The 57,671-nt window shown below is 61.3% G+C and carries 49 protein-coding genes, 4 tRNA genes and 3 pseudogenes (1 of these 56 running past the window's edge); 39 read left to right on the top strand and 17 right to left on the bottom strand.

Annotation, left to right across the window (positions count from 1 at the left end):
* The 11 genes from tig to RBA41_RS19890 form a co-directional block, all read left to right on the top strand.
* Positions 1-664 carry the final stretch of a trigger factor gene (gene tig, locus RBA41_RS19940; RefSeq protein WP_306626002.1) on the top strand. Its footprint begins 677 nt before the window's first position, so 664 of the gene's 1,341 nt are visible here — the last part of the coding sequence; its start codon lies off the left edge, out of view; it ends in the stop codon at positions 662-664.
* A 37-nt stretch (positions 665-701) separates the two neighbouring features.
* Positions 702-1,319, top strand: a complete 618-nt coding sequence (clpP, locus tag RBA41_RS19935; RefSeq protein WP_054262583.1) for an ATP-dependent Clp endopeptidase proteolytic subunit ClpP — start codon at positions 702-704, stop codon at positions 1,317-1,319.
* A gap of 307 nt (positions 1,320-1,626) precedes the next feature.
* Positions 1,627-2,895 (top strand): ATP-dependent Clp protease ATP-binding subunit ClpX, encoded by a 1,269-nt coding sequence (gene clpX, locus RBA41_RS19930; RefSeq protein ID WP_099879298.1) that lies wholly within the window; start codon positions 1,627-1,629, stop codon positions 2,893-2,895.
* A 285-nt stretch (positions 2,896-3,180) separates the two neighbouring features.
* Entirely contained in the window at positions 3,181-5,598 is a 2,418-nt protein-coding gene (gene lon, locus RBA41_RS19925) for an endopeptidase La (protein ID WP_306626001.1), read from the top strand.
* Positions 5,599-5,757: 159 nt separating this feature from the next.
* Positions 5,758-6,030 (top strand): non-specific DNA-binding protein Hbs, encoded by a 273-nt coding sequence (hbs, locus tag RBA41_RS19920; protein ID WP_054262580.1) that lies wholly within the window; start codon positions 5,758-5,760, stop codon positions 6,028-6,030.
* A 67-nt stretch (positions 6,031-6,097) separates the two neighbouring features.
* A tRNA-Val gene (locus RBA41_RS19915) sits at positions 6,098-6,173 on the top strand.
* A gap of 31 nt (positions 6,174-6,204) precedes the next feature.
* Positions 6,205-6,281: transfer RNA gene (locus tag RBA41_RS19910), tRNA-Asp, on the top strand.
* 24 nt (positions 6,282-6,305) lie between these two features.
* Positions 6,306-6,382: transfer RNA gene (locus RBA41_RS19905), tRNA-Asp, on the top strand.
* Between the two features lie 22 nt (positions 6,383-6,404).
* A tRNA-Asp gene (locus RBA41_RS19900) sits at positions 6,405-6,481 on the top strand.
* A 209-nt stretch (positions 6,482-6,690) separates the two neighbouring features.
* The gene (locus RBA41_RS19895) at positions 6,691-8,622 is read left to right on the top strand and encodes a SurA N-terminal domain-containing protein (protein ID WP_306626000.1); all 1,932 of its coding nucleotides are present in this window, start codon (positions 6,691-6,693) and stop codon (positions 8,620-8,622) included.
* 120 nt (positions 8,623-8,742) lie between these two features.
* Positions 8,743-9,075, top strand: coding sequence for a hypothetical protein (locus tag RBA41_RS19890; RefSeq protein ID WP_306625999.1), 333 nt, complete (start codon positions 8,743-8,745; stop codon positions 9,073-9,075).
* A 94-nt stretch (positions 9,076-9,169) separates the two neighbouring features.
* Here RBA41_RS19890 and RBA41_RS19885 read toward each other — a convergent pair whose 3' ends face one another.
* On the bottom strand, positions 9,170-9,676 hold the full coding sequence (locus RBA41_RS19885) for a hypothetical protein (protein ID WP_306625998.1): 507 nt from the start codon (positions 9,674-9,676) through the stop codon (positions 9,170-9,172).
* A gap of 62 nt (positions 9,677-9,738) precedes the next feature.
* On the opposite strand from RBA41_RS19885, the gene RBA41_RS33485 reads away from it, so the two are divergent.
* From RBA41_RS33485 to RBA41_RS19850, 7 genes and pseudogenes are all read left to right on the top strand, one after another.
* Entirely contained in the window at positions 9,739-10,167 is a 429-nt protein-coding gene (locus RBA41_RS33485; protein ID WP_374709573.1) for a pentapeptide repeat-containing protein, read from the top strand.
* A gap of 86 nt (positions 10,168-10,253) precedes the next feature.
* Positions 10,254-10,952 carry a hypothetical protein gene (locus RBA41_RS19875; protein WP_306625996.1) on the top strand — a complete coding sequence of 233 codons (699 nt, stop codon included), beginning with the start codon at positions 10,254-10,256 and terminating at the stop codon, positions 10,950-10,952.
* A 20-nt stretch (positions 10,953-10,972) separates the two neighbouring features.
* A complete protein-coding gene (locus tag RBA41_RS19870) occupies positions 10,973-11,332 on the top strand; it encodes a hypothetical protein (protein ID WP_306625995.1) in 360 nt (119 codons plus the stop codon).
* A gap of 1 nt (position 11,333) precedes the next feature.
* Positions 11,334-11,564, top strand: a pseudogene (locus RBA41_RS19865) (transposase domain-containing protein); the annotation flags it as partial.
* A gap of 208 nt (positions 11,565-11,772) precedes the next feature.
* Positions 11,773-12,396: a pyridoxamine 5'-phosphate oxidase family protein gene (locus RBA41_RS19860; RefSeq protein ID WP_306626103.1), complete on the top strand. Its 624-nt coding sequence runs from the start codon at positions 11,773-11,775 to the stop codon at positions 12,394-12,396.
* A 152-nt stretch (positions 12,397-12,548) separates the two neighbouring features.
* On the top strand, positions 12,549-13,277 hold the full coding sequence (locus RBA41_RS19855) for an alpha/beta hydrolase (RefSeq protein ID WP_306625994.1): 729 nt from the start codon (positions 12,549-12,551) through the stop codon (positions 13,275-13,277).
* Between the two features lie 203 nt (positions 13,278-13,480).
* Positions 13,481-14,041 carry a PEP-CTERM sorting domain-containing protein gene (locus tag RBA41_RS19850; protein WP_306625993.1) on the top strand — a complete coding sequence of 187 codons (561 nt, stop codon included), beginning with the start codon at positions 13,481-13,483 and terminating at the stop codon, positions 14,039-14,041.
* 84 nt (positions 14,042-14,125) lie between these two features.
* On the opposite strand, the gene RBA41_RS19845 is transcribed toward RBA41_RS19850, so the two are convergent.
* From RBA41_RS19845 to RBA41_RS19830, 4 genes are all read right to left on the bottom strand, one after another.
* Positions 14,126-14,443, bottom strand: coding sequence for a hypothetical protein (locus RBA41_RS19845; protein WP_306625992.1), 318 nt, complete (start codon positions 14,441-14,443; stop codon positions 14,126-14,128).
* A 106-nt stretch (positions 14,444-14,549) separates the two neighbouring features.
* A complete protein-coding gene (locus RBA41_RS19840; protein ID WP_306625991.1) occupies positions 14,550-15,845 on the bottom strand; it encodes a PoNe immunity protein domain-containing protein in 1,296 nt (431 codons plus the stop codon).
* A gap of 23 nt (positions 15,846-15,868) precedes the next feature.
* Positions 15,869-16,924 carry a tRNA 2-selenouridine(34) synthase MnmH gene (gene mnmH, locus RBA41_RS19835; protein ID WP_306625990.1) on the bottom strand — a complete coding sequence of 352 codons (1,056 nt, stop codon included), beginning with the start codon at positions 16,922-16,924 and terminating at the stop codon, positions 15,869-15,871.
* Positions 16,921-17,550: an arylesterase gene (locus RBA41_RS19830; RefSeq protein ID WP_374709572.1), complete on the bottom strand. Its 630-nt coding sequence runs from the start codon at positions 17,548-17,550 to the stop codon at positions 16,921-16,923. Before RBA41_RS19830 ends, mnmH begins: the two co-directional genes overlap by 4 nt.
* Here RBA41_RS19830 and RBA41_RS19825 point away from each other — a divergent pair.
* A complete protein-coding gene (locus RBA41_RS19825) occupies positions 17,549-18,265 on the top strand; it encodes an ABC transporter ATP-binding protein (protein ID WP_099882717.1) in 717 nt (238 codons plus the stop codon). The two genes, RBA41_RS19830 and RBA41_RS19825, sit on opposite strands and share 2 nt — an antisense overlap.
* A 97-nt stretch (positions 18,266-18,362) precedes the next feature.
* Here RBA41_RS19825 and RBA41_RS19820 read toward each other — a convergent pair whose 3' ends face one another.
* The gene (locus RBA41_RS19820; RefSeq protein WP_306625988.1) at positions 18,363-19,847 is read right to left on the bottom strand and encodes an NAD(P)H-hydrate dehydratase; all 1,485 of its coding nucleotides are present in this window, start codon (positions 19,845-19,847) and stop codon (positions 18,363-18,365) included.
* 112 nt (positions 19,848-19,959) lie between these two features.
* On the opposite strand from RBA41_RS19820, the gene RBA41_RS19815 reads away from it, so the two are divergent.
* A complete protein-coding gene (locus RBA41_RS19815) occupies positions 19,960-23,574 on the top strand; it encodes a hydantoinase B/oxoprolinase family protein (protein WP_306625987.1) in 3,615 nt (1,204 codons plus the stop codon).
* Between the two features lie 200 nt (positions 23,575-23,774).
* Complete coding sequence (locus RBA41_RS19810; protein WP_306625986.1) at positions 23,775-24,584, top strand: hypothetical protein; 810 nt, start codon at positions 23,775-23,777, stop codon at positions 24,582-24,584.
* Between the two features lie 367 nt (positions 24,585-24,951).
* On the opposite strand, the gene RBA41_RS19805 is transcribed toward RBA41_RS19810, so the two are convergent.
* A complete protein-coding gene (locus RBA41_RS19805) occupies positions 24,952-25,863 on the bottom strand; it encodes a mechanosensitive ion channel family protein (RefSeq protein ID WP_306625985.1) in 912 nt (303 codons plus the stop codon).
* A 362-nt stretch (positions 25,864-26,225) separates the two neighbouring features.
* Between RBA41_RS19805 and RBA41_RS19800 the strand changes: the two genes are divergently transcribed.
* On the top strand, positions 26,226-26,738 hold the full coding sequence (locus RBA41_RS19800; protein ID WP_306625984.1) for a DUF421 domain-containing protein: 513 nt from the start codon (positions 26,226-26,228) through the stop codon (positions 26,736-26,738).
* 99 nt (positions 26,739-26,837) lie between these two features.
* Here the strand turns inward: RBA41_RS19800 and RBA41_RS19795 are convergent, their stop codons facing one another.
* Positions 26,838-28,460 (bottom strand): tetratricopeptide repeat protein, encoded by a 1,623-nt coding sequence (locus tag RBA41_RS19795; protein ID WP_306625983.1) that lies wholly within the window; start codon positions 28,458-28,460, stop codon positions 26,838-26,840.
* A 270-nt stretch (positions 28,461-28,730) separates the two neighbouring features.
* Between RBA41_RS19795 and purL the strand changes: the two genes are divergently transcribed.
* The 4 genes from purL to RBA41_RS19775 all read left to right on the top strand — a co-directional run bounded on the left by purL (position 28,731) and on the right by RBA41_RS19775 (position 34,147).
* Entirely contained in the window at positions 28,731-32,777 is a 4,047-nt protein-coding gene (gene purL, locus RBA41_RS19790) for a phosphoribosylformylglycinamidine synthase (RefSeq protein WP_306625982.1), read from the top strand.
* 138 nt (positions 32,778-32,915) lie between these two features.
* Positions 32,916-33,362 carry a hypothetical protein gene (locus tag RBA41_RS19785; protein WP_306625981.1) on the top strand — a complete coding sequence of 149 codons (447 nt, stop codon included), beginning with the start codon at positions 32,916-32,918 and terminating at the stop codon, positions 33,360-33,362.
* Between the two features lie 99 nt (positions 33,363-33,461).
* Positions 33,462-33,791 (top strand): NIPSNAP family protein, encoded by a 330-nt coding sequence (locus RBA41_RS19780; RefSeq protein WP_306625980.1) that lies wholly within the window; start codon positions 33,462-33,464, stop codon positions 33,789-33,791.
* On the top strand, positions 33,788-34,147 hold the full coding sequence (locus RBA41_RS19775; RefSeq protein ID WP_306625979.1) for an antibiotic biosynthesis monooxygenase family protein: 360 nt from the start codon (positions 33,788-33,790) through the stop codon (positions 34,145-34,147). The genes RBA41_RS19780 and RBA41_RS19775 overlap by 4 nt, the downstream gene beginning before the upstream one ends.
* A 200-nt stretch (positions 34,148-34,347) precedes the next feature.
* On the opposite strand, the gene RBA41_RS19770 is transcribed toward RBA41_RS19775, so the two are convergent.
* The 8 genes from RBA41_RS19770 to RBA41_RS19735 all read right to left on the bottom strand — a co-directional run bounded on the left by RBA41_RS19770 (position 34,348) and on the right by RBA41_RS19735 (position 40,694).
* Positions 34,348-35,160: an oxidoreductase gene (locus tag RBA41_RS19770; protein WP_306625978.1), complete on the bottom strand. Its 813-nt coding sequence runs from the start codon at positions 35,158-35,160 to the stop codon at positions 34,348-34,350.
* Between the two features lie 108 nt (positions 35,161-35,268).
* Positions 35,269-35,877, bottom strand: coding sequence for a TetR/AcrR family transcriptional regulator (locus RBA41_RS19765; protein WP_306625977.1), 609 nt, complete (start codon positions 35,875-35,877; stop codon positions 35,269-35,271).
* A 198-nt stretch (positions 35,878-36,075) separates the two neighbouring features.
* Positions 36,076-36,879, bottom strand: a complete 804-nt coding sequence (locus RBA41_RS19760; protein ID WP_306625976.1) for a peptidylprolyl isomerase — start codon at positions 36,877-36,879, stop codon at positions 36,076-36,078.
* A 101-nt stretch (positions 36,880-36,980) separates the two neighbouring features.
* Positions 36,981-37,760: a peptidylprolyl isomerase gene (locus RBA41_RS19755; RefSeq protein ID WP_306625975.1), complete on the bottom strand. Its 780-nt coding sequence runs from the start codon at positions 37,758-37,760 to the stop codon at positions 36,981-36,983.
* A gap of 107 nt (positions 37,761-37,867) precedes the next feature.
* Positions 37,868-38,143: a BolA family protein gene (locus RBA41_RS19750; protein ID WP_306625974.1), complete on the bottom strand. Its 276-nt coding sequence runs from the start codon at positions 38,141-38,143 to the stop codon at positions 37,868-37,870.
* The gene (locus RBA41_RS19745; RefSeq protein ID WP_306625973.1) at positions 38,140-38,775 is read right to left on the bottom strand and encodes a septation protein A; all 636 of its coding nucleotides are present in this window, start codon (positions 38,773-38,775) and stop codon (positions 38,140-38,142) included. The genes RBA41_RS19750 and RBA41_RS19745 overlap by 4 nt, the downstream gene beginning before the upstream one ends.
* A 15-nt stretch (positions 38,776-38,790) precedes the next feature.
* On the bottom strand, positions 38,791-39,186 hold the full coding sequence (gene msrB / locus RBA41_RS19740) for a peptide-methionine (R)-S-oxide reductase MsrB (RefSeq protein WP_306625972.1): 396 nt from the start codon (positions 39,184-39,186) through the stop codon (positions 38,791-38,793).
* Positions 39,187-39,197: 11 nt separating this feature from the next.
* Positions 39,198-40,694, bottom strand: a complete 1,497-nt coding sequence (locus RBA41_RS19735) for a protein adenylyltransferase SelO (protein ID WP_445352073.1) — start codon at positions 40,692-40,694, stop codon at positions 39,198-39,200.
* Positions 40,695-40,892: 198 nt separating this feature from the next.
* Here RBA41_RS19735 and RBA41_RS19730 point away from each other — a divergent pair, with 198 nt between their 5' ends.
* The 9 genes from RBA41_RS19730 (at position 40,893) to RBA41_RS19690 (ending at position 51,223) form a co-directional block, all read left to right on the top strand.
* Positions 40,893-42,545 carry a 3-(methylthio)propionyl-CoA ligase gene (locus RBA41_RS19730; protein ID WP_306625970.1) on the top strand — a complete coding sequence of 551 codons (1,653 nt, stop codon included), beginning with the start codon at positions 40,893-40,895 and terminating at the stop codon, positions 42,543-42,545.
* Positions 42,546-42,728: 183 nt separating this feature from the next.
* Complete coding sequence (locus tag RBA41_RS19725) at positions 42,729-43,967, top strand: branched-chain amino acid ABC transporter substrate-binding protein (protein WP_306625969.1); 1,239 nt, start codon at positions 42,729-42,731, stop codon at positions 43,965-43,967.
* A 166-nt stretch (positions 43,968-44,133) separates the two neighbouring features.
* Positions 44,134-45,078, top strand: coding sequence for a branched-chain amino acid ABC transporter permease (locus RBA41_RS19720; protein ID WP_306625968.1), 945 nt, complete (start codon positions 44,134-44,136; stop codon positions 45,076-45,078).
* The gene (locus RBA41_RS19715; RefSeq protein WP_306625967.1) at positions 45,075-46,352 is read left to right on the top strand and encodes a branched-chain amino acid ABC transporter permease; all 1,278 of its coding nucleotides are present in this window, start codon (positions 45,075-45,077) and stop codon (positions 46,350-46,352) included. Before RBA41_RS19720 ends, RBA41_RS19715 begins: the two co-directional genes overlap by 4 nt.
* On the top strand, positions 46,349-47,113 hold the full coding sequence (locus RBA41_RS19710) for an ABC transporter ATP-binding protein (protein ID WP_306625966.1): 765 nt from the start codon (positions 46,349-46,351) through the stop codon (positions 47,111-47,113). The genes RBA41_RS19715 and RBA41_RS19710 overlap by 4 nt, the downstream gene beginning before the upstream one ends.
* Entirely contained in the window at positions 47,110-47,814 is a 705-nt protein-coding gene (locus RBA41_RS19705) for an ABC transporter ATP-binding protein (RefSeq protein ID WP_306625965.1), read from the top strand. Before RBA41_RS19710 ends, RBA41_RS19705 begins: the two co-directional genes overlap by 4 nt.
* A gap of 114 nt (positions 47,815-47,928) precedes the next feature.
* Positions 47,929-50,016 (top strand): 3-hydroxyacyl-CoA dehydrogenase NAD-binding domain-containing protein, encoded by a 2,088-nt coding sequence (locus RBA41_RS19700; protein WP_306625964.1) that lies wholly within the window; start codon positions 47,929-47,931, stop codon positions 50,014-50,016.
* 108 nt (positions 50,017-50,124) lie between these two features.
* On the top strand, positions 50,125-50,697 hold the full coding sequence (locus RBA41_RS19695) for a helix-turn-helix domain-containing protein (protein ID WP_306625963.1): 573 nt from the start codon (positions 50,125-50,127) through the stop codon (positions 50,695-50,697).
* 4 nt (positions 50,698-50,701) lie between these two features.
* A complete protein-coding gene (locus tag RBA41_RS19690; RefSeq protein WP_306625962.1) occupies positions 50,702-51,223 on the top strand; it encodes a GNAT family N-acetyltransferase in 522 nt (173 codons plus the stop codon).
* A 28-nt stretch (positions 51,224-51,251) separates the two neighbouring features.
* Here RBA41_RS19690 and RBA41_RS19685 read toward each other — a convergent pair.
* Positions 51,252-51,527 (bottom strand): annotated as a pseudogene (locus RBA41_RS19685) (transposase); the annotation flags it as partial.
* A gap of 204 nt (positions 51,528-51,731) precedes the next feature.
* Here RBA41_RS19685 and RBA41_RS19680 point away from each other — a divergent pair.
* The 4 genes and pseudogenes from RBA41_RS19680 (at position 51,732) to RBA41_RS19665 (ending at position 57,590) form a co-directional block, all read left to right on the top strand.
* Positions 51,732-52,523, top strand: coding sequence for an FRG domain-containing protein (locus RBA41_RS19680; RefSeq protein ID WP_306625961.1), 792 nt, complete (start codon positions 51,732-51,734; stop codon positions 52,521-52,523).
* 222 nt (positions 52,524-52,745) lie between these two features.
* Positions 52,746-56,456: an SIR2 family protein gene (locus RBA41_RS19675; RefSeq protein ID WP_306625960.1), complete on the top strand. Its 3,711-nt coding sequence runs from the start codon at positions 52,746-52,748 to the stop codon at positions 56,454-56,456.
* A gap of 249 nt (positions 56,457-56,705) precedes the next feature.
* A pseudogene (locus tag RBA41_RS19670) lies at positions 56,706-56,927 on the top strand (response regulator); the annotation flags it as partial.
* Between the two features lie 258 nt (positions 56,928-57,185).
* On the top strand, positions 57,186-57,590 hold the full coding sequence (locus RBA41_RS19665) for a hypothetical protein (RefSeq protein WP_306625959.1): 405 nt from the start codon (positions 57,186-57,188) through the stop codon (positions 57,588-57,590).
* Positions 57,591-57,671: the final 81 nt, after the last annotated feature.

Raw genomic sequence — 57,671 nt, 5'->3', positions numbered from 1 at the left:
TTTCCCGGCCGATTACCACGGTGCTGACGTGGCCGGCAAAACCGCCGACTTCACCATCACCCTGAAGCAGCTGGAATGGGCGCACCTGCCGGCAGTCGATGCCGAGTTCGCCAAGTCGCTGGGCATGGAAGATGGCGATCTGGACAAGATGCGCGCCGACATCAAGGTCAACCTGGAACGCGAAGTCGCGGGCCGCGTCAAGGCACGCAACAAGGAAGCCGTGATGGATGCCCTGGTCAAGGTCACCGAAATGGAAGTTCCTAAAGTCATGATCGCCCAGGACGCCGAGCGCCTGGCCGAAATGACCCGCCAGGACATGGCGCAGCGCGGCATGGATGTCAAGGACATGCCATTCCCGCAAGACCTGTTCGCCACCAAGGCCGAGCGCCGCGTGCGCCTGGGCCTGATCCTGTCGCAACTGGTTGGCGACAACAAGCTGCAGGCGACGCCTGAGCAGGTCAAGGCGCAGATCGAAGATTTCGCCCAAAGCTACGAAGATCCGCGTGAAGTACTCAAGTACTACTACAGCGATCGTCGCCGCCTGTCGGAAGTCGAAGCTCTTGTATTGGAAGAAAACGTCGTTAACTATGTACTCGGTATCGCGAAAGTCACAGCCAAGGCTGTTGCATTCGACGAGTTGATGGGAAGCAACGCACAAGCTTAAAGTCTGCTTTAGGCTGCTTACAAAGGAAGAGACAGGTATGAATCATAATCCGGCATTGGATACACAAGCACTCGGCCTCATTCCGATGGTCGTGGAGCAGAGCGGCCGCGGCGAGCGCTCGTACGATATTTACTCGCGCCTGCTCAAGGAACGTGTGATTTTCATGGTCGGGCCGGTGCATGACCAGATGGCCAACCTGATCGTCGCCCAGCTGCTGTTCCTCGAGAGCGAGAATCCGGACAAGGATATTTCGCTCTACATCAACTCGCCTGGCGGATCGGTCTCGGCCGGCCTGGCGATCTTCGATACGATGAACTTCATCAAGCCGGACGTGTCGACCCTGTGCACCGGGATGGCCGCGTCGATGGGCGCTTTCCTGCTGGCCGCCGGCGCCAAGGGCAAGCGTTTCTCGCTGCCGAACTCGCGCATCATGATTCACCAGCCGTCGGGTGGCTCGCAAGGGCAGGCTTCGGACATCGAAATCCAGGCCAAGGAAATCCTCTACCTGCGTGAGCGCCTGAACCACATCCTGGCCGAACGTACGGGCAAGACGATGGAACAGATCCACAAGGATACCGACCGCGATCGTTTCATGTCGGGCGATGAAGCCGCGGAATATGGTCTGATCGACAAAGTCCTTGCGAAGCGCGAATAAAGTCCTAGCGCGGGCCGCGCGACCACCTGCACGCGACGGCGCCAGGCGGACCTTGAGAAAGCGTAGCGAGCGGTGCACCTGTTGTTCGAGAAGCGCAGCCGTACGCAGGTACGGCGAGCATCGCAGAACGGCAGTTGCGCCGCGTAGTAGCTTTATCAAGGTTCGCCTCAGGTGTTGCTCAAAGAACGCCCGTGCGCTACAACGTTCGGGCGTTTCGTTTTTATTTCGGGTAGCATGCTGATAGCGCGCCCCCTTGTTGCGCGTCGGTTCGCGTTACATTTATAGCAATTCAATAGAAACCTGCCCCATGTCAGACAAAAAATCCTCCAGCGGCGAAAAACTCCTCTACTGCTCGTTCTGCGGCAAGAGCCAGCACGAGGTGAAGAAACTCATCGCAGGTCCATCCGTCTTCATTTGCGACGAATGCATCGACCTGTGTAACGACATCATCCGCGACGAGACCTCGAACGTGGAAACGGTGGCCGGCGCCAAGTCCGACCTGCCGACCCCGAACGAGATCAAGGAATTGCTGGACCAGTACGTGATCGGCCAGCAAACCGCCAAGCGCATCCTGTCCGTTGCGGTCTACAACCATTACAAGCGCCTCAAGCACCTGGGCAAGAAGGATGAAGTCGAACTGGCAAAGAGCAACATCTTGCTGGTCGGTCCTACCGGTTCGGGCAAGACCCTGCTGGCCCAGACCCTGGCGCGCATGCTCAACGTGCCGTTCGTGATCGCCGACGCCACCACCCTGACCGAAGCCGGTTATGTGGGCGAAGACGTCGAGAACATCATCCAGAAGCTGCTGCAAAGCTGCAATTACGAAGTCGACAAGGCCCAGCGCGGCATCGTCTACATCGATGAAATCGACAAGATTTCGCGTAAATCGGACAATCCGTCGATTACCCGCGACGTGTCCGGCGAAGGCGTGCAGCAAGCCTTGCTGAAACTGATCGAAGGCACGATGGCATCGGTACCGCCACAAGGCGGGCGCAAGCATCCGAACCAGGATTTCGTCCAGATCGACACGACCAACATCATGTTCATCTGCGGCGGCGCGTTCGACGGCCTGGTCAAGATCATCCAGAACCGTTCCGAAAAGAGCGGCATCGGCTTCTCGGCCAGCGTCAAGAGCGAATCGCAGCGCGCCAGCGCCGACGTGCTGCTCGAAGCCGAACCGGAAGACCTGATCAAGTTCGGCCTGATTCCGGAACTGGTGGGCCGCCTGCCGGTGGTTGCGGCCTTGTCGGAACTGACCGAAGAAGCCCTGATCCAGATTCTGATCGAGCCGAAGAATGCGTTGATTAAACAGTATTCCAAGCTGCTGGAAATGGAAGGCGCGGAACTGGAAATCCGTCCGGCCGCCCTGCATGCGATTGCCCGCAAGGCACTGGCACGCAAGACCGGTGCGCGCGGTTTGCGTTCCATTCTTGAACATGCACTGCTCGATGTGATGTACGAATTGCCAAATCAGCAGAATGTCATCAAGGTCGTTATCGATGAAAATTCGATCACGAACGGCGCCAAACCTTTACTGATTTACAGCGAAAGCGCAAAAGCATCGGGCGAAAACTGAAATTCTGCGCTCCGCACGCAACAAAAGCATTGATTCCTGAATTCTTGGCGGTACAATTTACCTCAATAAAAGAATCAGGCTTCACTCGAAAAGCCACTCGCAGCGGAACCGCTGCGCGGTGGCTTTTTTATTTGATGTTCCGATAAAATTTTTTTAGATTATTCCGGTTGTATTTGAATCAAGTTGATGAATTGTTCAAATAACTTGTAGAAATATTTTATCTGCCGGTCTTGTGTTTTGGCAGTCAGTGCCAACATCGTAAACACGCTTTCTATAAGGTATGCCATGACAACTTCCAAATTAACCGAGCAAACGACGCTGCCCTTACTGCCGTTGCGCGACGTGGTCGTCTTCCCGCATATGGTGATCCCACTGTTCGTCGGCCGTCCGAAATCCATCAAGGCGCTGGAAGCAGCCATGGAGCAGGGCAAGAGCATCATGCTGGCCGCCCAGAAGGCCGCCGCCAAGGACGAGCCATCCGCGTCCGACATCTACGAGATCGGTTGCGTGGCGAACATCCTGCAAATGCTCAAGCTGCCCGACGGCACCGTCAAGGTGCTGGTCGAAGGCGCCCAGCGTGCGCGCATCAACCACATCAGCGATGCGCCGACGCACTTCATCGCGGACCTGACCCCGCTCAATTCGGAAATCGGCGACGATTCCGAAGTCGAGGCGATGCGCCGCGCGATCGTCCAGCAGTTCGACCAGTACGTCAAACTGAACAAGAAAATTCCACCTGAAATCCTCGCTTCGCTGGCAGGGATCGACGACGCCGGCCGCCTGGCCGATACGGTCGCCGCCCATCTGCCGCTCAAGCTCGAGCAGAAGCAGGTGATCCTGGAAATCTTCAACGTCGCCAAGCGTCTTGAGCATCTGCTCGGCCAGCTCGAAGGCGAGCTCGACATCCTGCAAGTGGAAAAGCGCATCCGCGGCCGCGTCAAGCGCCAGATGGAAAAATCGCAGCGCGAGTACTATCTGAACGAGCAGGTCAAGGCGATCCAGAAAGAACTGGGCGAGGGCGAAGACGGCGCCGATATCGACGAACTCGAGAAAAAAGTCATCGCCGCCAAGATGCCCAAGGAAGCGCTGGACAAGGCTACCAACGAACTCAAGAAGCTCAAGCTGATGTCGCCGATGTCGGCCGAAGCCACTGTCGTGCGTAACTACATCGACACCCTGGTCAATCTGCCGTGGAAGAAAAAGTCCAAGGTCAATAACGATCTGTCGAATGCCGAGAAAGTGCTCGAAGGCGATCACTATGGCCTGGACAAGGTCAAAGAACGCATTCTGGAATACCTCGCGGTCCAGCAACGCGTCGACAAACTGAAAGCGCCGATCCTGTGCTTCGTCGGTCCTCCGGGCGTGGGCAAGACCTCGCTGGGCCAATCGATCGCCAAGGCCACCAACCGCAAGTTCGTGCGCATGGCCCTCGGTGGCGTGCGTGACGAAGCCGAGATCCGCGGCCACCGCCGCACGTATATCGGTTCGATGCCGGGCAAGGTGCTGCAATCGCTGGCGAAAGTCGGCGTGCGCAACCCGCTGTTCCTGCTCGACGAAATCGACAAGATGGGTGCGGACTTCCGCGGCGATCCGTCGTCGGCCCTGCTCGAAGTGCTGGACCCGGAACAGAATCACACGTTCTCGGACCACTACATCGAAGTCGACTTCGATCTGTCGGACGTGATGTTCGTGGCGACCTCGAATTCGTTCAACATTCCGCCGGCGCTGCTCGACCGCATGGAAGTCATTCGCCTGTCCGGTTACACGGAAGATGAAAAGACCAGCATCGCCCAGCGTTACCTGCTGCCGAAGCAGATCAAGGCCAATGGCCTGAAGGAAGAAGAAATCGCCGTCGCCGAAGGCGCGATCCGCGACATCATCCGTTACTACACCCGGGAAGCCGGCGTGCGATCGCTCGAGCGCGAAATCTCGAAGATCTGCCGCAAGGTGGTCAAGATGCTGCTGTTGAAAAAGGCCGATAAGAAGGTCACGGTCAACAACAAGAACATCGACAAGTTCCTGGGCGTGCGCCGTTACGACTTCGGCGTGGCCGAGAAAGAGAACCAGATCGGCCAGGTGGTCGGCCTTGCATGGACCGAAGTGGGCGGCGATCTGCTGACCATCGAGGCGGTGCAAATGCCGGGCAAGGGCGGTGTGATACGCACCGGTACTTTGGGCGACGTGATGAAGGAATCGATCGAAGCGGCGCGCACCGTGGTGCGTTCGCGCGCCAACCGCCTCGGCATCAAGAATGACGTGTTCGAAAAAGCCGACATTCACATTCACGTGCCGGAAGGCGCGACGCCAAAAGATGGTCCGTCGGCCGGTATCGCGATGACCACCGCGCTGGTGTCGGTATTTACCGGCATTCCGGTACGCGCCGACGTGGCGATGACGGGCGAGATCACCCTGCGCGGCGAAGTGCTGCCGATCGGCGGCCTCAAGGAAAAACTGCTGGCGGCGCATCGCGGCGGCATCAAGACGGTGCTCATTCCGGAGCAGAACGTCAAGGACCTGGCCGACATTCCGGACAACGTGAAGAACAAGCTCGAAATCGTTCCGGTACGCTGGATCGACAAGGTGCTCGAAATCGCGCTGGAACGCATGCCGACGGCAGTGGTGGAAGTGCCGGCCGTCGCCGCTGTGGCAGCGACCCCGCAGGTTGATGGCGCGGCTCCGCAAACGGACATCGTCAAGCACTAAACCGGCAGTAACGCAGTACCCAAGCAAGCGTCTTCGGACGCTTGTTTCTTTTTTGGCCGGGCGCTTGGGTTTGTATTTGGCTTGACAGGCCGATGGACGGCTTGTTTAATACGCGCTGCGGATTTCTTTTCGCCGCACATCTTATGTAACGGGGCACAAGTGAACAAAACAGAATTGATCGAAGAAATCGCGAAGTCGGCGGACATCACCAAGGCCTCGGCCACGCGCGCGCTCGACGCGATGATCGATGCCGTCACCGCCAGCCTGCAGAAGAACGACAGCGTGACCCTGGTCGGCTTCGGCACCTTCTCGGTGGGCGAGCGCGCCGCGCGTACCGGACGCAATCCACGCACCAAGGAAGCGATCAAGATCGCGGCGGCGAAAGTTCCTAAATTTAAAGCTGGTAAAGCGCTTAAAGATGCAGTAAACTAATGTCCTTCGGTGAGGTGACAATCACCGGAAAATGTCCAGAAGCACTTGGTGACACAAGTGTGCTTGCGGGGGTTTAGCTCAGTTGGTAGAGCAGCGCCCTTACAAGGCGCGGGTCGGGAGTTCGAGCCTCTCAGCCCCCACCAGAGCCTGGCATGCAGTACCAGTATTTTTTACGGAGTGGTAGTTCAGTTGGTTAGAATGCCGGCCTGTCACGTCGGAGGTCGCGGGTTCGAGTCCCGTCCGCTCCGCCAATAAAAAATACGAAGTTGATTTGAGGAGTGGTAGTTCAGTTGGTTAGAATGCCGGCCTGTCACGTCGGAGGTCGCGGGTTCGAGTCCCGTCCGCTCCGCCAATGAAAAAGAAGAAACGATTTAGGAGTGGTAGTTCAGTTGGTTAGAATACCGGCCTGTCACGTCGGGGGTCGCGGGTTCGAGTCCCGTCCGCTCCGCCAGCATATAGCAGTACGATGGTGCAGTCCCCGAGTGGGGAGTGCGCCGGGGTTCAGGAGTCGCCCGCACGGGATTCCATGGTTCGCACAAGGCGGCCGGGTCCTGGCAGTCCTGTCAACAAAAAGAAGAGGCGAACGAAAGTTCGCCTTTTTTTATATGTGCGTCTCAATCGCATTCAATCGCAATTTTATTTATCTCGAATTGGCAAACCATGTTTGAATTTATTCGTAATCACAAGCGCTGGATCCAGGTCATGCTCGTACTGCTGGCAGCCTCGTTCCTGGTCGTCGGTGGAATGGCCACCAACGAAAACACCGACAGTACCATTGAAGTGGCGAATGTGAACGGCAAGAAGATCACGCAGCCCGAATGGGAAGATGCCCAGCGCAAGCAGATCGACCGCTATCGCGCCATGATGGGTGCGCAGTTCGACCAGAAGCGCTTCGATACGCCTGAATTCAAGCGTGAAATCCTCAATAACCTGGTCGCGCAGCGCGCCGTGGAAACCGAAATCGAGCGCAGCCACCTGACGGTGGGCGACGATGTGCTGGTCAACACGATCCAGCAGGATGAGAACTTCCATACGAACGGCAAGTTCGACGTGGAAGTGTACAAGGCCGCGCTGAACAACGCGCGCATGACGGCGCCCCAGTACGAAGAGAGCCTGCGCCGCAGTTTCGCGGTGCAGCAGCTGACCGGCACCGTGCAGGAAACGGCTTTCGTTCCGCGCGCCGTCGCCTCGCGCCTGTCCGATATGTTCGACCAGGAACGCGAAGTGCAGGAACTGCTGTTCCCGGCCAAGGAGCAGCAAGCCCAGGTCAAGGTCACCGACGAGATGGTCAAGGCCTTCTACGACAAGAACGCCGCCTTGTTCCAGATTCCGGAAAAGGTCAAGATCGAATACATCATGTTCGACGCCGCCGCGGTCGAGGGCCTGGTCAGCGTGACCGATGCCGAAGTGAGCGAGTTCTACAAGAGCAACCTGAAGCGCTACACCACGCCGGAAGATCGCCAATACAGCCACATCATGTTTACCGTTGCCAAAGGCGCGAGCGCTGCCGACAAGGCTGCCGCCAAGGCCAAGGCCGAAGCCGTGCTGGCCGAGCTGCGCAAGGCGCCGGAGAGTTTTGCCGAGGTTGCCAAGGCCAAGTCGCAAGACGTGGCGACGGCCGAGCAGGGCGGCGATCTGGGCCAGGCGAAGAAGGGCGAGTTCCTCAGCGCCGCGCTGGAACCGGCCGTCTACAAGCTCAAGCAGGGTGAAATCAGCGACGTGGTGGAATCGGAATTCGGTTACCACATCCTGACCGTGACCAAGCTGGTTCCCGAAGTCGTCAAGCCGTTCGACGAAGTCAAGGATGCCATCGTCGCCGAAGTCAAGAAGCCGAAGATGTCGAAGAAGTATTCGGAACTGGCGCAGGTCTTCAGCGAGACCGTGTACGACCAGTCCGATAGCCTGAAACCGGCCGCGGACAAGCTCAAGCTGAAGATCGAAACCATCGACAACCTGTCGCGCACGCCGAATCCAGCCTTGGGAAATGCGCCGTTCAACAACGTCAAGTTCCTGAACGCGGTGTTCTCGGATAGCGTGCTCAAGAACAAGCACAATACCGATGCGATCCAGGCCACGCCAAGCACGCTGATCGCTGGCCGGGTACTGGACTACAAGCCGGCGACCAAGCGTCCGCTGGCGGAAGTCGACACCGTCATCCGTGCCCGCGTGGCTGAGCAGGAAGCGGCCAACCTGGCCAAGAAAGCCGGCGAAGCGAAGATCGCTGCCGCCAAGGCGAGTGGCGATGCCGCCGGTTTCGGTGAAGCCAAGGTAGTGAGCCGTGCCGCGCCGACGGGCATCAACCCGACCGCGCTGACTGCTGTTCTGAAGGCAGACACGAGCAAGCTGCCAGCCTATGTTGGCGTGGACCTGCCGGGCATCGGCTACGGCGTCTATCGCATCGGCAAGGTCGCGCAAGCAGCCAAGCCGGACGTGGCGCGCCGCGCAGCGGAGCAGCAGGACATTGCCCAGCGTATTGGCCAGGCTGAGATGCATAATTACATCGATGCGCTCAAGCAAAAAGCCAAGGCCAAGGTCACGGTCAAGACTGAAGTCGCCGCAGCCGATACGCCAGCTGCCCCTGCGGTGAAGTAATCGCCGTTCAGGCAGATAAAAACCCGGTCGCTCGCGCTGCCGGGTTTTTTTTCGCCTTCGGGAAAGATGGCGGGCTGATTGACTTGATACAAAAATTCTGAAGAACAAAACGAGAACGTCATGACGACACCGTACTCCTATGTCATCGGAGAGATTTTTTTTACCGGCAGCATGGATGCACTTAGCAGTTTGCTTACGGCATCCGGCCTGCCTAACTCGGTAGGCGAGTGGGCGATCAGGCTGGATGGGTATCCAACCTTCTTCGAGATCGCCTTTGTCGGCAATTTGTCGCCAGAAGAACCTTATCATGTCGACGGCGATGGCTACGGTATGCAGCTGGACGCCGTTGCGCTCTGGTGCGACAAGCTGTCTTCATGCCTGAGGAAGAATGCAATCAAGCATGATTTTGTTCACTGCACTCATGAGAACGAACTATGCGCTTACAGTGCTTAGGGTGGAGTAGTAAAGCGCTGTGGGATTTGTGATCGGTCGGGCGGTTCATCAAGCTATGCATACCGAGCCAAGCGGGAGCATCAACACAAATGCCTCAGCGCGTGTTTCCCTCGGTGGGACCGCGTCTTTTACCGTAGAGCCGGACTAGCGCACATTCTGCTATAGCCAGAGGCACTAAAAGCATAGCAAGCGGCAATAATTTGGCAAGTTGATCATAAGGTGTCGACCCCGGCTCGTCGAACTTGAAGTAGATAAACATGAAGCTGTCTGTAACTAGTGCACACAGCGACCAGAAGACCCCCACCGCAATGCCGAGCAAGACGATGCGCGATTTCGATGCCCGCGCACACTGAAGTGCAATTGCAAAACCGCTGATGGCCTTTATGACAATCGTCGGTAATGTACTGAAGATTGGCTCGAATATCTTGATCGACTTCGCAAACCACACCTCGTTCGTATAAAGAACCGAGCCCAGCATGATAATCATGCCCAGTAACGGGAGTGCCACGAAAATGGCAACGCCACGCAGGCGAATGGCGTACGGCGTCAGTTGTTCATCAAGGAACAATGCGGCAGTGGGGGGGCGATAAGGCGAATTCAAGGCGTTTCCGAGGGGACGTGTAATCAACATCCAGCATAACCGATTAATTTGGAGCGCATCACATGTTATTTGAAGGCGAACGATTCGAAACATCCTTGCGAAAACCGGCCGGGTGGAATGATCATATTTATCAGTATTGCGAATTTATCGGGATCGATACCGAGGGCGGGAATGTGGATTCCACTTTTATCGGCTGCACCATTGAGCGCTGCACGTGGTATTGGGGCCTGTTTAATTGCGCGCTGTTCGTCAACGTAAAATTCACGAACTGCACATTTCGCGGCACCAGCTTTGCAGGCTGCAAGTTCGTCGAGTGCGAGTTCGTCGATTGTCATTTTGTGGAAGACAATCTCAACAGCGCGTGCTCGTTCAACGATAACGCCTGGTACAAATGCACGCAGAGCCGTTGCCCAGGTCTTGAAGCCGAGTTTCACAGCAGGCCTCCGGCATCGAGGCGTCCTGTGGCAAAATACGCGAAAGGACGAGCCTAAGCAGCAGGCCGATGCGGTCCGATTCAAGGAAACAGATGCAGAAATTGATGTCGGAATTGACGAGGTTATACCTGCCCGAAGGTAGCTTGTCCTCAGAAACGCTGGCGCAGCGCCGGTTGGGCCAATCCTCCCTTGCGATCGATCTGGCGGACGATACCGGCCGCACGCGTGCCATCGTCATTGCCTTTCGAAAAATGTCCGGCGCCGACGAAGCGCTGCATTGGACCCGCCTGTGCACGCTGGCCAACGCCTTGCAGGCCGAGCTTGGCTTTCCTGCGCCGGCAGTCAGTATTTCGGGTGGCAATGGCTTCTACCTGTGGATGTCGCTGGACACGCCCACGCCAGTCGCCCGGGTTCAAACGTTTCTGGAATTGATACGCAAGGCCTACACGCCAGACATGGACGTGCTTCTGGACGCAGCCAGCGCCCCGGTGGAATTGCCCCCTTGCCTCGACCCGCACAGCGGCAAGTGGGCCGCATTCATCGATCCGGGCCTGGGCGCTTCCTTTGCCGACGAGTCCGGGCTGGAAATGCCGCCGCCGCTGGCAGGCCAGGCAGCGCTGCTCGAGCGCGTGGAGCGCATCAGCGCCAAACAGTTCCAGCATGCCCTCGACGTACTCGAACAGGCGCATGGTGCGCCCGTCACCGCGAGCGTCAGCGTGCCGCCACGCGAGCCTGCCCCCAGCGCAGATGGCTTGCTGCTGCGCGACGCCACGCTGGAAGACATCGTGCGCTTCCTGCATTCAAAAAACATCGAACCGACCTTCCGGCATCTCATTTCCTGAATAAAGAATAAGCCACGGCGATGCAAACGAAAATTCAGTGTGTGGACGATGTGTTGGGCTTCATGTTCGAGAAAGGCTTCGCGCGAAAATTCGATGAACTCGGATCGCCTCCCGACGATCTGGAATTCTGGTACATAAACGCACTGGTCTACGCCACGGTTGCCGCCACCCGCCCGCCTCTGGAGACGCGGCGGATTGCGCTACTTTCCCTCATCGAAGCGATTCATTTCCAGGCCAAGGCCTGGATTCCGATCTATGGGAACGCACCATGCGAGTTCGATGTCGGCGGCTACCAATTCCCGGAAGATATTTTGGTCTACGAGTCCGCAGTCATCGATGGCGTTGTGCGACAACGAGCAGGGGCTTCATCAGCGCGATGAGCAACGCCGGCGCTTAATTTACACCCTGATCGGGACGGCCAAGCTCAACGGTGTGGACGCCGAAGCCTGGTTGCGCCATGTGCTAGCCAACATCGCCGATCATCCCGTCAACCGTGTTGACGAGTTCCTGCCCTGGCATTGCGCCGGGCGGCTGGCTCCTGCCTACAAACACTCCGCTTCCCAGCGGTGTGACGCTATCATCGGGCAATTCGACGGCTCAAGACGGCGCTGAGACGACGCTACGCTTATCCAACCCACGTTCTTCTCTCAATTGAATGGCACACGCTCAGTCCCCCGCCCCAGGCTGCAGTCGCGCGCGATGGCTGCCAGTTGAAGATGTGCTCGGGTAAAATGGATATCCAAGCAGCCATTGGGAGCGATCGCCGGAGGCTCTCTTGTGACTGCAAGAGCCCATCAATCAGCATAGGGAGTAGAGCTTGATCCAGCTTGACAGCCAAATCGTTTCGGATATCGCGGCGCTTGAAGGGATTTACGGAACGCCTGCCGCAGCGTCGATAAAAAAAGAAGTGGCATACATTCATCCGCACTATCGAAAATTCATCGAGGCGGCGCCGTTTGCCCTCCTGGCAACAAGCGGATCGGACGGTCTCGATGTGTCTCCCCGAGGTGACCCCGCTGGTTTTGTCCGGGTCCACGACGAATTCACCTTGCTCCTTCCCGATCGTCGCGGGAACAATCGAATAGACAGTCTGCGGAATGTCCTGCATGATTCCCGGGTCTCTCTCATCTTTTTGATACCCGGGATTGGAGAAACGTTGCGGGTCAACGGTGCCGCATCGATTCAAGTCGATCCGGGTTTGCTGTCAACCTTCAGCATCGACGGCAAATCGCCGCTTTCCGTATTGGTCGTGAAAGTCAACGCGGTGTTTTTCCAGTGCTCACGCGCGATACTTCGTTCGCATCTCTGGGACCCGTCCAGGCATCGGGATCGGGGGGATTTGCCGAGCCTTGGGACAATCTTGGGGGATTTGAGTGGTGACGAAATTGATGGCCAAAAATATGATGCCGATTTGCCCCGGCGTTTATCAACAACGCTTTATTGATCTCGGCAGCGTCGCTGACTCGTACACTTAGTGCCGATTTGTCCCGGCATGTTGTGTGATGCCAGCATCGCTTGAATTGCCGGGCGGCTCAAGACGGTGTTAGGGCGACGCTTACCCAGAAGCCGACAAAGTCACCTGCAAAGAAAGAGCTCATGCGTCAGCTGTTCGCCCTATGGCCCTTGATGTTTGCTATGCCAGCTGCCATGGCTGCCGTTTCAGTGGACATTCACACTCCAGCCAATATTCAAGCCTGTGCTCGTGCGAAACCATGTCCAGTCGCAATCCTAAGCCCGGGATACGGATTTTCTGGTTCGGACTACTCATTCGTAACCAACCACCTTAACGGGATGGGTTACTTGGTTGTGGCCCTCCAGGATAGTGCCGGCGGCATGATTTTGGACCGGGACACCCCAGTGTCGCCCCAAGTACAAGCAATGGCCCGGGTAGCGTCGAGGTCAATCTCCACCATCATCGGCGAGGCTGCGGTACGTTATCCTCAATTCGATTGGCAACGGCTGCTCCTCGTCGGGCACTCGCTTGGTGGGGACAGTTCGGCCCAGTTTGCCGCTGACAACCCAAACGGCGTTTCCGCCCTGATTAGCCTCGACAGCCGGCGGGTCGCGTTGCCCCGCTCAGCTTATATCCACGTCCTGACAATTCGTGCTGGCGACACTACTGCGGATGCCGGTGTCCTGCCGAAAGGGGAAGAGCGGAGCCGCTACGCTACCTGCGTGGTCCACATCGGAGGTTCTCGCCATAACGATATGCAAGATGCTGGCAGTGAACAACTAAAATCCAGAATCAAATCGGCCATCAATACGTTCCTTGCCCCAGCGCTGCGGCCTAAATACGGTTGCGACCCGGACTCCAGGCTGGAATGACGAGCATCTGGGCAGAAGCGTGATACAGCATCAAGCTCAGTGCGCGGGCGTTATTCGCAGGTGTGCTTATGCCGCGGCGTGATCGCTGACTCGCATTTCGTATTGAATTAACGACAAATTTAATAAATAATCAATCATATCGAAAAGTACAGGTCAAACCCATGTACCATGATCGCTTTATTCACTAACATGAAGGAAGCATCATGATCCGCAAGCTAGCCGCATTGGCGGCCTTATTGTCGCCACTGTGCAGCGCGCACGCCGAGCAAAACAGTTGGTCATTCGTCTATACGGGCTTTGATGTCGCCACCATTAGCTGGGACGGCGACACCACGAAGTGGGATCCCGCCGCTACCATCAAGGGCACGTTCAGCGGTACCGACAGCAATGGCGATGGCGAGCTAGTGTTTTCCGAACTGAGCTTGCTCCAGGTCGGCGGCTTCGACTACGTCGGCTGCTCATGGGGAACGTGTAGTTCGGACTATACCTTCAGCTACACCCCGAACGGCCAGCTCGATTTCAAAGTAAGCCACTATAGCAACGATCCGGAGGGCTATGTTTTCTGGTCCACAGTGTACGAAACCGGCGCGAGTGCGGATTTCAAAACATACACCTTGGGCACGCCGAGCGGGGCGAGTTATGTTTGGACGCCGCAGACTACCCTGTCGATTGCCGCAGCTGTTCCAGAGCCATCGACTTACGCCATGCTTGTGGCAGGCTTGCTGCTGGTGGGCGGCGCAGCACGTGCTCGTCGCGCCAGGTAAGGTGGTGTATTCGCGACAAATTTGGCAAACGCTTACCACGTCGAAAAGGGTGCGTACCCAGCCTGTGCCATGATCGCGTTTTAGTTAAGCCAAATCAGGCATCATGATGCGCAAGCTGGCCGCACTGGCGGCATTGTTATCCACTGTGTATCGTCCAAGCCGCGGAAAACACCCTGTATCACGCCAGCCGGCCCGCCAGCCGGCTTTTTTAGACGGCCCGATGACCGTTGACGTGTACAGCATACTGCTGAAGTAGCAGGGCCTCGTTCTGATGAAACTTCCGCTCCATTTCAAGCCCCGCTCTTCGCACGCTGCATGATATCCATGTTTGCCGCAAAACTCGCAAATACCCTCGCCGAAGAGCCCGCAGTCATCAGCCATGTCCTTGTAAGGCTGATCCATTCGTAAAAAATCCGGTGTTCTTAGACCGGGGCATAGGTGACCGACATCACCAGTCAAGCGTCATGATTTCCGTGCGGGCCTCGCCTACAGAGCGCAAGGGCCGCGCCTAACTCCAGCCATCCTCGTCAAGTACCTCAAGCGACAACTGTTCGCACAGCAGCGCAAATTCATCCTTCGCATCGGCCCGCACCAGGAGCGCGTTCCAGTTGTCGTCATCGTCGTCGTTGAGGACGAACAACTGCTGGCCTTGCCCGGCCGCCCATGCCTGCAACGCCGACAGGATCTTGCTGATGCGGGCCGGGCCCTCCGGTGGTGGCGGCGGTGGCGTGAACGCGGGTAAGCCGCGCGCGGCGCACATGGCCACCACATGGTCGGCCAGCGAGGCATCGTCCTTCAGGTCCGCCTGCGCGCCGTAACCGAGCCCGGCCAGCACCTCCATCGCGCTGCACAGCGCCGGCATGCTCTTGCGCTTTTTCAGCCCCTTGTGCGCCTTTGTGATGATGTCGGCCTGCTCGTTGCAGGCCAGCTCCAGCCAGCGCACGTACGCCTCGGCAGGCTTGAGGGTGTAGACTTTTTTCGGCTGCAGATGCGGCGAAGGAGGAATTTCCGGACCCGCGCCCACACCCGTGGCGCGCCACGCATCGCGCTTGCCGCGCATGTGTTCACGGTAATAATCGACCAGCTCGCGCGGATAGTAGGGCAGGTCGCGGAAGGTGCTGTCGTCGATATCGTAGGCACACACCGCCAGCGCAATCTCGAACGGGAAATGCAGGAAGATATGTTTGCCTGCGGCCGGGGCTTCACGGTAGCCGGATGGCTTCATCAGTTTCGGCCACTGGCGCATGCATGCTTCCAGTGCCCGCGTGCGCGCTGGTTCGTCCAGCAGCAGCGCGTCGATGACCGCTTCGTCGTTCGGCTCCGAGAACGCTGGATCGTATTCCTTGGCGTACGACGTCGATGGAACAAATGCCTTGAGCATCATGTCGAACAACACCGGGCCGTCCTCGCGCGTGAACCAGGCGTCGGCGCGCGCCAGTTCCGTGCCCTTGTCGTCGAAGCAGACGAAGGCAAACAGCCACAGCAGGGACCAAGGTTCGCCCGAATCAATCAGCACGTCGTGCTCCGGGAACAGCCTCTTGCTCGCTTCCTGCGTGCTGCGCAAGGTAGGCAGCATGTCATCCAGGAACCAGGCACGGATGCTGTCGAGCGAGTCGCCGCGCCCGAAGCGGTGCAGCAGGCATTTTTGCTGATAGCGGGGAATGGTCAGCAGTTCGTACTGATTGAACGAACTGTCCGGCTCTTCCGCATAGCGGCGCAGGGGAAAAGCGACGCTGGTGTCGGCGTCGCTGACGTGGTATTCCATCTCGGCAGGCGTGCTGCTCAGGTTACGCGGTGTGCTCATGCGGTCCAGTTGTCAAAGGTTGTTCACGCGGCGTGCAAGCGGTGCGCCGCGGCCAGGAAATCCGCCTCGCCGATATCGTCCAGCTGCACCACCTCTGCCTTGCCGACCTGGATGAAGTTGCGGTCGATCGAGCGCAGGTAAGCCGGATCGTAATGCGCGGACAGCAATTCGTCCACCAGTACCGGCATCTGCCCTCCGCTGGCCAGCGCGTGCCAGCTGTCGATCTTGTCGCGTCCGTGCAGCAGCGTCAGGCAGTCGAGCTGCGTATTGAGCGTGTCCGGACTCTCGGTGAAATGCTCGTAGTCTTCCATCAGCAGGCGCACCCGGTTCGGCCGCGACAGCATCAACGACACGCAGGACGATTGCCGCATCTTGTTCATCAACGCGTCGGGTACGCGCAACTGGCCGACCTTTTTGCTTTCCGATTCCACGAACACGGGCCGTGCCGGATCGAAGCGGCGCAGTTTTTCCCAGATCAGGGTTTCGAACATCTTTTGCGACGGCTGCGGTTTGCTCGGCAGATTGCCCAGTACCGAGCCGCGGTGCGCGGCCAGCTGTTCCAGGTCCAGCACCTGCGCGCCAATCGAGTCGAGCACCTGCAGCAGGCGGCTCTTGCCGCTGCCCGTGGTGCCGCAAATAACTTTCAATTCCGGCACGGGCGTTTCCAGCAGCGCCGCGCTGACATGCGCGCGGTACGCCTTGTAGCCGCCATCGAGCTGCACCGCCGGCCAGCCGATTTTGGCCAGGATCAGCGCCATCGAGCCGCTGCGGTTGCCGCCACGCCAGCAATACACCAGCGGACGCCATTCCTTCGGTTTATCCAGCCACAGCGTTTCGATATGGCGCGCGATGTTCTTGGCCACCAGCGCCGCGCCGACCTTCTTGGCCTCGAAGGCGTTGATCTGCTTGTACATGGTGCCCACCCGCACGCGCTCCGGGTCGCTCAGCACCGGGCAGTTGATGGCGCCGGGAAGATGGTCGAGGGCGAATTCGGACTCGCTGCGCGCGTCGATGATGCAGTCGAACTGGTCGAGCTGCGGCAGCAGCGACGCAAAATTCTCAATGGCGGGATATTTCATCGGGCTTTCACCAGTGCGAGGAAGTGAGGCCAGATGTTCGCCAGGATGACCGGATGGGCCTGGGCGTTCGGATGCAGGCGGTCGGCCTGGAACAGCGCCGGCTTGTCGGCCACCCCGTCGAGCATGAACGGCACCAGCGGCGCCTTGTACTGGGTCGAGAGCGACTTGTACATACCGAAGAAACGTTCGGTGTAATCGCGTCCGTAATTGGGCGGGATGCGCATGCCGACCAGCAGCACGCGCGCCTTGTTCTTTTGCGCCAGCTCGATCATGGTGCGCATATTGGTTTCGGCGGCGGCCACCGGCAGGCCGCGCAGGCCGTCGTTGGCGCCCAGTTCGATGACCACGATGTCGGGCTTGTGCTGGGTGAGCAGGGCCGGCAGGCGCGCGCGCCCGCCGCTGGTGGTTTCGCCGCTGATGCTGGCGTTGACGATGGCGGCGTCGATTTTTTCGGCCTTGAGCTTCTGCTCCAGCAGCGCGACCCAGCCGGCGCCGCGGCTCAGTCCATACTCGGCGGACAGGCTATCGCCCAGCACAAGCACGGTTTTTGGTGCAGAATAGGCGCTCGCCGAGGCGGCCATCATCAGCAGCCCGCAAACAGACCATTTTTTGAGATAAACAAGCATGCGTGACATTCCTGACTCTTCCAATCGTTACGTAAGTGACCATGCAAAGGCGCCGGCGGCGATCGAGGTGATCGGCCTGTCGAAACGGGTGGCCGACGCCAGCGGCGAGCTCACCATTTTGCACAGTGTGGATTTTACAGTGCAACCGGCCGAGACGCTCGCGATCGTGGGCGCGTCCGGTTCGGGCAAGTCGACCTTGCTCGGGCTGCTCGCCGGCCTGGACACGCCATCGTCCGGCAAGGTGATCCTCGCCGGCGACGATATCTTCGCGCTCGATGAAGATGGCCGCGCCAGCCTGCGCAAGGCCAAGCTGGGCTTCGTATTCCAGTCGTTCCAGTTGCTGGCGCACTTGAATGCGCTGGAAAACGTGATGCTGCCGATGGAATTGCGCGGCGAAAGCGACGCCAAGGAAAAGGCGGCGGCAATGCTGGGACGGGTAGGGCTGTCGAGCCGCCTGAAGCATTATCCGAAGTTTCTGTCCGGCGGCGAGCAGCAGCGCGTGGCCCTGGCGCGCGCGTTCGTTACCGAGCCGCCGCTGCTGTTCGCCGACGAGCCGACCGGCAGCCTCGATGCCGCCACCGGCGAAGCGGTGATTCAGCTGATGTTTGAATTGAACCGCGAACGCGGTTCGACCCTGGTGCTGGTGACGCACGATCCGTCGATTGCGGCGCGTTGTGGACGGACGATTACGATTGCGGGTGGACGGTTGGTCTAGGTCTAGCGGTTTCCGTTAGCTACCGAACCATAATCCGTCGTTTCTGCCAATGGCAGGAACGACGGAGCAAGGTGTAGCGAATTGACGAAGCGGCGCCTCAGCGCGCCAGTGCATTGAGCACCGCGCGCGCCGCCACCGGCAATTCCCCCGCGGTCAATCCAATCGGCCCGCTCCCTTGCGCCACCAGCCGGTCGGCCGCCGCGCCATGCACCCACACCGCGCCCAGCGCCGCCTCCCACGCCTGCCACCCTTGCGCCAGCAAACTGCCGCAGATCCCCGCCAGCACGTCACCGCTGCCCGCCGTGGCCAATCCCGCGTTCCCGGTCGGATTGATCACCGCCGCGCCGCTGGCATTCGCAATCACGCTGCCCGATCCCTTGAGCACCACCACCGCATTCAAACGCGATGCCAGTTCGCGCGCCGCGGCCAGCCGGTCGCCCTGAACGACGCCGCTGGTCACGCCCAGCAGGCGGGCCGCCTCCAGCGGATGCGGCGTCAGGATCGCCGGCGCCTCGCGCTGCGCCAGCCGTCCCTGCAAGTCCGGACTGGACGCGAGCAAATTGAGCGCATCGGCGTCGAGCACCAGCGGCGCCTTGCCTTCGAGTGCCTTGAACAGCACCCGCATGGCGGTCACCGAATCGCCCATGCCCGGCCCGATCACGAGCGTGGCGTCGCCGCTGTCGAACTCCTGGGCGTCGCGCATCATGATTTCGGGCTGGGCGAAATCGACTGCCGTCACCGGGTCGATGGCGGCCACAAACACCCGCCCGGCCCCGCAAAACAGGGCGCCGCGTGCTGCCAGCAAGGGCGCGCCAGCCATGCCTTTCGCGCCGCCCATCACCGCCACGTCGCCAAAGCTGCCTTTATGGCTGCTATGCCGGCGCGGCGCGAGATGGCGCGCAAACAGCGCCGGCTCGTTCAGGCGCGCCCCGGCTGGCGGCCGCTGGCCCGGATCGATGCCGAGCGGCGCCACCTGCACCTGGCCGGCGTAGTCGCGCCCTTCATACGTATGCAGCCCGGGCTTGTCGGCGATGAAGGTAATCGTGCGCGTGGCGTGGATCGCGACGCCGTCCGGGCCGATCACGGCGCCGGTATCGGCATCGAGTCCGCTCGGTACATCGAGCGCCAGTACCGGCCGTCCGAGTGCATTGATGGTCTCGACCAGCGAACGCATTTCGCCAGCCAGCGGGCGCGCCAGTCCGATGCCGAACAGGCCATCGACGATCAGGCCCCAGTCGCGCCCGAGCGGCAGGGTATCGACAAACTGCGCCTTGCTGGCGCGCGCGCGGGCCAGCGCCTGCGCCGTTTCGGGCGAGGGTGCCGCCGCGCCGGGAAGATGCAGCACCGTGACATCGGCCTCAAGATCGGTGTTGGCACCGGCCAGGTTGGCCGCCACTTCGAGCGCGTCGCCGCCGTTGTTGCCCGGGCCGGCCAGCACCAGCACCTTGCGCCCGGCCAGCATGTCGCGCGCGGCGCTGGTGGCCGCTTCGCCGGCGCGCTGCATGAGCGTACCGGCCGGCAGGGCCGCCGCCATGGTGTGTTCGATACTGCGGATTTCGGCCACGTTGTACAGTGATTTCATCATAACTCCGTTGCAAAGGCACCAATATTGTGCCAATTTCAATACGCTGCGACTAAAATTTCGGGTTGGGCACTACAATATGCGCCATTCCAAACACATTTAAGGACGGCACATGGATTGGCAATTCTGGATCGATCGCGGCGGCACATTTACCGACATCGTGGCGCGTCAGCCCGACGGCAGCCTGGTGACCCATAAATTGTTGTCCGAAAATCCGGAGCAATACAGCGACGCAGCCGTCGCCGGTATTCGCCACCTGCTTGGCCTGCGGCCCGGCGATCCGATTCCGGTCGAGGCCATCGAGGCCGTGAAGATGGGCACCACCGTCGCCACCAACGCACTGCTCGAACGCAAGGGCGAACGCACGGCGCTGGCCATCACGCGCGGCTTTCGCGACGCGCTGCGCATAGCGTATCAGAACCGGCCGAAATTGTTCGATCGTCATATCGTGCTGCCGGAACTGCTGTACAGCCACGTGGTGGAAATCGACGAGCGCATGGGCGCCCACGGCGACGTGCTCACGCCACTCGACGACACCGCCACCCGCGCCGCCCTGCAAACAGCCTATGACGACGGCGCCCGCTCGTTGGCGATCGTCTTCATGCACGGCTACCGCTACACCGCGCACGAAGCGGCTTGCGCGCGCATCGCCCGCGCCATCGGCTACACCCAGGTCTCGGTCTCGCACGAGGTGAGCCCGATGATGAAACTGGTCGCGCGCGGCGACACCACCGTCGTCGACGCCTACCTCTCGCCGATCCTGCGCCGCTATGTCGACCAGGTGGCCGCCGAAATGCCCACCGTGAACCTGCAGTTCATGCAGTCGAACGGCGGCCTGACCGACGCGCGCGCCTTCCAGGGCAAGGACAGCATCTTGTCCGGACCGGCCGGCGGCATCGTCGGCATGGCGCGCGCCAGCCAGCTGGCCGGCTTCGACAAGGTCATCGGATTCGACATGGGCGGCACCTCGACCGACGTGTCGCACTTTTCGGGCGAATTCGAGCGCGTGTTCGAGACCCAGGTTGCGGGCGTGCGCATGCGCGCGCCGATGATGAGCATTCACACCGTGGCCGCCGGCGGCGGCTCGCTGCTGCATTTCGACGGCAGCCGCTATCGCGTCGGCCCGGACAGCGCCGGGGCCAATCCGGGGCCGGCCAGCTACCGGCGCGGCGGGCCGCTCGCGGTCACCGACTGCAACGTCATGCTGGGCAAAATCCAGCCCGCGCATTTCCCGCGCCTGTTCGGCCCCGATGCCAACCAGCCGCTCGACCCGGAACGCGTGCGCGCGCAATTCCTCGCGCTGGCGCAAAAGATTGGCGCTGCCACCGGCGTCACGCCAACACCGGAGCAGGTGGCCGAAGGCTTCATCCAGATCGCGGTCGGGAACATGGCCAACGCGATCAAGCAGATCTCGGTGCAGCGCGGCCACGACGTGACCGACTATGCGCTCACCAGTTTCGGCGGCGCCGGCGGCCAGCACGCCTGCCTGGTGGCCGACGCCCTCGGCATGAAGACCGTGTTCGTGCACTCGCTGGCTGGCGTGCTGTCGGCCTACGGCATGGGCCTGGCCGACCAGCGCGCCATGCGCGAGCGCGCGGTCGAACTGCGCCTGCTTGATACCACGCCCGATATGCTGGCCGGCTATCTGCACGGCCTCGGTGAAGGCCTGACCCGCGAACTCACGCACCAGGGCGTGGCCGCCTCGCGCATCCGCCTGGTGCGCCGCGTTCACCTGCGCTACGAAGGCACCGATTCGGCCATCATCGTCCTGTTCGACAATCCCGAGCGCATGAAGAACCAGTTCGAGGCGGCCTACAAGAAGCGCTTCTCGTTCCTGATGCCGTCGAAGGCGATGGTGGTCGAGGCGGTGTCGGTCGAAGCCATCGGCGCATCGGACGCGCCGGCCGAGAACCTGGCGCTGCTGCCCACGCGCGCGGCGCCGCTCAAGGCGCGCGAGACGGTGCGCATGTTCGGCGCCGATTCGTGGCATAACACGGGCCTGTACAAGCGCGCCGACATGCGTCCGGGCGACGTGATCAAGGGCCCGGCCATCGTCGCCGAGGACAATGCCACCACCGTGGTGGAACTGGGCTGGCAGGCGAAAGTCACGCCGCACAACCATCTGGTGCTGACCCGGATCGAAGCGCTGCCCGCGCGGCGCGCCATCGGCACCACGGCCGACCCGGTGATGCTGGAGATCTTCAATAACCTGTTCATGTCGATCGCCGAGCAAATGGGGCTGCGCCTGCAGAACACCGCGTACTCGGTCAACATCAAGGAACGGCTGGACTTCAGCTGCGCGATTTTTGATGCCGCCGGCAACCTGATCGCCAATGCGCCGCACATGCCGGTGCATCTGGGCTCCATGGGCGAATCGATCAAGACCGTCATGACCGAGAACGCCGGCAAGATGCGTCCGGGCGACGTCTTCATGCTCAACGACCCGTATCACGGCGGCACCCACCTGCCCGATGTGACGGTGATTACGCCGGTGTTCGACGAGGCGGGCGCCGCGATCCTGTTTTACGTCGGCTCACGCGGCCACCACGCCGACATCGGCGGCACCACGCCAGGGTCGATGCCGCCGGACTCGGTGTTCATCGAACAGGAAGGCGTGTTGATCGATAACTTCAAGCTGGTCGACGGCGCCGATGGCTTGCTGCGCGACGCGGAAGCGCGCGCTCTCTTGAGCGGCGTGCGCTACCCGGCACGCAATCCCGACCAGAACATGGCCGACCTGCGCGCGCAGGTGGCGGCCAACCAGAAGGGGGTGGACGAACTGCGCAAGATGGTCGCGCACTTCGGCCTGGCCGTCGTGCAGGCCTACATGGGCCACGTGCAGGATAACGCCGAAGAAGCGGTGCGGCGCGTGATCACGGCGCTCAAAGACGGCGACTTCACCACCGACCTCGATAACGGCGCCCGTATCCAGGTTGCCATTCGGGTCGACCAGGCCACGCGCAGCGCGACCATCGACTTCAGCGGCACCTCGCCGCAGCTGGCCAACAACTTCAACGCGCCTTCGGCGGTGTGCATGGCGGCGGTGCTGTACGTGTTCCGCACGCTGGTGGACGACGAGATTCCGCTCAACGCGGGCTGCCTGAAACCGCTGAAGGTGATCATTCCGCCGGGCTCGATGCTCAATCCGCATTATCCGGCGTCGGTCGTATCGGGGAACGTGGAAACGTCGACCTGCATCACCAACACGCTGTACGGCGCGCTCGGTGTCATGGCCGCCTCGCAGGGCACGATGAACAACTTCACCTTCGGGAATGCCAAATACCAGTATTACGAAACCATTTCGGGCGGTTCCGGCGCCGGCGAGGGCTACAACGGCACCGACGTGGTCCAGACCAACATGACCAATTCGCGCCTGACCGACCCGGAAATCCTGGAATTCCGTTTCCCGGTGCGGTTGGAAAGCTACGAAATCCGTCCCGGCTCGGGCGGGGCAGGGCGCTGGCACGGCGGTAACGGCGGGGTGCGCAAGGTGCGCTTCCTGGAGCCGATGACCGCGGCCATCCTGTCGAATAACCGCATCCATGCGCCGTTCGGCATGGCTGGCGGCAGTCCCGGTGCATGCGGCGTGAACAGCGTGGTGCGGGCCGACGGCAGCGTCGAGATGCTTGCGCATATCGGCAAAACCGAGATGGCGGCGGGCGATCTGTTCGTGATCGAAACGCCGGGTGGAGGCGGATTTGGAGATTCGTGCTCCAAAAATTTGTGAAATTGGCTACACTTATGGTTTGGTACACAATTTAGTGTCAGATCAATAAGGGTTGTATTTTGGAATCACATGAGCAAGACGGACCTCGGCGGGTAGAGCCGAGCCTGGTGCCGGAAAACGAGCCGGCACCAGCTGCGCCGCCAGTACCTCCCGAGACGGTTCAGCCTGCCTCTGCGCCTGCGGACCCGGATGGTCCGCCGGTGTTGTTGGGTATCGCGCCGCAGGAGAGACCGGCTGCGGGCGACTGGATCGGCGCGGCGGTGGCCTGGGGCGGCAGTGTGGCTGCGCTGGCGGCGCTCGTCGGCGCCGGGTTCTGGTTGTATTCGGAACGCAAGGTCGACAATGCCATGCATGCCGTGGCGATGAGTGCGAAGGCCGACGCCACGGCGTCGGCCAAGCCTGTGGTCAAGGCGCCGCCGGCCGCTGCGGTTCCTCCGCCAGTGCCCGAACCAGTGCCGGACAACACGTCGCCGCCGCCGGGCCGCATCACGCCCGCGCCGGATCCGGTGCCACCGCTGGTGATCTTGCCGCCGGAGCCCGAAAAGCCAGCCGCGCCGGTTGTCAAACAGCCTGTCGAGCCTGTACCCGCGCCGAAACCTGCGCATTCGCCTGCCGCCGCGGTGGTGAAAAAGGCGACGCCGGCCAAGCCCGACGTCAAGGCCAAGCCGCCTGCGGCCGTTCCGAAAAAGCCGGTGGTCAAGCCGAAAGCACCTGTTGCACCGGTCAAGCCAGTCGCGAAGCAGAACCAGCCGCCGGTGGCGGCGAAAGCGGCCGCGAAGAAGAAGCCGGTTGCCGTGGCGCCTGCCAAACCTGGCGTCAAGGCCAAGGTGGCGCCAAAGCCGGTAACAAAGCCTGTAACCAAGCCGGCAACAAAGCCGGGAACCAAGCCGGCGGCGAAAACCAAACCGGCGCCGGCCAAGACAAACGCAAGGCAGGAGCCGGCTTTCAAACTGCACACGCCCGCCAATGCGAAGCCATGCAAGAGCGGGGCGCTGGCGCGCGAGTGCTGAAGCGCTGTTGAACAAGGTGCATGATGCATGGCGTTGCATGGCGTTGCCTGGCGCCAGGCATAGCTGCGAGAAACCACCATGCCGCCCAGGGATGTTGCCGCCTTGCCGGGAGATTGCGTTGACCGGATACGGCGTAAGATGGGCGCTGACGTGACCGTCGTGCCGCACCTGATCGCCGCCATCCGCATTTTCTAATCGCCCGTCAGGATGCCGGAGTCGCAAGCAGTTGCTCGAACAGCCAGGGCTTATTGCCCGGCTGCGCGAACGAACCATCGCGGCCGCGCATGACCGGCATGCGTGGCGCCGGTACGACGGCCGCTGGCGCCAGGGCAGGCGCCGGAACTGGCCAGCGGTCGCCGATATCTTCTCAGCCGCCGCCCGGTGCCGGCTTGGGTGGCCAGCCCTCGCGCTGCTGGTCGCGGATGCCGTCGGAGGACTCTGTCTGGTCGTGGAACAGGACCTGGTGGGTAGGGTAGGGCAGGTCGATCCCCTGACGGGTCAATTCCGCTTTCACGGCGCACAGGACCTGGTCCCTGATGTCGAGCGCGTCCGCGCGGCGGGGCGGCTTGATCCACCAGCGCAAGCGCACCTTGACGCCAAAGTCGGCGTAATCGATGACCAGCGCGTCCGGGGCAGGCTCAGGTTCGATACCGGGCAGGCGGGCCAGCACGCCGAGCATGACTTTCTTGGCGGCTGCGGGGTCGTCGCCGTTGCCGATCGTGACGTCGTATTCGAGGCGCCGGGTCGGGCAGGCCGTATTGACGATGAATGTGCCCTTGAATAGTTCCGCGTTTGGAATCACCACCAGGCGCCCGTCGTAGGTGCGCATCATGGTGGCGCGGGTTTCGATTTTCTCGATGGTGCCCTCGAAGGCACCGAAAATGATCTGGTCGTCGATCCTGAAAGGTTCGGTCAGCAGGATCAACAGCCCGGCGAGGAAGTTTTCGAAGATATCCTTGAAGGCGAAGCCGATGGCGATGCCGGTAATCCCAAGCGCGCCGACCAGGTCGGCCGGGGTGAAGGATGGAAAAGCGATGGTGATGGCAAGCAACAAGCCCAGCAGGATCATGCCCCACTGGGAAACGCGGCCCAGCACCAGCACGAGGTTGTGATGGAAACGCCTGGCGTTGACGCGCTGTACCAGCAGCCTGGTCCCGTGGGCGATGCCGAGGAACAGGACGAACACGACGAGCGCGATGCCGAGTCCCGGCAGCAGCAGCATGGCGTCGGCCGCGAGTTGCTGGAAGCGGTCGTAGGCGACGGAAAGATGTGCTTGCATGGCGTGCCTCTGGCGCTCATCGTTAGTCATTGCGGGTGCTGCCGGTAGCGTCATGATCGTTCAACATCGACTCTGGCGTCGCCCGTTTCGAGCGGCGAAAACAACGCGTCCGCCAGCGCGCCGGTGGCGGCGCATGCTAAGGGATGGCTAAGTGTCGTCCGCTACACTTGTGCCATATGGTGGACGGTCCTCCTCGGGCTCGTTCTTGTGCCTCCCGGCCGGGAGGTATTTTTTTGCGTGGCGCGGTTCTGGCGCTAGCCTGCGCGGCGGCGACGCGCGCCGGAGCGGTACAATTTACGCAGCCTGCGCCTTGCGGACGGCACCGTCGCGTACGCCGATGCCTGGCCGCCAAAGGAGAGACCATGTACTTTGATAGCTGGGAGAGCATCGCCCGCATGGCCATCGCCGGCAGCGCGGCGTATGTGTGCGCGATCTTCATGCTCAGGATCAGCGGCAGCAGGACGCTGTCGAAGATGAGTGCGTTCGACCTCGTGATCACCATTGCGTTCGGCTCGACGCTCTCGGCCATCCTGGTCAACAGCAGTGTCAGCCTGGCCACCGGCGTTGCCGCGCTGGCCCTGCTGGTCGCCCTGCAATATGTTATCGCCGCGCTCGCTTCCAGGTCGCGCCGCTTCAGCGCCCTGATCACGTCGCGTCCGGTCCTGCTGGCGTGGGACGGCCGCACCCTCGACGTGGCAATGCGCCGAGAGCGCGTGACCGGCGACGATATGCTGGCGGCATTGCGCCAGCACGGCGTCGCCGGGTTCGAGCAGGTGCAGGCGATCGTGCTCGAAGCCGACGGCAGCTTGTCGGTGGTCAAGAAGCCGGCTTTCGGCAGCGCGCCGGCCTTGCGCGAGATAGCGCCGCCCGGATGAGCGTCGCGCTGCGGCCCTGTGAAAACGTCAAGACGCCGGCAGGCAGCGGGCATGCGACGGGCGCCTGGCCCGTGCGGGTCGTCGCCCGGTGGCGCGAAATCAGGTCGAAATACCGTACTTGCGCTGGGCGCTGTGGTAATCCTCGGTCAGGCCCGGCAGCAGCGGATTGGCCGGGTCGATCTTGCGGATGGCGTCGATCTGGGTGTTGCATGTCTCGGCCAGCGGATGGTCCCAGCCCAGGTCTTCGAGCTGGCGCAGGATCGCCTTGGCCAGCGCCACCATGACCTGCACGTTCTTCGGCGCCATATGCTGCGCTTCGAGCAGGGTCTGCACCGCGCCTTTCACATCGCCCATATTGCCTTTCTCGGCCGCCAGGTCGAGCAGTTCCTGCACCTGGGTCATCAGGCGCGAGTTCATGCCTTCGGCCAGATCGGGCCGGCCCGCCTTGACGAACACGCTCATCGCATCCTGCATCGAGACGTCGCTGTCGATGTCGTTCATGACCGTCAGCATGACTTCCGCCGCCGCATTGTCGAGCCTGTTCGACAGGCAGGTGCGCGCCAGGTCGATCTTGAGCTCGCTCGACAAGCCCTTGGACAGCCGTACCGCCGCCACCGCCGCATTGAGTTCCGTCACCGCGGCCGAGGTATTGCCGGCCGACTCATGCAGCAGCGCCACCGAAATGGACTTGCAGGCATCGATGGCGGCATTGCCGCGCAGGGATTTTTCCATGTCGCGGATGACGCTGCCGGCCTGGTTGGTGTCGCCTTTCTTGAGCAGGGTCTTGACCAGCTTGACATGGTCTTCCGGGTCGCGAAATTCGGAGTATTTGGAGCGCGATACCACCTGCTTGAACGATTTTTCCGCCACCACCACGTCGCCCGCTTCCAGCGCCACTTCGCCCAGGCGGCGCAGGCGGCGCACCATGTGCGGCGAAATCGCCACCGCTTCTTCCAGGATCTTCTGGGCCCGATAGGCGGCGCCGTTCATTTCGTGGCACTTGGCCAGCAGATCGTAGGCGGCCATGAACTTGGGGTTGTCCTCGATGAGCTTTGTGACAACGTTCTCAGCTTCTTCAATCTTGTCCTGCGCGAACAGCACGCGCGCCAGGCCCAGGCTGGCCCAGCCGATCGACTTGCTGGCCAGGATGCCGCTGTAGATATCCTCGGCCTGCGGCAGTTCGTCGAGCGTCACATGCATGTCGGCGCGCAGCCTTGCAAAATCGGCCACATGGCGCGGGTGAGTCGCTTCGCCGGTCGCGGCCGACCTGATCGCCTCGCGCAGATTGCCCTGGGCGATCAGGTTGTAAGTCGGCAGGAACACCGCGCGGCGCTCGATGGCGCGGTTGATGCGGCCGCTGAGCATGTCCACCGTGAACGGCTTGAGGATGTAGTCGGTCGGGGTCAGTTCGGCGGCGCTGACCACCTTGCTGTAGACGCCCTCCGAGGTGATCATGATGAAAATGGTCGACAGGCCGATCAGCTTGTGATGGCGCATGTCTTCCAGCAGCTGCTGGCCATCCTGGCCGTTGTCGCTGCCGCCACCGCCGCCGCCGTCGAGGTCGTATTCGCACAGGATCAGGTCATAGCTGCGCTTGCCGACCTGCTTGATCGCCGTGCTGGCGTTGACGGCAAATTCGATTTTCGTGATGCTGGACTGCACCAGCATGTTCTGCAGGCTGCCGCGCATGCCCGGGTTCGGGTCGATTACCAATACGGACAAGTTGCTGTTATCTTGCATCTTTTCACTCTCGTGCCCCCATGACCGGGGTTTCAGCACTATTAACGGTTCGTGCGGGAAACTCTTGAAACCCTACGATACGCTAATGTTCCTGCTGGCGGCAACAGGCACGCGAGGCGGTGAGGCGAATACGCCGCGCTGTCGGGGTAGCAACACGGTATAATGTCGGCCTAAAGGATTTCAGCCTTGCCCAGATTAGTGCCTTCATTACCTTTAACCCCGCAGCCTCGCTGCATCAACCACCTTCCAACCATGTTGATACTACCGGGTTCCAATGCCCTGTCCGTATTTCGCAGCCAACGCCTCCTGAGCCAATTGCAAGCTGTCGCCCCGGCGATTACGGCGGTCCAGGCGCGTTTTTATCACTTTATCGATACCAGCGCGGCGCTGTCGGCGGACGACACGTCGCGCCTGTCCGCGATGCTGACCTACGGCGAACCTGCCGCAGCGAGCCCGCACGAAGGCGTGACGGAAGAATTTTTCGTCATCCCGCGTCTGGGTACCATCTCGCCATGGGCATCGAAAGCGACCGACATCGCGCACAACTGCGGCATGGCGCATGTGCACCGGATCGAGCGGGGGATTGCATTTTCGGTCAGCCTGAAAACGGGCATCCTGGGCAGCAGCATCGGCGCGGCCAAGAAGCTCTCCGACGCGGAAACCGAAGCGGTAGCAGCCCTGCTGCACGACCGCATGACCGAAAGCGTGCTGCGCAACGCCGACCAGGCCTCAAGCCTGTTCCGCGAACTCGAAGCGCGCCCGCTGGAATCGGTGGATGTCATCGGCGCCGGCAAGCACGCGCTCGAGAAAGCGAACACCGAACTTGGCCTGGCCCTGTCGGACGATGAAATCGACTACCTGTTCGACGCGTTCACGAAAGCCGGGCGCAACCCGACCGACGTCGAACTGATGATGTTCGCGCAGGCGAACAGCGAGCATTGCCGCCACAAGATTTTCAACGCCGACTGGATCGTCGACGGCGTGGCGCAGGACAAGTCGTTGTTCCAGATGATCAAGAACACGCACCAGCTGCAGCCGAAAGGCACGATCGTCGCCTACAGCGACAACTCGTCGATCATGGAAGGGGCGACCGTCATGCGTTTCTATCCGCGCGGCGCAGGGCACGAATACGCCCCGTCGACGGAACTGACGCACACCCTGATGAAGGTCGAAACGCACAATCACCCGACCGCGATTTCGCCGTTTCCCGGCGCCTCCACCGGCGCGGGCGGCGAGATCCGCGACGAAGGCGCGACCGGCCGCGGCGCCAAGCCGAAGGCTGGCCTGACCGGCTTCACGGTCTCGAACCTGATGATCCCGGACGCCGTGCGTCCATGGGAAAACGCGGCCAACGTCAACCAGCCGTTCGGTGAGCGCGCGCCAGCGGCGGCCTATGGCAAGCCTGACCGCATCGCCTCGCCGCTGCAGATCATGATCGAAGGCCCGCTCGGCGGCGCCGCGTTCAGCAACGAGTTTGGCCGTCCGGTCCTGGGCGGCTACTTCCGCACCTACGAACAGAATGTCGGCGCGCTGAGCGCGGGCATGCCCGACGCGGTGTTCGGCTACCACAAGCCGATCATGATCGCCGGCGGCATCGGCAATATCTCCGGCCAGCACACGCACAAGAACGACATCCCGGTCGGCAGCCTGCTGATCCAGCTCGGTGGCCCCGGCATGCGCATCGGGATGGGCGGCAGCGCCGCGTCGTCGATGGCGACCGGCACCAACACGGCCGACCTGGATTTCGACTCGGTCCAGCGCGGCAATCCCGAAATGGAACGGCGCGCGCAGGAAGTCATCAACGCCTGCTGGCAGATGGGCGCGGACAATCCGATCATCTCGATCCACGACGTGGGCGCGGGCGGGCTGTCGAACGCTTTCCCGGAAATCACCAACGACGCCAGGCGCGGCGCGATTTTCAACCTGCGCAAGGTGCCGCTCGAAGAAAGCGGCATGGCGCCGAAAGAAATCTGGTCCAACGAATCGCAGGAACGCTACGTGCTGGCGATTGCTCCCGAGAGCCTGGCGCTGTTCGCCGCCATGTGCGAGCGTGAGCGCTGCCTGTTCGCGGCCGTCGGCGTGGCCACCGAAGAGCGCCAGCTCAAGCTGATCGATCCGGAACTGGGCAACTCGCCGGTCGACATGCCGATGGACGTCTTGCTCGGCAAGCCGCCCAAGATGCAGCGCGACGTCACTCACGTGCACAATGAATTCCCCGCAATCGACCTGACCGGCCTCGATCTGGCCGATGTGGCCAAGCGCGTGCTGCTGCTGCCCGCGGTGGCCGACAAATCGTTCCTGATCACGATTGGCGACCGTACGGTTGGCGGCACCACGGTGCGCGACCAGATGGTCGGCCCGTGGCAGGTTCCGGTGGCCGATTGCGCCGTTACCGCCATGAGCTTCGAGGGCTACCTTGGCGAAGCGATGGCAATGGGCGAACGCACCCCGCTGGCGGTGATCGACGCCGCCGCGTCGGGCCGCATGGCGGTCGGCGAAGCGGTGACCAACATCGCCGCCGCGCCGATCCGCGATATCTCCGATATCAAGCTGTCGGCCAACTGGATGGCCGCGTGCGGCCAGCCGGGGCAGGATGCCGCGCTGTTCGATACCGTCAAGGCGGTCGGCATGGAACTGTGCCCGGCGCTGGGTATCAGTATCCCGGTCGGCAAGGATTCGCTGTCGATGCGCACCACCTGGCGCGATGACGACGCGGCCAAGGCGGTCACGTCGCCCGTCTCGCTGATCGTCTCCTCGTTCGCTCCTGTATATGACGTACGCCGTTCGCTCACGCCGCAGATCAAGCAGGATGCCGGCGAGACTGCGCTGATCCTGATCGATCTGGGACGCGGCAAGAACCGCCTCGGCGCCTCGGCGCTGTCGCTGGTGACCCAGCAGCTCGGCAACGAGACACCGGACGTCGACAGCGCGGACGACCTGAAGGGCTTCTTCGCGGCGATCCAGCAGCTCAACGCCGACGACAAGCTGCTCGCTTACCACGACCGTTCCGATGGCGGCCTGTTCGCCACCTTGTGCGAAATGGCGTTCGCGGGCCGCAGCGGCCTGTCGGTCAACCTTGACATCCTTACCCTCGAAGCCGGCCATGGCGCCGACTGGGGCGACGCCAAGAATTGGGCGGGCCAGGTGGCCGAGCGCCGCAACGAGCAAACCCTGCGTGCCTTGTTCAGCGAAGAACTGGGCGCCGTGATCCAGGTACGTGCGGACGAAAAGTCGGCCGTCATGAATGTGCTGCGCGAGCACAATCTGGGCGCGTGCAGCCATATCATCGGCAAGCCGAACGAGCGTGGCGTGATCGAATTCACGCGCGACGCCAAGGTGATCTACACCGAAGCGCGCAGCGCGCTGCACCGCGTGTGGAGCGAAACGAGCTGGCGCATTGCGCGCCTGCGCGACAATCCTGCCTGTGCCGACGCCGAGTACGAGCGCCTGCTGGACGAAACCGACCCTGGCATTACGCCGAAGCTGACGTTCGACCCGAGCGAGAACATCGCCGCGCCGTTCGTGGCGACGGGCGTGCGCCCGCGCGTGGCGATCCTGCGCGAGCAGGGCGTGAACTCGCACATCGAGACCGCGTGGGTGATGCACCAGGCCGGATTTGCGGCGGTCGACGTGCACATGAGCGACCTGATTGCCGGCCGCGCCAAGCTGGACGACTTCCATGGCATCATTGCCGTCGGTGGCTTCTCGTACGGCGACGTGCTCGGTGCCGGCGAGGGCTGGGCCAAGACGATTCTGTTCAACGCCCAGTTGGCGGACCAGTTCGCGCGCTTCTTCAACCGTGCCGACACGTTCGGACTGGGCGTGTGCAACGGTTGCCAGATGATGAGCAACCTGAAATCGATCATTCCGGGTGCGCATGCGTGGCCGAAGTTCACGCGCAACAAATCGGAGCAGTTCGAGGCGCGCTTTGCGATGGTCGAGGTGCTCGATTCGCCGTCGATTTTCTTCAGCGGCATGGCGGGCACGCAAGCGGCGATTGCGATCGCGCACGGCGAAGGGTTTGCCGACTTCTCGCAGACGGGCGATATTGGCGCGGTGGTCAAGGCGATGCGCTTTGTCGACAACCGCGGTGCGGCCACCGAGGCGTATCCGTTCAACCCGAACGGTTCGCCTGAGGGGCTGACGTCGGTGACGACGGCGGACGGACGCTTCAGCGTGCTGATGCCGCACGCCGAGCGCGTGTTCCGTTCGGTGCAGCAGTCGTGGCATCCGGAAGCATGGGGCGAGGATTCGCCGTGGATGCGCATGTTCCGGAATGCGCGCAAGTGGGTCGGTTAAGTTAAGCCAAACCCAAAACGAGCCACAGCACTCAAAACCGCCATTCCCGCCCGTGCGGGAATGGCGGTTTTGCAGTTAACGTGATTCGGTCGAGAACACGGCCTTGTGGCCGAAAACCTGTCAGCTGGAGCATCCACGATGAACATAACAATTGAAGAAATCGACAGCGCATCGATGCGCCTGATCGGCTACACCCCGCAACCGAGTTTCGTCGTCCACTTCCGCAGTGCCGCCTTCAGCGGCATCGCCCGGCTGGTACCGGCGCTCGAACGCGCCGACGACTGCCTGGGCATGGAATTCCACGTCGAAATCACCCAGGGTTCGGTCACGCAATTTGGCGTGCTCGATCAAGCGGCAATGAACGCCGTGGAAGCGCTGGACACACCGGGATCATTCAAGGTCACCGGCATGCTCGAAAGCCAATCGGTGCCCAGCGACCCGAGCGCACAACGCCATGCGTTCATCATGGCCGGCGAAGCCTGTTTCTGTTTGTCGGAAGAAGAGATGGGCGGCTTGTGGCCCGAACCGGGCAGCAGGGTCGCCTTCGTGGCGCACGATGTGTCGCTCTGGGACGACGCACTTTAACAGGACGCGCTTCACAGCCGCGCGATGGTTCGCTCCACGTCGAACCATTTGTCAGCCGCATTCCCTTATAGTCAGGTCTTCAGTTCACCGAGGACCATCATGACTATCGCCTGCTTTATCCGCTACGAAATCGATCCCTTCCAGCGCGATGCGTTTCGCGATTATGCCGACAACTGGGGCCGCATCATCCCGCGCTGCGGCGGCAAGCTGATTGGGTACTTCCTGCCGCTCGAAGGCACCAACTACGAAGCCTGGGGCCTGGTCGGCTTCGATAGCCTGGCCGCCTACGAGGCCTACCGCGCGCGCCTGCGCCTCGATCCGGAAAGCCGTGCCAACTTCGCCATGGCGCAGGAAAAGCGCTTCATCCTGCGCGAAGAGCGCACCTTTACCGAGGTGGTCGAGAGCGCGTTCCAGCGGGCCGCGCAATGATCGCCGTGATCTTCGAGGTAATCCCGCACGAGGCGCATCGCCAGGCCTACCTGGACGCCGCCGCGAAGCTGCGGCCTGAACTCGAACGGATGGATGGCTTCCTGTCGATCGAACGCTTCCAGAGCCTGTCGGACCCCGGCAAGATCCTGTCGCTGTCGTTCTGGCGCGATGAGGAGGCGGTGCGCGCGTGGCGCAACCACGGCTTGCACCGTGAAACGCAGGAGCAGGGGCGCGCGTTCATCTTCGCCGATTACCGCTTGCGCGTGGCGGCCGTCATGCGCGACTATGGCATGCATGAGCGGGCGGAAGCGCCGGCCGATTCGCGCGCCCGGCATGAGGCGCCGCCGCCGGCTTGAGGTCGCGCATATGGGATGAGATCGCCTCGCGCGGCATCCAGCGCAGTTCCCGGTTTGAGCACGCGCAGCGATTGTTCCAGCGTGGCCGCATCCTGGCTGTTGAGCACAACATCGTCGTCGCGCACGACTGGTTCCGCGACCTTCGGCGCTGCGCAGCGCGCCTTTTTTTGAATACGCTTCCAGGATGAATGCTTTCATGATCAGGCTGCTTCCAGGCGCAGGTCTTTGCGGATGCCGGCATCGACCAGGCTGGCAGGAGCGAATCTGCGCAGCAAACGCATGCGGCCGGCAAGGGTACCGGCAGCGTAGCGCAGCTTCGGGTGCGCCGCTGTTGCCGCCTGCAAGACGGTCTCCGCCACGACGTCCGGCCCCTGCGCTGTGAGCAGCACCTCTTTCACGCGCGCGTTCAAGGCGGCACGCAGCGTGCCATACATGGCAAGCGGCAGGTCGGGCGCGAGCGAGTTGGCGTCGAACGGCGTCTTGATATAGCCCGGCTCGATCACCGACACACGGATGCCGAGGGTGCGCAGCTCATGGTCGAGCGATTCCGAATAGCCGGCAACGGCGTGCTTGGTGGCCGAATACAGGGCCATGTAGGGCATCGGCAGGAAACCGAGCACCGAGCCGATATTCAGAATGCGGCCGCTGCCTAGCTTGCGCATGTGAGGTACCACGGCGCGCGTCATGCGCACCATGCCGAAGAAGTTGGTGTCGAAGATGGCGCGCGCCTGCTCGATCGAGCTTTCCTCGGCGGCGGCCGGCGCCACGCCGAAGCCGGCATTGTTGACCAGCAGGTCGATGCGGCCATGGCGGCGCAGCACTTCCGCAATCGCAGTCTCGACCGAGTCGTCGCTGGTGACGTCCAGCGTCAGCATGTCCACCGCGCCTTGCGCGCGCGGCGAGGCGGCGCGGGTGGTGCCGTGGACGGTGTAGCCGGCCTGCGCGAGACGCTGCGCGGTGGACTCGCCGATGCCGGAGGATGCTCCGGTGACCAATGCAATTTTGTTGTTCATAATGTTATTCCGATCTCATGGCAATCTGATTCAGTGGCAGGGGTGGGTGTTATATATGACGATCATCATATTTCGTAGTCAAAAAATTGGCGCGGCGAGGCGCCGCGTTCAGTTGCCGGCAGGGTCCAGGGTATGTTTTGCGTTGTGCAGAAAGCTGTCGGCCAGTTTGGGATCGTCGACGGCGCGCGCCAGCATCAGGCTGCCGATCAGGGTGGCTAGCGTGGTGACGGCCTGCTCGTGCACGCCGGGCTGGCCCCAATCCGGCGACTGGCGCGCGATGAGATCGATCATGGCCTTGATATGCTGGGTGGCGGCGCGCCGCACTTCCGGCGCCTGGCGCGCCATCTCCGAGCACAGGGCCGCCACGGGGCAGCCGGCTTCGATGGCGGCCAGGTGCTGCGGCGACAGGTAAGCGTGGATCAGCGCCTGCAAGCCTTGACCCGGGGCGGCGCAGGCGGCGATGCGCGCCGATGCGGCCACTGCGTCGGCGCCGGCCCGGTCGGCCGCCTCGGCCAGCAAGGCGTCGCGCGAGGCAAAGTGGGCGTAAAAGCCACCATGGGTCAGGCCCGCTTCTTTCATGATGTCGGCCACGCCCGTGCCGGCGTATCCGCTACGCCGGATCGCCCGCGAGGCGACCTCGACGATGCGTTCGTGGGTGGCTTCCTTGCGGCTTGACGCACTGCGCCTTGTTTTTGAGCTCTGCATGATGGTCATCATATACCATTTTTTTGCCAACGTGCCGAAGAGATCTCGTCAAGCACGCTACCAGGACCATGGAACGGCACCGAAATGCGTAGGGGGCAAGTCGCAGTTGCTTAGGATGACCCGCGTAGACGGCCGGCGTCGCGTGCCGGAATCGAATAGACGAAAAAAAAGCGCATCCGAGGATGCGCCCTTGTAGCGGACTGGCCAGATTTACTTGATCGTCGCCTTTTTCATCAGATCTTCGCGGAACTGCTGCAGCTTGCGCTGTTGCAGCGATTCGGCGACTTGCTGCTTGATTTCTTCCAGTGGCAAAATCTTGGTCGCACGGGAATCTTCCAGCTTGATGACGTGGTAGCCGTACTGCGTCTTGACCGGGGTGTCGGTGATCGCACCTTTTTGCAGGGCGACCATGGCCTTCGAGAACTCAGGCACGTAGTCGTTCGGGCCCGCCCAGTTGAGATCGCCGCCGTTGGCCGCCGAGCCGTCTTTCGAGGAGGCCTTGGCCAGCTCTTCAAACTTGCTGCCGGTTTTCAGCTTGGCGATGAGCGCCTTGGCTTCTTCTTCGGTTGGCACCAGGATGTGCTTGGCGTGGTATTCCTTGTCGCCGACCGTGGATTTGTACTTGTCGTACTCGGCCTTGATCTCGGCATCCTTGACCGGGTTCTTCTTGACGTAGTCGGCCAGCATCGCGTTGATGATGATGCTCTGGCGCGCGTTCTCGAGCGCGGACTTGACTTCAGGACGCATGCCGAAGCCTTGCTTGTCAGCCTCCTGGATCATGACTTCACGGCCGATCAGGTCTTTCTTGATCGCTTCGCGCAGTTGCGGGGAATCGGTCTGCTTGCCTTGAGCAACGACCTGCTTGACGATCTGATCGACCCTGGCGGCTGGAATGGCTTTGCCGTTGACGGTAGCAATAGGAGCACTACTCGGAGCACTAGTTTTCTGCGCGAACGCAGGCGCAGCGGCCAGCGCGAGGATGGCTAACAACAGGCGGGCAGGCTTCAACATCATTATTTTAGATCCTATAAATTACAAAAGTATGCGGCTGGACGGATCATACCGCCAATCTCGCCCAGCGAGCGCCGGCGCACGTGTGCGCCGGCCGTACGATCTTACTTGATCGACGCTTTCTTGATCATTTCTTCCTGATAGGCTTGCAGTTTCTTTTGCTGCAGCATATCGACAATCTGTTGTTTCAGTTCGTCGAGCGTTTGCACCTTGGCAGGGCGCGTGTCGTCGAGCTTGACAACGTGGAAGCCGGCCGGCGTTTGCACGGGGTTCTCGCCGACCTGGCCTTTTTGCAGGCTGACGAAGGCGTCGCTGAACGGTTTCGGGAACGACGATGGCAGTGCCCAGTCCAGATCGCCACCGCTGTTGGCGGTCCCGGTATCCTTGGAGGTCTTGGCCAGGTCTTCAAACTTGGCGCCGCCCTTCAGCTTGGCGATGATGGCCTTGGCGTCGGCTTCGTTCTCGGCAAGGATATGGCGCACATGGTATTCCTTGTCGCCGGTCGCCAGCTTATAGCGCTCGTATTCGGCCTTGATGTCGGCGTCGCTGACGGCGTTCTTGGTCACATAGTCACGCACCAGTGCGTTGATGACGATGGTCTGGCGCGCGCTGTCGAGCTGCTGCTTGACGGTGGCGTCTTTCTCGAAACCCTTTTTCAGGGCTTCCTGCATCATGACTTCGCGGGCGATCAGGTCTTTCTTGACCATTTCGCGCAGTTCCGGCGAATCCGGCTGCTGGCCTTGGGCAACAACTTGCTTGACGACTGCATCGACACGCGCCAAAGGAATGGGCTTGCCGTTGACAACGGCGGCATTCTGCGCAAAGGCAGGCATGGCGGCAACGGCGATCAGTGCTAACAGCAAGCGGGCTGGCTTAAAGGTCATTATTCAATCCTGTTTGAAAAAGTTACTCGGACAAAGGTTAGATTAGTTTTTTTACTTTACGTTCAATTGTCGGACATATTTCTTAACGCGTTCTGAAGGCGCAATGATCACAGCTCGGACGGTGCCAGCGCAGTGATGGCAAGCGCATGGATTTCATTGTGCATCATATCGTGCACGGAATCATACACGAGTCGATGTCGCATGACGAGTCTGAGCCCCTCGAAACGCGCCGAGACGATCTTGAGGCGGAAGTGGCTGCCTCCTGAAGCGGCCCCGGCGTGGCCTGCATGCAGGGCCGATTCGTCGGTCAGTTCGAGTACGCTCGGTTCGAGCGCGGTCGTGAGAAGCGCGCGGATGCGCTCGGGACGGGTAGCCATGTTCATGCCTGTTCCTCCGCTTCGATATGCTTCGACAGCATCAGCGTCTGCACGATGATGAAGGCGAACAGCAAGCCGTTGATGCCGAACAGCTTGAAGCTGACCCAGGCGCTCGTGTTGCCCTTGAAAATGACAAACGCGGCCAGCAGGTTGACCAGGCCGAGCGCGAAGAAGAACACCATCCACGACAGGCCCACGTTCTTCCACACCGGCTCTGGCAGCTTGATCTGCGCTTCCATCGCCTGGCGCATCAGGTTCTTGCCGAAGCCAAACTGCGCCACGCCCATGGCGAACGCGAAGACCCAGTAGATGATGGTCGGTTTCCACTTGATGAAGGTGTCGTCGTGGAAGTAGATCGTCATGCCGCCGAAGAAGGTGATGATGAGAAAGGACACCCACAGCATGGCGTCGATCTTGCGGCCGCGCAGCTTGAGGTAGACCAGCTGAAAGGTGGTGGCGACGATCGCGACCACCGTGGCGATCATGATCGGCGCCTGGTCCGGCTTGATGCTCCCTCCGGCAACGAGTCCGCCCAGATAGGTGGTGGCGATGGCGAACGATGCCTGCTGATATATCTCGGCGAGCTTGAAGACGCCGAAGAACAGCAAAATGGGGAAAAAGTCGAACAGAAGTTTCATGTTGTTATTGGTGGTTCAAGTTGGGTCGAAACGCAGTGAAGCGGAATTAATGCAATAGCGCAATCCGGTCGGCGGTGGGCCGTCCGGAAACACGTGGCCGAGATGCGCGTCGCAGACCGCGCAAATGATCTCGGTGCGCAGCATACCATGCGTACGGTCGCTTTTTTCGATCACATTGGCCGGGTCGAGCGCCTTGAAGTAGCTCGGCCAGCCGCAGCCGGAATCGAATTTGGTGTCGGAGGCGAACAGCGGCGTGTTGCAGCACACGCAGGTGTAGATGCCGTGCTCGTGGTGGTCCCAGAACTTGCCGGTGAAGGCGCGTTCGGTGGCCGCGTGGCGCGTGACCTCGTATTCCATCGGGTCGAGCATGGCACGCCATTCGGCGTCGGTTTTGGTGACTTTATCGGACATGGCAGCTTCTTTCAGGATGAACAGCTGACTTCGAGGTGGCTCGCCCAGTCGGGCGGCAACGCTGCGTAGTGCTCGTTGTGGGGTTGTTCGTCGAATGGATGCTCCAGCACGGCAAGCAGCCGCGCCACTTCGGAGAAATCCTTGTCTTGCGCTTTTTCGATGGCAACCTGGGCCAGGTAATTGCGCAATACATACTTTGGGTTGACACGGTCCATTGCAAGCTTGCGCTGCGCGTCGACGCTCGCTTCGGCCTGCAGGCGGGCGCGGTAACGGGCCGCCCAGGCGTCGAAATCCTCCCGTGCATAAAACATGTCGCGCAAGGGGCTGTCCTGCGCGGGATCGCCGGCCTGCAGCGTGCCGAGCTTGCGGAAAAACTGGGTGAAGTCGACATGGCTGTCGTTCATCAGCGTAAACATGGCGTCGAACAGCTGCGCGTCGTCCTCTTGCGCCGTGGTCAGGCCCAGCTTGGCGCGCAGCAATTCGTCGATCTTGCTGGCGAAGGCCGGCTGGTAGAGCGCCAGCGCATCCTGCGCTTCCTCGACGCTGCCGATCAGCGGCAGCAGGGCCTGGGCCAGGGCGTAGCAGTTCCAGTGGCCCACCTCGGGCTGGTTGGCGTAGGAATAGCGCCCCTGCTGGTCGGTGTGATTGCAGATATGCTGGGAATCGAAGGCTTCCATGAAGCCGAACGGGCCGTAGTCGAGCGTCAGGCCGAGGATCGACATATTGTCGGTGTTCATGACGCCATGCATGAAGCCGACCGCTTGCCAGTGCGCAATCATGTGCGCGGTGCGGCGGGTGACTTCCTGCAGCAGGGCCTGGTAGGGATTCGGCGCGCCGCTCAGTTCCGGGTAGAAGGTGGCGATGACATGGTCGGCCAGGATGCGCAGTTCTTCCGGCTTGTCGCGCGAGGACCAGTGCTCGAACGAGCCGAAACGCACAAAACTTGGCGCCATGCGCGTGACCACGGCCGCGCTTTCGACCGTTTCGCGAAAGATACCCTGGCCGGACCCGGTGACGACGAGGGCGCGCGTGGTCGGGATGCCGAGCGCGGCCATTGCTTCGGAGCACAGGAATTCGCGGATCGACGAGCGCAATACGGCGCGCCCGTCGCCCATGCGCGAGTAAGGAGTCTTGCCGGCGCCCTTGAGCTGCAGCTCCATCGGGCCCTGGGGACCGGCGAGCTGGCCGAGCAGGATGGCGCGGCCGTCACCGAGCTGGCCGGCCCAGACCCCGAACTGGTGCCCGGAATAGACGGCCGCGAGCGGCTTGGCGCGTGGCGGCACGTGGTTGCCGGTGAAGGTGGCGACGAAGTCATCCTGCGCCAGCACGGCCGGGTCGAGCCCGACCAGCGTGGCCGCGCGCGCGCTGGCGGCCACAAAATAAGGCGCTGGCAGCGGTGTGGGCATGAGCCGGGTGTAGAAAGCGGGAGGCAATTCGGCAAAGGAATTGTCCAGTGGCAAGTCATCGACGTTAATAGCTGATCCAGTCGCGGTAGTAGGTGAAAACAATAGCGGAATTCTACCGTACCGTCCATTTTTTGGCCGGGCCCGCACGCGCTGGCGGGCGCCCGGCGCAAGCGTGGGGCAGTGGACCGGTTGGTCTGGATGCGCTGCACCATCGAAATTGATTGACTGTTTTAGCACGGTCGTACGAAACTAAGTCAACGGTTGCCGCAGTGCGGCCGCAACGTAATGACAGGAGTATTGATGACGTCTTACCCGATGAGCCCACTGATGGGGCAAATGATGGACCAGCCTTTGCTCATCTCCAGCATTATCGAATTCGCGGCAAGGCATTACGGCAGCACCGAAATCGTTTCACGGCGGGTCGAAGGCGACTTGCACCGCTACACCTACCGCGACTGCCACCAGCGCGCGCGCCAGATGGCCAATGCGCTTACCGGCCTGGGCGTCAAGCTCGGCGACCGGGTCGCCACCCTGGCCTGGAACGGCTACCGCCACATGGAACTGTATTACGCGGTGTCCGGTTCGGGCGCCGTGCTGCATACGATCAACCCGCGCCTGCACCCCGAACAGATCGCCTACATCACCAACCACGCCGAAGACCAGTACCTGTACTTCGACCTGACCTTCCTGCCGCTGATCGAAGCCGTGGCCGCCCACTGCACCACCGTCAAGGCCTTCATCCTGATGGCCGGGCGCGAGCACATGCCGGCCGAGACCAGGATCCCGCAACTGCTGTGCTACGAAGATCTCATTTCGAGCAGCTCGGACGATTACCAGTGGCCGCTGTTCGACGAAAACTCGGCCGCTTCGCTGTGCTATACGTCGGGTACCACGGGCAACCCCAAGGGCGCGCTGTACTCGCACCGGTCGACCGTGCTGCACGCGTATGGTTCCGCCATGCCGAACGCGCTCAATGTGTCCTCGGCCGACACCGTGCTGCCGGTCGTGCCGATGTTCCACGTCAATGCCTGGGGCTTGCCGTACTCGGTGCTGCTGTCGGGCGCCAAGATGGTGTATCCGGGCGCGGCGCTGGACGGCAAGTCGCTGTACGAGCTGTTCGAGGCGGAAAAAGTCACTTTCTCGGCCGGCGTGCCGACTGTCTGGCTGGGCCTGATCAATCATGCGCTCCAGAACCAGCTGCAGTTCAGCACCTTCCGGCGCACGGTAATCGGCGGCTCGGCTTGCCCGCCCGCGATGATGGACACCCTGATCGACAAGTTCAATGTCGAGGTCATCCATGCCTGGGGCATGACGGAAATGTCGCCGCTGGGCACCGCGGGTGGCTTGCAGACCAAGCACCTGGCCTTGCCGAAGGATGCGCAGCGCAAGATTTTGCAGAAGCAGGGCCACGCGGTGTACGGCGTCGACATGAAGATCGTCGACGACGCAGGCACCGAATTGCCGTGGGATGGCAGCACCTACGGTCACTTGCTGGTCAAGGGGCCATGGATTATCAGGAGCTATTTCAAGAATGAAGGCGGCGACGTGCTGCAGGATGGCTGGTTCCCGACCGGCGACGTGGCCACCATCGATGCCGACGGCTATATGCAGATTACCGACCGCAGCAAGGACGTGATCAAGTCCGGCGGGGAATGGATCGGCACCATCGACCTGGAGAACATTGCCATGTCGCATCCGTCGGTGCTGCAGGCGGCGTGTATCGGCATCGCGCATCCAAAATGGGATGAACGTCCGCTGTTATTGGTGGTCAAACGACCAGGCATGGACGTGACGCGCGAAGAGATGCTGGCCTTTTTTGAAGGCAAGATCGCCAAATTCTGGATGCCGGATGACGTGGTGTTCATCGATGCACTGCCGATGGGGGCGACGGGCAAGATTCAAAAGAACAAGCTGCGCGATCAGTTCAAGGCGCATCAGTTGCCGGTGGTTTGAGCATACCGTCGCCCCCGCCGAGGGCCGCCTTGGCGCGGGGGCGACGGCCGCTGATTCGACGGAATATATCCAGCAAGCACAGCCGTACGACGAACATTCAAGAAGAGGTTTCAAGCACCAGATGGGCAGCACTCGCTGCAAGGGCATCAGACCCGCATAGACAATAGAGAAGGATGGAGACGCATGATCAAGACTATTCGCCCGTTGACACTGGCTGTTTCGTTTGCATTGCTGTCGGCTTCGGCCCAGGCTGAAACCGTGAAGATTGCCTACATCGACCCTCTATCGGGGCCCTTCGCGCCGGTCGGGCAGAACCAGCTCAAGAGCTTCCAGCTGATCGCCGACATGGCCACCCAGCAAAAGTGGGCCGGCGAGCACAAGGTCGAGGTGGTCGGCTTCGACAACAAGGCCAGTCCACAGGAATCCCTCACCCTGCTCAAGACCGTCATCGACCAGGGCTACCGCTACATCACCCAGGGCAGCGGCTCCGGCGTCGGCCTGGCCCTGCTCGATGCGATCAACAAGCACAACGAGCGCAATCCGGGCAAGGAAGTCGTGTTCCTGAACTATGCGGCCATCGATCCCGACATGACCAACAGCAAGTGCAGCTTCTGGCACTTCCGCTTCGACGCCAATTCCGACATGAAAATGGAGGCGCTGACCTCCTACATGGCGCCCAACAAGGATATCAGGAGCGTCTACATCATCGGCCAGAACTATGCCTTCGGCCAGGCCGTCAGCCGCGCCGCCAAGGAATACCTGAAACGCAAGCGCCCGGACATCAAGATCGCCGGCGACGACCTGCACCCGATCGCCCAGGTCAAGGATTTCTCGCCCTACATCGCCAAGATCAAGGCTTCCGGCGCCGATACCGTCATCACCGGCAACTGGGGCGCCGACCTGGCGCTCCTGATCCGCGCCGCCAAGGACGCCGACCTCAAGGCCAACTTCTACACCTACTACGGCGTCACCACGGGCGTGCCGACGGCCATGGGCGCGGCCGGCGCCGACCGCGTCAAGATCGTCGGCAACTGGATGGTCAACAACGACAAGTTCCTCGGCAAGGACATCGTCGAAGCGTTCAAGAAGAAATACAACGACGATTACTACGCGGCCCAGACCCACAGCGCCATCGGCATGCTGTCCCAGGCCATCAAGACCGCCAGGACCACCGACCCCGTGAAAGTGGCGTTCGCCCTGGAAGGCGCCAAGTTCAACAGCATCAACGGCGAAGTCATCATGAACAAGGCCGACCACCAGCTGCAGCAGCCGCTGTACATCGGCACCTGGACCAAGACCAACGGCAAGGACATCAAGTACGACCAGGAAAATACCGGCTACGGCTGGAGAATGGACAAGAAGATCGACGCCTACCTGGCGAACCAGCCGACTTCCTGCCAGATGAAGCGGCCCGGGGCGTAACGCCACGGCCGCGGGGCGCGCCGCCCGGCCACAAGCCGGCCGGCCCAGCCCCGGCACGACTGCAGGGTGGACGGGCCCGGTTCCGGTAACGACGGCGCGCGTGTCCACCACCTTCGCGTTTCCGACCATGGTGGGGCCCGTACGCCCACCCAACCTGATCACACCTATGGAATTCACACTGTTCACCCTGCTGAACGGGATCAGTTACGGACTGCTGCTGTTCATGCTCTCGTCCGGCCTGACCCTGATCTTCAGCATGATGGGCGTGCTCAACTTTGCGCACGCCAGTTTCTACATGCTCGGCGCCTACATCGCCTACACCATCAGCAGCGTGCTCGGATTCTGGCCGGCACTGGTGCTCGCGCCCGTCGCGGTCGGCCTGATCGGCGCGCTGGTCGAGCGCTACGGCCTGCGTCCCCTGCATAAATACGGCCACATTCCCGAACTGCTCTTTACCTTCGGCCTGTCCTTCCTGGTCGTCGAGCTGGTCCAGCTGATATGGGGCAGGGCGGCGGTGCCGTATCCGATTCCGAAGGAGCTCGACGGACCGCTGTTCACCCTGTTCTCGACCAGTTTTCCGATCTACCGCGGCTTCATGATGCTGGTGGCGCTGTCGATGCTGGCCGGTATTTACCTGGTGCTCACGCGCACCCGGGTCGGGCTGGTGATCCAGGCGGCGCTCAGCCATCCGGACGCGGTCGAGGCGCTCGGCCACAACGTGCCGCGCATCTTCATGTGGGTGTTCGGCGGCGGTTGCGCACTGGCCGGGCTGGCGGGCGTCATCGGCGGCAATGCCTTCGTGACCGAGCCGGGCATGGCCGCCACGGTCGGCAGCATCATCTTCGTGGTGGTCGTGGTCGGCGGCATGGGGTCGCTGGCCGGGGCCTTTTATGCCTCGATCCTGATCGGCGTGCTGCAAACGTTCGCCGTGGCGCTCGATTACTCGCTGATGACCTTACTCAACGGCATCGGCGCCAACATCACCATGGACACGCCCGGCTACGAGGTACTGAAACTGACCATTTCGCAAAGCGCGGCCATCCTGCCGTTCCTGCTGCTGGTCCTGATCCTGATTTTCCGGCCCAAGGGCTTGATGGGAACACGCGAATGAGGCTCACCTACACTCCCCTGAACCTCGGGCGCTACCTCGTGTGGGGCGGCTTTGCGCTGATCCTGGTGCTGGCCCCGCTGATCTTTACCAAGGGCGCGGCGCTGTCGATCCTGTCCCAGATCGGCACCGTGATGATTTTCGGCCTGTCCTACAACATGCTGCTGGGGCAAGGCGGCATGCTGTCGTTCGGCCACGCCGTCTATTCCGGGCTGGGCGCCTTCTTTGCCATCCACGCGATGAACCATGCCGGCTTCGGCGCGCTGGTGCCGACCTCGCTCATTCCGCTGGTGGGCGGCGTGGCCGGCATGGGCTTCGGCGTGCTGTTCGGTTACGTGACCACCAAGAAATCCGGCACCACTTTCGCCATGATCACCCTGGGCCTGGTGGAACTGGTGTTTGCCAGCTCGCTGATGTTTCCCGGCTTTTTTGGCGGCGAGGGCGGCATCACCACCAACCGGGTGCGCGGCGAAGCCTTCCTGGGCATCACCTACGGGCCGCAGGTGCAGGTGTATTACCTGATCGCCGCGTGGCTGTTCGTGAGCACGGTGGCCATGTTCGCCTTCACGCAAACGCCGCTCGGGCGCATGGCCAATGCCGTGCGCGACAATCCCGAACGCGTCGAATTCATCGGCTACGACACGCAATGGGTGCGCTACCTGACACTGATCCTGTCGGCCTTCTTCGCCGGCATTTCGGGCGGACTGTCGGCGATCAACTTCGAGATCGTCAGCGCCGAGAATGTCAGCGCCATCCGGTCGGGCAGCATCTTGCTGTTCGTGTTCATCGGCGGGATTGGCTTTTTCTTCGGTCCCTTGCTCGGCACCATTGTCGGCATTTTCTTTTCCGTGATGCTGTCGGACTTCACGCCAGCGTGGCAACTGTATCTGGGCCTGTTCTTCGTTCTGCTGGTGCGCTACGCCCCGGCCGGACTGGCCAGCCTGATCCTGATGCTGCTGCGGGTCGCCAGCGCGCGCAAGTTCGCGCGCATCTGGAAGCCGCTGCTGGCAGTGGGCGCATGCGTGCTGGCCGCTCTGGCGGGCATGGTGATGGGCACCGAAATGCTCTACCACCTGACCCTGGACGCCGCCAACGGCAGCGTCATGACCCGTTTCGGACAGGAGATCGATACCAAAACGGCCGGACCGTGGCTGGTGGCCGGCGCGCTGCTGGCCGCTGGCTTTGTGGGCTACCGGCGCTTCCAGCCGGGATATTACGCAGTCTGGAGTGACGTTAATGCGGAAATCGTGGCACAACAGCGTGGAGGTGTCGCATGACGACGGCCGCACTTGAACTGAAAGACGTGCGCAAGAGTTTCGGGCGTTCCGAGATCATCCGTGGCGCCAGCCTGACCGTGCAAAAAGGCGAACGCTGCGCGGTGATCGGCCCGAACGGCGCCGGTAAATCGACCTTGTTCAATCTGGTATCGGGCCGGTTCGATATTTCGTCGGGCGATATTTGCCTCAACGGGAACAGCATCAGCGGCTTGCGCCCGTTCGAGATCAACCGGCTCGGGCTATCGCGCAGCTTCCAGATCAGTAATCTGTTCGAGCGGCTGTCGGTGTATGAAAACCTGCGCTGCGCGGTATTGTGGTCGCTCGGGTATAAATACTCGTTCTGGCAGCGTTTGAATGGCTTGCGCGACGCCCATGAACGCGCGGAAGAGGTATTGGAGCAGATCGGCATGCAGCGCCAGCGCAAGGTATTGGCCGGCGTGCTGACCTATGCCGAACAGCGCGCGCTGGAAATCGGCATCACCATTGCCGGCGGTGCCGATGTGATTCTGCTCGACGAGCCGACCGCCGGCATGAGCCGTTCGGAATCGGATGCGGCGGTCGAATTGATCCGCAAGGTCACCGTGGGCAAGTCGCTGGTGATGGTGGAGCACGATATGAGCGTGGTGTTCGGGCTGGCCGACAAAATCGCGGTGCTGGTCTATGGCGAGGTGATTGCCTGCGATACGCCGGCCAATATCCGCTCGAATGCCGCCGTGCAGGCAGCCTATCTGGGCCACGAAGGCAGCGAGGACGCCGCATGAGCGCCATTCTGGAGATTAAGAACCTGCATGCGTTTTACGGCAAGGGCCATATTCTGCACGGCGTCGATCTGCAGATCGGCAAAGGCGAGATTGTCAGCCTGCTGGGCCGTAATGGCGTGGGGCGCTCGACCCTGGTCAAGGCGGTGATGGGGCAGGTCAATGCCACCGGGTCGGTGCTGTTCAAGGGGGAGGAAGTGCTGGGACTGAAGGCGTTCCAGATTGCGCACAAGGGGTTGGCGTATGTGCCGGAGAACCGCGATATTTTTCCAACCCTGACGGTGGAACAGAATCTGATTCTGGGGCAAAAGAAGACTGGCGTGGTCGGACGCTGGTCGCTCGACGATATGTACAACATGTTCCCGCGCCTGCTGGAACGGCGCACGGTGGCGGCCGGGTTTCTGTCGGGCGGGGAGCAGCAGATGCTCACCTTGTGCCGCAGTTTGATGGGCGATCCGGATTTGATCATGATCGACGAGCCGACCGAAGGACTGGCGCCGAAGATTGTGGCGCTGGTGGCGGAGTATTTATTGGCGTTGAAGGAGAAGGGGATTTCGGTGCTGCTGGTGGAGCAGAAACTGGCCATCGCGCTGGAGATTTCGCAGCGGGTGTATGTGATGGGGCATGGGGCGATCGTGTTCGAGGGGACGCCGCAGGAGTTGAGGGCGGATGCGGGGGTACGGAAGGAGTGGTTGGAGGTGTAGCTGCGGCCTGGCGGGAACCCAGGGTCCTCCATTCTCCCCTCACAAAAAATAATACGACCGTTCTATTATGATGTATAGTCGAAGACTGCTGAACCCACTAACAAAGGAAGAGACATGAGCGCCGAATACCTGGTCAATGGCAGCGTTGCCGTCATCACACTGAACAATCCACCGGTCAACGGACTGGGTCTTGAGACGCGTACCGCCGCGGTCGCCGGCATTCGCCGCGCGCTGGCGGACGACGCCGTCAAGGCGATCGTCATCACCGGCGCCGGCAAGGCGTTTTCCGGTGGCGCCGACATCAAGGAATTCAATTCGCCCAAGGCCCTCACCGAACCGTCACTGCACTCGCTGATCCAGGTCGCCGAAAGCTCGACCAAACCGGTCGTCGCCGCCATTCACACGGTCTGCATGGGCGGCGGCCTCGAACTGGCGCTGGGCTGCAATTACCGCGTCGCCATGCCCGGCGCGCAAATCGCGCTGCCCGAAGTCAAGCTCGGCCTGCTGCCGGGCGCCGGCGGCACCCAGCGCCTGCCGCGCGTGGTCGGCCTTGAAATGGCCCTGAACATGATCGTCTCCGGCACCCCGGTGCCATCGGAAAAATTCGCCGGCACCGCGCTGTTCGACGAAGTCTTTGCCTCCGACGCCAACCTGATCGATTCGGCCGTGGCCTTCGCCAACAAGGTCGCCGATGTGCGTCCGCTGCCGCGTGTGCGCGACCGCAAGGTCAACTACCCGAACCACGAAGCTTTCCTGCAATTTTCGCGCAACACCGTCAAGGCCATGTCCGGCGCTTTCCCGGCACCGCTCGAATGCGTCGAAACCGTGGCCGCGTCGGTCACCAGGAAGTTTGAAGACGGCATCAAGTTCGAGCGCGAACGCTTCCTGCACCTGATCCAGACGCCGGAATCGAAGTCGCTGCGCCACGCCTTCTTCGCCGAGCGCCTCGCCAGCAAGATTCCGGACGTGCCAGCCGACACGCCAACGCGCGAGATCAAGCAGGCCGCCATCATCGGCGCCGGCACCATGGGCGGCGGCATCGCGATGAACTTCGTCAACGCCGGCATTCCCGTCATCCTGCTCGAAACCAAGCAGGAAGCGCTCGACAAAGGCATCGCGACGATCCGCAAGAACTACGAAAACACAATGAAAAAGGGCAAGCTCACGCCCGAGAAATTTGAACAGCGCGTCGGCCTCATCAGCGGCACGCTCAATTACGCCGACATCGCCCAGGCCGACATCGTCGTCGAAGCCGTGTTCGAAGACATGGGCGTGAAGGAATCGGTCTTCAAGCAGCTCGACGCGGTGATGAAGCCGGGCGCGATCCTGGCGTCGAACACCTCGACCCTGGATGTGAACAAGATCGCCGGCTTCACCAGCCGCCCGCAGGACGTGGTCGGTACCCACTTCTTCAGCCCGGCCAATGTGATGAAGCTGCTGGAAATCGTGCGCGGCGCCAAGACGGGCAAGGACGTGCTGGCCACCACCCTGGCGCTGTCGAAAAAACTGCGCAAGACCGGCGTGGTGTCGGGCGTGTGCGACGGCTTCATCGGCAACCGCATGATCGAGCAGTACAGCCGCCAGGCCGGTTTCCTGCTGGAAGAAGGCTGCCTGCCGGAACAGGTTGATAAAGCCGTCGAGAAATTCGGCTTTGCGATGGGTCCGTTCCGCATGGGCGACCTGGCCGGCAACGATATCGGCTGGTACATCCGCAAGCGCCGCTATGTCGAGTCGCCTGAAATCACGTACTCGAAAACCGCCGACCTGCTGTGCGAAATGGGCCGCTATGGCCAGAAAACCAGCTCGGGCTGGTACGACTACAAGGCCGGCGACCGCAAGGCCTACGCCTCGAAAGACGTCAACGACATGATCGTCAAGCACTCGGCCGACATCGGCGTCGAGCGCCGCAAGATCAGCGATGAAGAAATCGTCGAGCGTCTGGTGTATTCGCTGGTCAACGAAGGCGCACGCATCCTGGAAGAGGGCATTGCAATGCGCGCTTCCGATATCGATATGGTGTACCTGACCGGCTACGGCTTCCCTGTGTTCCGCGGCGGTCCGATGTTCTATGCCGATACGGTCGGTCTGGCCAATGTGCTGATGGCGATGGAGAAGTACGCCAAGGGCCGTCATGGCGACGCCTGGACGCCAGCCCCGCTGATGGTGCGCCTCGCCGCCGAAGGCAAGGGCTTCAACAGCTGATACAAGCGGTAACGCAACTGCGAAAGGCAGCCCCGGCAACTCCGGCGCTGCCTTTTTTATTGCCTCCAGGGGCTTGTGCTCGGCGATTCTGTCCATTATATTGGACGAATGGATGCATTAAAAGACGACACAAGCGCTGCCATTGCCCGCCGGCTGCGTCTGGAGCGCGATGCGCGTGGCTGGTCGCTGGCGGATCTGGCGGCCCGTTCCGGCGTTGCCAAGGCCACCATCAGCAAGATCGAACGCGAAGAGACCAGCCCCACGGCGGTCATCCTGGTGCGGCTGGCCGGCGCCTTCGACCTGACGCTTGCCGGCCTGCTGCTGCGCGCGGAAGGCCATGACGACGCCAGCCGCGTCATGCGCGCGGCGCAGCAGCCTTTGTGGCGCGATCCGGACAGCGGCTACGTGCGCCGGCAAATCTACGCGCGCCCCGATCACCCCGTGGAAATCGTGCAGGTCGACATGCCGCCCGGCCAACGGGTGGTGCTGCCGGCGTCGTCGTACGCGCACATCCGTCAGGCGATCTGGGTGCAGGCGGGGCCGCTGACGGTGGTGGAGGGCGGCGAACAGCACCGCCTGGAGGCCGGCGACTGCCTCGGCTTCGGGCCGCCGTCCGAGGTGACGATTGCCAATGATGGGGCAGATACCTGCCGTTACCTGGTTGTTCTTTCAAGGAGCTGATCGCATGCCCACCATTCAAATTCGTCCGCTGGCGGCCACGCCGGCACTGATCGACACCCTCGCGGGACTGCTGGCGGAGGTGGTCGCCCGAGGCGGCTCGGTCGGCTTCATGGATCCGCTAGCACCCTCGGAAGCGCGGGCCTTCTGGGAACGCGCGTTGCAAGCGGCGGCGGATGGCCAGCGCATCGTGTTCGGCGCTTTTGAGAACGATCAACTGGTGGCGACAGTCAGCCTGCTGCTCGACTGCCCGCCCAACCAGCCGCACCGCGCGGAAATCGCCAAGATGATGACCTTGCCGCGCTGCCGGGGACGCGGCATCGCGGCGGCCCTGCTGCAAGCTGCCGAGGCTGCTGCCGTGGCAAGCGGCAAAACCCTGCTGGTGCTTGATACCGCTAGCGAGGGCGGCGCTGCCGGGCTCTACTCGAAACATGGCTTCACCCTGGCCGGCGAGATTCCCGACTATGCGCTCAAGCCCCAAGGCAGCCTGACGGGCACGCTGTTGTACTGGAAGCGGATCGGGGCTTAAGAGCCCCTAACAAAACATCTCGACGTACCTCCAACAGGCGACGCAGGACTGCCTCGTCGACGCTCTGCCAAACACCCGCTTGCATCCATTCGTGAAGGAGACGCCAGGACGTCATGCCGCTGCCGCACCCAAGCTCACGCGGCAGGTACTCCCAAGGTATTCCGGTTCTGAGGACAAACAAGATTACCGTTAGGGCTGCACCATCGTTGATTCGCGGTCGCCCACCTTTCGGCAATCTATGGTGAGTTGGAAGATGAGCTTCTATAAGCGACCAAAGGTCTTCGGGAAAAAGTTCTTGGGCCATGGCATCAGTCCGGCTGCGAACACGGCCGTCATCTTAGCGCCCGGACTGCGGCCGCGTACGTCGGCTTCCGCCCCAAAGCTGCCGTTCGCTTACTCGACCTTTGCGGCAAGCACAGGATCTCGTCGGCTGCTTCCCAATGCGCATTTCCCGCCTTAACTCAACATCTCGTAGTAGTATTTCTAATCTTAAAATAGGAGATATTCCATGACGGCTCGATCTATTGAAGTTGATTCTGTCGTGAGCTTCATAGAGAAAGTCACCATTCTCTCGCGTGGGTCAAAAAACTCAGAATCGTGGTTTCGTGGTGCCGGCAGTTCACGATTTGCACTTGTCCCTGGACTGATATGGCGAGGCCAGCGCGATTGGGAATCGAACTTTGTTCATAGTTTTTTGGTCAATTATCAATCCTATACGTTGAGACCAACCAATCCATGGGAAACCTTCGCGTTAATGCAACACCATGGCCTGCCCACGCGATTGCTTGACTGGACAAAATCTCCTTTGGTCGCGCTTTACTTTGCCGCGACTCAGACCGCCGACCCAAACGAGAAATTCTCCGTTTGGAGCTTGCAACCGCATGATCTCAATTCACACACCATGTCCCTTGGAGAGGTGCATTGTCCCGGTGGACTGGACGATCGCATCATCAAAACGACTGTAGGCGAGTTCAACCTTGATGCTTATCTCCCCGAAGCACTTCAGCGTGGGGAAGTGCTACCGCTTCCTGAAATGCCAATCGCATTGGAGTCGCCATACTCGAATTCGCGAATTAAGAGTCAGCAAGGCTGCTTTACCGTCCATGGTTCGTCGTCCAGTCCGCTTACCCACTATTTTGGAGAACAAAAGCCTTGCAAATATCTAGCTAGAATTGACTTTCCAGCCAATCTGCGTAAGGAGGTTTTGCAAGACCTATATAGCTTAGGTATCAATGAGGAATCGATATTCCAAACGCTTGATAGCTTATGCGCGCGCATCTGCCGCGAGGAAATCCAATGAGGTTAGCTGTTCAACAGAGGTAAGCAGTGTCGTATTGCGCGAACGGCAGCTCCTGGCTGCTGTGCCAACACGCGATAGGAAACGGCATCTTTGTGCATGTGGGACTTGTTGCCGCCCTGCTTGGCGCAGGGCGATGGGGGATTACCCCGCATCCTCGTTGACAGCAACTGATACTCAACAGATACTCTGAAAATGTTTTCTTCGCAACTCCGCGCCCCGCCCATGAGCATCCTGATGAAACAAATAAAGATCGACAAATTAAAGGCCGCCCTTGCCGTCGGCAACGTCGTCACCGTTGTTGGCACCGGCGTTTCCGTCGCTGCCTGCCCTGGCCTGAAAATAGCGGATCACGCAGTGGCGACATGGCAAGGTCTACTGGCGTACGGTGTCGAGTATTGCCGAAGTAATAATCTCATGACCGGAGACGAAGCTGATGCGCATCGCGGATTGATAAAGATCGGTACCATCAGCTTACTGCTTCTGGTGGCCGAAGACATTACGCAAAGGATGAGAAAAAGCTCGCTTGGCGTTTTCAGGGGTTGGCTGGAAGACACGATCGGCCAAATCAAGGCGCCTGATCCACTACCTCCTATCCTTATGGCACTCAGGACCATGCCGGGCTGGCTTGCCACCTTAAACTATGACAATCTGATTGAGGACGCCACGGGCCGGTCCGCCGTCACATGGCGCGAGTCAAACAAGGTTGAGAAGGTATTGGCGAGTACGGCGAACAATGCCGTATTGCACCTGCATGGCCACTATACGGAACCGGAATCCGTCGTACTCGGCTCGCGCAGTTATGACACGGTCAAAGATGATGGACACGCAGCTGCCGTGCTCAAATCGCTTGCCATCAATCGCACGCTGCTATTCGTCGGTTGCGGCGACACGGTGCTCGATCCGAATTTCGCCCGGCTCATCGAATGGGCTCGTGACGCGCTTCACGACGTGGTGCCGCGTCACTACTTGCTGTGTCGCGACGCAGATGTCAAAGGCTTTCAGGAGAAGCTCGCTGACGCACCGTGGTTGCAGCCGCTCGCCTATGGCGACAATTACGCCGACCTTGCCCCATTTCTGATGAGCCTGCACGACGATGGTGCGTCGGCAGTGGCGCCCGTCACTCCCCCGCCGGCCGGCCCCGCCACGCCTGCCGAGGCGGTACCGGACGGCGCGGCGGCGCGCGGACACTACGGGCTCGACGACATCCTGGAAAACTGTTCCCTGCAATTGCAAAGAACCCCTCTGCTGGCCCTGTGCGGCCTAACCGGCGCGGGCAAAACCGTCATCGCTAGGGAGTTGCGCCAGCTCCCTGCATGGCGCCACTTACGCATGCACACCCACGTCGCACAGGAGCACGGTGGAGCCGCCGACCTATTCGGCGCACTGGCGAACTTACTGTGTATTTACGACGAGCGGCCCCGTCTGCCCGTCGCCGCCAATGCACAGGAAATGGCGGCCAAACTGCTGGCCATGAGCGCGCGCACGCCAGCCTTCTTTTTGCATATAGAACGGGGGCATCTGTGGTTCAACGGCGGCCGTTGGCGCCCTGAGTGCGTTGGCATCGCCGACCTGCTGTCCGCGCTGGTGAAGGCTTATTCCGGCAGCGTGATCGTGCTCGAAACGCGGGAAGCACCCGAGGAGCTGACGACCATTGAGGCGAGCGGCCTGCCGAGGGCGGCGATGAAGCAGTACCTTGCCTCCCCGCCCGTGTCTGACTGCGGCGGTTGGACGCTAAATAAGACGCAGATTGACTATATTTTCCAGCGCATGGGCGGCGGCCATGGGCGAGGCGCCCATGCTTTCGGACTGGCGTTGCTGGCACAACTGGCGGCGGAAAAAAAGACAACGCCGGAGCAGGTTTTGCGCCAGTACGCCGACGACTATGCGCTCGAACTGTATGCCAAGCTGTTTCGCGACATCTACGAAAACGTGCTGGCCCCGCCCGAACGCGCACTGCTATACGCCTGTTCGCTGTACCGTAGCGGCCTGCATTACAGCCACCTGGCACGGCTTGAGACCGTGATGACTAGCTCGGCGGCCGGCGAGTCGCTGATCCGCCGCCGCCTGTTGGCCGAAGACGCGGAGTGGTTCTATCTACACGACTTGGCGGCCGAGCAGGCACACAAACTGGCGCCGGATGCGGCGCGTACGCTCGACCTGCAACGTCATATCGCCAGTTTCTGGATGAGCGACCTGCAGGGCCAGAACAATCTGCTTGAAGCGAACATCCGACGCGCGCTGGAAGCCTTGTACCATCTGGAGCAAGCCGGCGAAACGTGGCGCATTACCGAAATCGCTGCGGAATTGCTGGGCCGGCGGCCGGGCGAAGCGGCCTCGATCCTGTGGCGCATGGAGAAATCGCTCGTGGCGCAAGGCCCGCGACAGGCCGAGCGGGTCTGTATCGTCCTCGACTATCTGCTCAAAGTTGCCCCCGACGATGGCAAGGCCATGCGCTTTCTTGGCGAATACCGCCGCAAGCTGTACGGCAAGGACGATGCACGCGCGCTGGAGTTGTTTCGCACGGCCGCGCAGATTTACCCGAGCTTCCCCCCCTCCTGGGCCAACTTCGGCCATGCCGCCATTAGTTGCGGCGAGCGAGCTTTGCAAGAGTTTTTAGCCGCCATCGCGAACGCGCCGGCAGTTGCCATCAACGAACAGGTGGCGGTGATCCTGGCGGGCGCCCTGCAGGCGGCGGGCCGGCCTGAAGAGGCCTCGGCATTGCGCCGCAAGCACATCGCGGACGGCAGCGGCGATGCCGCTTTCTACAGCGACGAAGCCAAGTGGCTGCTCGATCAAGACGACATCGCCGGCGCCGTCGCGCTGTTGGAGCAGGCACGCCGCAAGGGCTGCGCGGACGACTACACCGAGTCGATGCTGGCGAGCGCCCTGCAGGCCGCCGGCCGGCCCGAAGAGGCCTTGGCATTGCGCCGCAAGCACATCGCGGACGGCAGCGGCAATTCCGCTTTCTACAGCGACGAAGCCAGGTGGCTGCTCGATCAGCACGACACTGCCGGCGCCATCGCGCTGTTGGAGCAGGCACGCATCAGGGGCTGCGCGAACGACTACACCGAGTCGACCCTGGCGGGCGCCCTGCAGGCGGCGGGCCGGCCCGAAGAGGCCTCGGCATTGCGCCGCAAGCACATCGCGGACGGCAGCGGCAATGCCGCTTTCTACAGCGACGAAGCCAAGTGGCTGCTCGATCAGCACGACACTGCCGGCGCCATCGCGCTGTTGGAGCAGGCACGCATCAGGGGCTGCGCTAACGACTACACCGAATCGACCCTGGCTGGCGCCCTGCAGGCGGCGGGCCGGCCCGAAGATGCCTCGGCATTGCGCCGTAAGCTCATCGCGGACGGCAGCGGCAATGCCATTTTCTACAGCGACGAAGCCAAGTGGCTGCTCGATCAGCACGACACTGCCGGCGCCATGGCGCTGTTGGAGCAGGCACGCATCAGGGGCTGCGCGAACGACTACACCGTATCGATCCTGGCGAGCGCCCTGCAGGCGGCCGGCCGACCCGAAGATGCCTCGGCATTGCGCCGCAAGCACATCGCGGACGGCAGCGGCAATGTCGTTTTCTACAACGGCGAAGCCAAGTGGCTGCTCGATCAGCACGACGCCGACGGCGCCATCGCGCTGCTGGAGCAAGCACGCAGCAAGGGCTACACGGACGACTACACCGATTCGATCTTGGCAAGCGCCCTGCAGGCCGCCGGCCGGCCCGAAGAGGCCTCGGCATTGCGCCGCAAGCGCATCGCGGACGGCAGCGGCGATGCCGCTTTCTACACTGCCGAGGCCAAGTGGCTGCTTGATCAGCAGGATACCGCCGGCGGCATCGCGCTGTTGGAGCAGGCACACAACGAAGGCTGGGCGAACGACTACACCGAATTGATCGTGGCCAGAGAGCGCCGGGAGGGCGATGCGGGGAGCTGACGGTGCTTGCATGCTCCATCAGTTGATCCGCGTTGAGCCCCGAGAATGGGATGGAGGTGTTACGTTCAGGCTAGCTTCTGGCAAACAAACTGATCGATGAGAATCAAGCGTCAACCACGTCATCGAGGAATGCGCACACCAGCATTAATGACATGCCGTGCTCAATGAACGAGGTCGATGCCTGATTTCGCCTCCGCGAAATTGGAGACGGACGACTGATCTATTGCGACTGGCGGCCGCAGTCCGTCCATCGGCTTACCCGAAATGGATGGTAATACGCTTGCCCGGTTCTTACGGGCACAGCCGGAAACGGCCGGCGCCTTGCTAATTGCAGTGACAGGCTATGGCCAAGAACATGATCGCGAAGGGACGCGGATAGCTGGCTTTGATCATCATTTGATGAAGCCGCTCGATACGGATACTTGCTCACATTATTGGCTGGCGTGGAAGACGCGGAAGGCTGATACGTGATACCAGCGCAGCTGATGGCAATGGTAACAAGCAATCCGATGGTGACCACCGCAATATTGTTTCAACAGCTGCAACGTCCGGATCTGGCCGGTCCCTGCCGATTGTACTCGACGGCGGTGACAGGGCGGCTACTCCGGGATCGCTTTGTGCAACGGTGGCACTCATTTGCCGTAATAGCGCTTCATTGTTCTGCTGAATATTGTTTCAAAATTAGGCCTGCATTTGCGCCCGCCCAGTAGAAATAGCCGGAGGTTTAAAGTGATGGGAATTGTTGAACTTCAAAAGGAAATTGCTTTAGAGCTGGCCTACCTCATGACCACCGCGTGGGACAGGATCGAATTGCTCTATGAGAACAGCATCGTCGATGGGGACAGGCGGGTAGTTTACAAAGCGTTCTACTTTGAAACGGACGCCAAACATCAATTTGGTTTGTCGGGTGAATGCCACACGTTGTTGTATGAGCTGAGCGAAGGTCAGCCCGACAATGGCGTTGAGAAGTGGACTTGGTTAAAGTTTATGATGGATGCCGGCGGCACTTACGCTTTCGAGTTCAAATATGGCACGCCGCCTCTCTTGGAACGAGAACTGGAGCTGGCAAAAAAAATTCCCCCACAACGACTGATCGAGTGTAAGCGGTCTATTTACCCCACCTTCCATTGCTAATTTTCGGCATCCAGAATCGGGGCTCCATCAACTCAGGAGTCACGAACATGCAAGAGCCAACGAAGCACGAACTCTGGCCAA

The organism is Massilia scottii (genome assembly GCF_030846495.1).
Lineage (GTDB): Bacteria > Pseudomonadota > Gammaproteobacteria > Burkholderiales > Burkholderiaceae_D > Telluria_A > Telluria_A violaceinigra.
Note: the sequence above shows the minus strand (reverse complement) of the source record. Positions and strands in the feature narration are given on the sequence as shown.

Bases quoted from the DNA above. Each gene is read 5' to 3' on its own strand.
- clpP (WP_054262583.1), top strand. From the start codon at position 702: ATGAATCATAATCCGGCATTGGATACACAAGCACTCGGCCTCATTCCG.
- clpX (WP_099879298.1), top strand. From the start codon at position 1,627: ATGTCAGACAAAAAATCCTCCAGCGGCGAAAAACTCCTCTACTGCTCG.
- lon (WP_306626001.1), top strand. From the start codon at position 3,181: ATGACAACTTCCAAATTAACCGAGCAAACGACGCTGCCCTTACTGCCG.
- RBA41_RS19895 (WP_306626000.1), top strand. From the start codon at position 6,691: ATGTTTGAATTTATTCGTAATCACAAGCGCTGGATCCAGGTCATGCTC.
- RBA41_RS19890 (WP_306625999.1), top strand. From the start codon at position 8,743: ATGACGACACCGTACTCCTATGTCATCGGAGAGATTTTTTTTACCGGC.
- RBA41_RS33485 (WP_374709573.1), top strand. From the start codon at position 9,739: ATGTTATTTGAAGGCGAACGATTCGAAACATCCTTGCGAAAACCGGCC.
- RBA41_RS19870 (WP_306625995.1), top strand. From the start codon at position 10,973: ATGCAAACGAAAATTCAGTGTGTGGACGATGTGTTGGGCTTCATGTTC.
- RBA41_RS19855 (WP_306625994.1), top strand. From the start codon at position 12,549: ATGCGTCAGCTGTTCGCCCTATGGCCCTTGATGTTTGCTATGCCAGCT.
- RBA41_RS19850 (WP_306625993.1), top strand. From the start codon at position 13,481: ATGATCCGCAAGCTAGCCGCATTGGCGGCCTTATTGTCGCCACTGTGC.
- RBA41_RS19845 (WP_306625992.1), bottom strand. From the start codon at position 14,443: ATGGATCAGCCTTACAAGGACATGGCTGATGACTGCGGGCTCTTCGGC.
- RBA41_RS19840 (WP_306625991.1), bottom strand. From the start codon at position 15,845: ATGAGCACACCGCGTAACCTGAGCAGCACGCCTGCCGAGATGGAATAC.
- mnmH (WP_306625990.1), bottom strand. From the start codon at position 16,924: ATGAAATATCCCGCCATTGAGAATTTTGCGTCGCTGCTGCCGCAGCTC.
- RBA41_RS19825 (WP_099882717.1), top strand. From the start codon at position 17,549: ATGCGTGACATTCCTGACTCTTCCAATCGTTACGTAAGTGACCATGCA.
- RBA41_RS19830 (WP_374709572.1), bottom strand. From the start codon at position 17,550: ATGCTTGTTTATCTCAAAAAATGGTCTGTTTGCGGGCTGCTGATGATG.
- RBA41_RS19820 (WP_306625988.1), bottom strand. From the start codon at position 19,847: ATGAAATCACTGTACAACGTGGCCGAAATCCGCAGTATCGAACACACC.
- RBA41_RS19815 (WP_306625987.1), top strand. From the start codon at position 19,960: ATGGATTGGCAATTCTGGATCGATCGCGGCGGCACATTTACCGACATC.
- RBA41_RS19805 (WP_306625985.1), bottom strand. From the start codon at position 25,863: ATGCAAGCACATCTTTCCGTCGCCTACGACCGCTTCCAGCAACTCGCG.
- RBA41_RS19800 (WP_306625984.1), top strand. From the start codon at position 26,226: ATGTACTTTGATAGCTGGGAGAGCATCGCCCGCATGGCCATCGCCGGC.
- purL (WP_306625982.1), top strand. From the start codon at position 28,731: ATGTTGATACTACCGGGTTCCAATGCCCTGTCCGTATTTCGCAGCCAA.
- RBA41_RS19785 (WP_306625981.1), top strand. From the start codon at position 32,916: ATGAACATAACAATTGAAGAAATCGACAGCGCATCGATGCGCCTGATC.
- RBA41_RS19780 (WP_306625980.1), top strand. From the start codon at position 33,462: ATGACTATCGCCTGCTTTATCCGCTACGAAATCGATCCCTTCCAGCGC.
- RBA41_RS19775 (WP_306625979.1), top strand. From the start codon at position 33,788: ATGATCGCCGTGATCTTCGAGGTAATCCCGCACGAGGCGCATCGCCAG.
- RBA41_RS19770 (WP_306625978.1), bottom strand. From the start codon at position 35,160: ATGAACAACAAAATTGCATTGGTCACCGGAGCATCCTCCGGCATCGGC.
- RBA41_RS19765 (WP_306625977.1), bottom strand. From the start codon at position 35,877: ATGATGACCATCATGCAGAGCTCAAAAACAAGGCGCAGTGCGTCAAGC.
- RBA41_RS19760 (WP_306625976.1), bottom strand. From the start codon at position 36,879: ATGATGTTGAAGCCTGCCCGCCTGTTGTTAGCCATCCTCGCGCTGGCC.
- RBA41_RS19755 (WP_306625975.1), bottom strand. From the start codon at position 37,760: ATGACCTTTAAGCCAGCCCGCTTGCTGTTAGCACTGATCGCCGTTGCC.
- RBA41_RS19750 (WP_306625974.1), bottom strand. From the start codon at position 38,143: ATGAACATGGCTACCCGTCCCGAGCGCATCCGCGCGCTTCTCACGACC.
- RBA41_RS19745 (WP_306625973.1), bottom strand. From the start codon at position 38,775: ATGAAACTTCTGTTCGACTTTTTCCCCATTTTGCTGTTCTTCGGCGTC.
- msrB (WP_306625972.1), bottom strand. From the start codon at position 39,186: ATGTCCGATAAAGTCACCAAAACCGACGCCGAATGGCGTGCCATGCTC.
- RBA41_RS19730 (WP_306625970.1), top strand. From the start codon at position 40,893: ATGACGTCTTACCCGATGAGCCCACTGATGGGGCAAATGATGGACCAG.
- RBA41_RS19725 (WP_306625969.1), top strand. From the start codon at position 42,729: ATGATCAAGACTATTCGCCCGTTGACACTGGCTGTTTCGTTTGCATTG.
- RBA41_RS19720 (WP_306625968.1), top strand. From the start codon at position 44,134: ATGGAATTCACACTGTTCACCCTGCTGAACGGGATCAGTTACGGACTG.
- RBA41_RS19715 (WP_306625967.1), top strand. From the start codon at position 45,075: ATGAGGCTCACCTACACTCCCCTGAACCTCGGGCGCTACCTCGTGTGG.
- RBA41_RS19710 (WP_306625966.1), top strand. From the start codon at position 46,349: ATGACGACGGCCGCACTTGAACTGAAAGACGTGCGCAAGAGTTTCGGG.
- RBA41_RS19705 (WP_306625965.1), top strand. From the start codon at position 47,110: ATGAGCGCCATTCTGGAGATTAAGAACCTGCATGCGTTTTACGGCAAG.
- RBA41_RS19700 (WP_306625964.1), top strand. From the start codon at position 47,929: ATGAGCGCCGAATACCTGGTCAATGGCAGCGTTGCCGTCATCACACTG.
- RBA41_RS19695 (WP_306625963.1), top strand. From the start codon at position 50,125: ATGGATGCATTAAAAGACGACACAAGCGCTGCCATTGCCCGCCGGCTG.
- RBA41_RS19690 (WP_306625962.1), top strand. From the start codon at position 50,702: ATGCCCACCATTCAAATTCGTCCGCTGGCGGCCACGCCGGCACTGATC.
- RBA41_RS19680 (WP_306625961.1), top strand. From the start codon at position 51,732: ATGACGGCTCGATCTATTGAAGTTGATTCTGTCGTGAGCTTCATAGAG.
- RBA41_RS19675 (WP_306625960.1), top strand. From the start codon at position 52,746: ATGAGCATCCTGATGAAACAAATAAAGATCGACAAATTAAAGGCCGCC.